At 73.3% G+C, this 52,088-nt stretch carries 56 protein-coding genes; 26 read left to right on the top strand and 30 right to left on the bottom strand.

All coding sequences use genetic code 11. From position 1 onward, the window contains the following. Window positions 1-196 precede the first annotated feature (196 nt). On the top strand, window positions 197-382 hold the full coding sequence (locus tag QUG92_RS16605; RefSeq protein WP_069712730.1) for a hypothetical protein: 186 nt from the start codon (window positions 197-199) through the stop codon (window positions 380-382). Between the two features lie 62 nt (window positions 383-444). Further along, a complete protein-coding gene (locus tag QUG92_RS16600) occupies window positions 445-1,302 on the top strand; it encodes an NAD-dependent epimerase/dehydratase family protein (protein ID WP_289460029.1) in 858 nt (285 codons plus the stop codon). An 83-nt stretch (window positions 1,303-1,385) separates the two neighbouring features. Here the strand turns inward: QUG92_RS16600 and QUG92_RS16595 are convergent, their stop codons facing one another. After that, window positions 1,386-1,580 carry a zinc transporter permease gene (locus QUG92_RS16595; protein WP_069712728.1) on the bottom strand — a complete coding sequence of 65 codons (195 nt, stop codon included), beginning with the start codon at window positions 1,578-1,580 and terminating at the stop codon, window positions 1,386-1,388. Between the two features lie 68 nt (window positions 1,581-1,648). Then, complete coding sequence (locus QUG92_RS16590; protein WP_289460032.1) at window positions 1,649-2,614, bottom strand: DNA-3-methyladenine glycosylase family protein; 966 nt, start codon at window positions 2,612-2,614, stop codon at window positions 1,649-1,651. 77 nt (window positions 2,615-2,691) lie between these two features. On the opposite strand from QUG92_RS16590, the gene QUG92_RS16585 reads away from it, so the two are divergent. The 5 genes from QUG92_RS16585 (at window position 2,692) to QUG92_RS16565 (ending at window position 7,669) form a co-directional block, all read left to right on the top strand. Beyond that, a complete protein-coding gene (locus QUG92_RS16585) occupies window positions 2,692-3,720 on the top strand; it encodes a 6-phosphofructokinase (RefSeq protein WP_182045923.1) in 1,029 nt (342 codons plus the stop codon). 47 nt (window positions 3,721-3,767) lie between these two features. Continuing rightward, a complete protein-coding gene (locus QUG92_RS16580; protein ID WP_289460028.1) occupies window positions 3,768-4,745 on the top strand; it encodes an MDR family oxidoreductase in 978 nt (325 codons plus the stop codon). A 94-nt stretch (window positions 4,746-4,839) separates the two neighbouring features. Further along, complete coding sequence (locus tag QUG92_RS16575; RefSeq protein WP_182045921.1) at window positions 4,840-5,508, top strand: GntR family transcriptional regulator; 669 nt, start codon at window positions 4,840-4,842, stop codon at window positions 5,506-5,508. Window positions 5,509-5,516: 8 nt separating this feature from the next. Then, complete coding sequence (locus QUG92_RS16570; RefSeq protein WP_289460027.1) at window positions 5,517-6,887, top strand: hypothetical protein; 1,371 nt, start codon at window positions 5,517-5,519, stop codon at window positions 6,885-6,887. Next, on the top strand, window positions 6,884-7,669 hold the full coding sequence (locus tag QUG92_RS16565) for an ABC transporter ATP-binding protein (protein ID WP_182045919.1): 786 nt from the start codon (window positions 6,884-6,886) through the stop codon (window positions 7,667-7,669). Before QUG92_RS16570 ends, QUG92_RS16565 begins: the two co-directional genes overlap by 4 nt. A 125-nt stretch (window positions 7,670-7,794) precedes the next feature. Here the strand turns inward: QUG92_RS16565 and hemL are convergent, their stop codons facing one another. The 11 genes from hemL to hemE all read right to left on the bottom strand — a co-directional run bounded on the left by hemL (window position 7,795) and on the right by hemE (window position 17,709). Further along, window positions 7,795-9,144 (bottom strand): glutamate-1-semialdehyde 2,1-aminomutase, encoded by a 1,350-nt coding sequence (hemL, locus tag QUG92_RS16560; RefSeq protein ID WP_069712721.1) that lies wholly within the window; start codon window positions 9,142-9,144, stop codon window positions 7,795-7,797. Continuing rightward, the gene (gene hemB, locus QUG92_RS16555; RefSeq protein WP_289460026.1) at window positions 9,141-10,196 is read right to left on the bottom strand and encodes a porphobilinogen synthase; all 1,056 of its coding nucleotides are present in this window, start codon (window positions 10,194-10,196) and stop codon (window positions 9,141-9,143) included. The genes hemL and hemB overlap by 4 nt, the downstream gene beginning before the upstream one ends. Continuing rightward, on the bottom strand, window positions 10,193-10,942 hold the full coding sequence (locus QUG92_RS16550) for a uroporphyrinogen-III synthase (protein WP_289460025.1): 750 nt from the start codon (window positions 10,940-10,942) through the stop codon (window positions 10,193-10,195). Before QUG92_RS16550 ends, hemB begins: the two co-directional genes overlap by 4 nt. Before the next feature lie 86 nt (window positions 10,943-11,028). Further along, window positions 11,029-12,105, bottom strand: coding sequence for a hydroxymethylbilane synthase (gene hemC, locus QUG92_RS16545; RefSeq protein ID WP_289460024.1), 1,077 nt, complete (start codon window positions 12,103-12,105; stop codon window positions 11,029-11,031). Next, on the bottom strand, window positions 12,102-13,322 hold the full coding sequence (locus tag QUG92_RS16540; protein ID WP_289460031.1) for a ferrochelatase: 1,221 nt from the start codon (window positions 13,320-13,322) through the stop codon (window positions 12,102-12,104). The genes hemC and QUG92_RS16540 overlap by 4 nt, the downstream gene beginning before the upstream one ends. Before the next feature lie 56 nt (window positions 13,323-13,378). Continuing rightward, window positions 13,379-14,131 (bottom strand): hydrogen peroxide-dependent heme synthase, encoded by a 753-nt coding sequence (hemQ, locus tag QUG92_RS16535; protein WP_289460023.1) that lies wholly within the window; start codon window positions 14,129-14,131, stop codon window positions 13,379-13,381. A 70-nt stretch (window positions 14,132-14,201) separates the two neighbouring features. After that, window positions 14,202-14,432 (bottom strand): hypothetical protein, encoded by a 231-nt coding sequence (locus tag QUG92_RS16530; RefSeq protein ID WP_289460022.1) that lies wholly within the window; start codon window positions 14,430-14,432, stop codon window positions 14,202-14,204. 35 nt (window positions 14,433-14,467) lie between these two features. After that, window positions 14,468-14,902: a phage holin family protein gene (locus QUG92_RS16525; RefSeq protein WP_069712719.1), complete on the bottom strand. Its 435-nt coding sequence runs from the start codon at window positions 14,900-14,902 to the stop codon at window positions 14,468-14,470. Then, window positions 14,899-15,153 carry a hypothetical protein gene (locus QUG92_RS16520; RefSeq protein WP_289460021.1) on the bottom strand — a complete coding sequence of 85 codons (255 nt, stop codon included), beginning with the start codon at window positions 15,151-15,153 and terminating at the stop codon, window positions 14,899-14,901. The genes QUG92_RS16525 and QUG92_RS16520 overlap by 4 nt, the downstream gene beginning before the upstream one ends. A 100-nt stretch (window positions 15,154-15,253) precedes the next feature. Then, entirely contained in the window at window positions 15,254-16,582 is a 1,329-nt protein-coding gene (locus QUG92_RS16515; RefSeq protein ID WP_289460020.1) for a protoporphyrinogen/coproporphyrinogen oxidase, read from the bottom strand. After that, a complete protein-coding gene (gene hemE, locus QUG92_RS16510; protein ID WP_289460019.1) occupies window positions 16,579-17,709 on the bottom strand; it encodes a uroporphyrinogen decarboxylase in 1,131 nt (376 codons plus the stop codon). The genes QUG92_RS16515 and hemE overlap by 4 nt, the downstream gene beginning before the upstream one ends. 117 nt (window positions 17,710-17,826) lie before the next feature. Between hemE and QUG92_RS16505 the strand changes: the two genes are divergently transcribed. Beyond that, window positions 17,827-19,149 carry a glutamyl-tRNA reductase gene (locus tag QUG92_RS16505; RefSeq protein WP_182045913.1) on the top strand — a complete coding sequence of 441 codons (1,323 nt, stop codon included), beginning with the start codon at window positions 17,827-17,829 and terminating at the stop codon, window positions 19,147-19,149. Further along, a complete protein-coding gene (locus QUG92_RS16500) occupies window positions 19,146-19,577 on the top strand; it encodes an NUDIX hydrolase (protein WP_289460030.1) in 432 nt (143 codons plus the stop codon). The genes QUG92_RS16505 and QUG92_RS16500 overlap by 4 nt, the downstream gene beginning before the upstream one ends. 52 nt (window positions 19,578-19,629) lie before the next feature. On the opposite strand, the gene QUG92_RS16495 is transcribed toward QUG92_RS16500, so the two are convergent. Then, window positions 19,630-19,908 (bottom strand): hypothetical protein, encoded by a 279-nt coding sequence (locus tag QUG92_RS16495; protein WP_289460018.1) that lies wholly within the window; start codon window positions 19,906-19,908, stop codon window positions 19,630-19,632. Window positions 19,909-20,011: 103 nt separating this feature from the next. On the opposite strand from QUG92_RS16495, the gene QUG92_RS16490 reads away from it, so the two are divergent. Beyond that, window positions 20,012-20,686 (top strand): DUF4232 domain-containing protein, encoded by a 675-nt coding sequence (locus QUG92_RS16490; protein ID WP_289460017.1) that lies wholly within the window; start codon window positions 20,012-20,014, stop codon window positions 20,684-20,686. Between the two features lie 18 nt (window positions 20,687-20,704). Here the strand turns inward: QUG92_RS16490 and QUG92_RS16485 are convergent, their stop codons facing one another. The 3 genes from QUG92_RS16485 to QUG92_RS16475 form a co-directional block, all read right to left on the bottom strand. Beyond that, entirely contained in the window at window positions 20,705-21,262 is a 558-nt protein-coding gene (locus tag QUG92_RS16485) for a hypothetical protein (protein ID WP_289460016.1), read from the bottom strand. Beyond that, window positions 21,259-22,059, bottom strand: coding sequence for a serine hydrolase (locus tag QUG92_RS16480; protein WP_289460015.1), 801 nt, complete (start codon window positions 22,057-22,059; stop codon window positions 21,259-21,261). Before QUG92_RS16480 ends, QUG92_RS16485 begins: the two co-directional genes overlap by 4 nt. A gap of 197 nt (window positions 22,060-22,256) precedes the next feature. Further along, the gene (locus QUG92_RS16475; protein WP_289460014.1) at window positions 22,257-24,221 is read right to left on the bottom strand and encodes a M13 family metallopeptidase; all 1,965 of its coding nucleotides are present in this window, start codon (window positions 24,219-24,221) and stop codon (window positions 22,257-22,259) included. A gap of 153 nt (window positions 24,222-24,374) precedes the next feature. Here QUG92_RS16475 and QUG92_RS16470 point away from each other — a divergent pair, with 153 nt between their 5' ends. The 4 genes from QUG92_RS16470 to QUG92_RS16455 all read left to right on the top strand — a co-directional run bounded on the left by QUG92_RS16470 (window position 24,375) and on the right by QUG92_RS16455 (window position 28,390). After that, the gene (locus QUG92_RS16470) at window positions 24,375-26,015 is read left to right on the top strand and encodes an APC family permease (RefSeq protein ID WP_289460013.1); all 1,641 of its coding nucleotides are present in this window, start codon (window positions 24,375-24,377) and stop codon (window positions 26,013-26,015) included. A 10-nt stretch (window positions 26,016-26,025) separates the two neighbouring features. Then, a complete protein-coding gene (locus QUG92_RS16465) occupies window positions 26,026-26,397 on the top strand; it encodes a tRNA-dihydrouridine synthase (protein WP_223246591.1) in 372 nt (123 codons plus the stop codon). Next, the gene (locus QUG92_RS16460; protein WP_182045907.1) at window positions 26,397-27,704 is read left to right on the top strand and encodes a glutathionylspermidine synthase family protein; all 1,308 of its coding nucleotides are present in this window, start codon (window positions 26,397-26,399) and stop codon (window positions 27,702-27,704) included. Before QUG92_RS16465 ends, QUG92_RS16460 begins: the two co-directional genes overlap by 1 nt. A gap of 242 nt (window positions 27,705-27,946) precedes the next feature. Next, window positions 27,947-28,390, top strand: coding sequence for a DUF3592 domain-containing protein (locus tag QUG92_RS16455; RefSeq protein ID WP_289460012.1), 444 nt, complete (start codon window positions 27,947-27,949; stop codon window positions 28,388-28,390). Between the two features lie 647 nt (window positions 28,391-29,037). Here QUG92_RS16455 and QUG92_RS16450 read toward each other — a convergent pair. Together QUG92_RS16450 and QUG92_RS16445 are read right to left on the bottom strand one after the other, a co-directional pair. Continuing rightward, window positions 29,038-29,424 (bottom strand): hypothetical protein, encoded by a 387-nt coding sequence (locus QUG92_RS16450; protein WP_289460011.1) that lies wholly within the window; start codon window positions 29,422-29,424, stop codon window positions 29,038-29,040. A gap of 62 nt (window positions 29,425-29,486) precedes the next feature. Then, a complete protein-coding gene (locus QUG92_RS16445; RefSeq protein ID WP_182045904.1) occupies window positions 29,487-29,684 on the bottom strand; it encodes an RHS repeat domain-containing protein in 198 nt (65 codons plus the stop codon). Between the two features lie 119 nt (window positions 29,685-29,803). On the opposite strand from QUG92_RS16445, the gene QUG92_RS16440 reads away from it, so the two are divergent. From QUG92_RS16440 to QUG92_RS16430, 3 genes are all read left to right on the top strand, one after another. Continuing rightward, window positions 29,804-31,141 carry a uracil-xanthine permease family protein gene (locus QUG92_RS16440; protein WP_289460010.1) on the top strand — a complete coding sequence of 446 codons (1,338 nt, stop codon included), beginning with the start codon at window positions 29,804-29,806 and terminating at the stop codon, window positions 31,139-31,141. A gap of 126 nt (window positions 31,142-31,267) precedes the next feature. After that, entirely contained in the window at window positions 31,268-32,602 is a 1,335-nt protein-coding gene (locus tag QUG92_RS16435; RefSeq protein ID WP_289460009.1) for an MATE family efflux transporter, read from the top strand. Next, a complete protein-coding gene (locus QUG92_RS16430; protein WP_289460008.1) occupies window positions 32,599-33,801 on the top strand; it encodes a lipopolysaccharide biosynthesis protein in 1,203 nt (400 codons plus the stop codon). The genes QUG92_RS16435 and QUG92_RS16430 overlap by 4 nt, the downstream gene beginning before the upstream one ends. Window positions 33,802-33,848: 47 nt before the next feature. On the opposite strand, the gene QUG92_RS16425 is transcribed toward QUG92_RS16430, so the two are convergent. Together QUG92_RS16425 and QUG92_RS16420 are read right to left on the bottom strand one after the other, a co-directional pair. Continuing rightward, window positions 33,849-34,928: an alpha/beta hydrolase gene (locus QUG92_RS16425; protein ID WP_289460007.1), complete on the bottom strand. Its 1,080-nt coding sequence runs from the start codon at window positions 34,926-34,928 to the stop codon at window positions 33,849-33,851. Window positions 34,929-35,039: 111 nt separating this feature from the next. After that, on the bottom strand, window positions 35,040-36,188 hold the full coding sequence (locus QUG92_RS16420) for a LacI family DNA-binding transcriptional regulator (protein ID WP_289460006.1): 1,149 nt from the start codon (window positions 36,186-36,188) through the stop codon (window positions 35,040-35,042). Between the two features lie 106 nt (window positions 36,189-36,294). On the opposite strand from QUG92_RS16420, the gene QUG92_RS16415 reads away from it, so the two are divergent. The 4 genes from QUG92_RS16415 (at window position 36,295) to QUG92_RS16400 (ending at window position 40,410) form a co-directional block, all read left to right on the top strand. Continuing rightward, the gene (locus QUG92_RS16415; RefSeq protein WP_289460005.1) at window positions 36,295-37,668 is read left to right on the top strand and encodes an MFS transporter; all 1,374 of its coding nucleotides are present in this window, start codon (window positions 36,295-36,297) and stop codon (window positions 37,666-37,668) included. 9 nt (window positions 37,669-37,677) lie between these two features. Continuing rightward, window positions 37,678-38,373 carry an endonuclease NucS gene (gene nucS, locus QUG92_RS16410; protein ID WP_069712700.1) on the top strand — a complete coding sequence of 232 codons (696 nt, stop codon included), beginning with the start codon at window positions 37,678-37,680 and terminating at the stop codon, window positions 38,371-38,373. 106 nt (window positions 38,374-38,479) lie between these two features. Next, window positions 38,480-39,142: an HAD hydrolase-like protein gene (locus QUG92_RS16405; RefSeq protein WP_069712699.1), complete on the top strand. Its 663-nt coding sequence runs from the start codon at window positions 38,480-38,482 to the stop codon at window positions 39,140-39,142. Then, a complete protein-coding gene (locus tag QUG92_RS16400) occupies window positions 39,139-40,410 on the top strand; it encodes an MFS transporter (protein ID WP_182045896.1) in 1,272 nt (423 codons plus the stop codon). The genes QUG92_RS16405 and QUG92_RS16400 overlap by 4 nt, the downstream gene beginning before the upstream one ends. Window positions 40,411-40,918: 508 nt before the next feature. Here QUG92_RS16400 and QUG92_RS16395 read toward each other — a convergent pair. From QUG92_RS16395 to QUG92_RS16385, 3 genes are all read right to left on the bottom strand, one after another. Beyond that, a complete protein-coding gene (locus QUG92_RS16395; protein ID WP_289460004.1) occupies window positions 40,919-41,515 on the bottom strand; it encodes a TetR/AcrR family transcriptional regulator in 597 nt (198 codons plus the stop codon). A 70-nt stretch (window positions 41,516-41,585) separates the two neighbouring features. Continuing rightward, window positions 41,586-41,765, bottom strand: a complete 180-nt coding sequence (locus QUG92_RS16390; RefSeq protein ID WP_069712697.1) for a hypothetical protein — start codon at window positions 41,763-41,765, stop codon at window positions 41,586-41,588. Window positions 41,766-41,843: 78 nt separating this feature from the next. After that, window positions 41,844-42,062, bottom strand: a complete 219-nt coding sequence (locus QUG92_RS16385; RefSeq protein WP_069712696.1) for a hypothetical protein — start codon at window positions 42,060-42,062, stop codon at window positions 41,844-41,846. Between the two features lie 238 nt (window positions 42,063-42,300). Here QUG92_RS16385 and QUG92_RS16380 point away from each other — a divergent pair, with 238 nt between their 5' ends. Together QUG92_RS16380 and QUG92_RS16375 are read left to right on the top strand one after the other, a co-directional pair. Beyond that, window positions 42,301-43,254 (top strand): AraC family transcriptional regulator, encoded by a 954-nt coding sequence (locus QUG92_RS16380; protein ID WP_289460003.1) that lies wholly within the window; start codon window positions 42,301-42,303, stop codon window positions 43,252-43,254. An 11-nt stretch (window positions 43,255-43,265) separates the two neighbouring features. Continuing rightward, a complete protein-coding gene (locus tag QUG92_RS16375; protein WP_289460002.1) occupies window positions 43,266-44,237 on the top strand; it encodes a helix-turn-helix transcriptional regulator in 972 nt (323 codons plus the stop codon). A gap of 422 nt (window positions 44,238-44,659) precedes the next feature. On the opposite strand, the gene QUG92_RS16370 is transcribed toward QUG92_RS16375, so the two are convergent. Together QUG92_RS16370 and QUG92_RS16365 are read right to left on the bottom strand one after the other, a co-directional pair. Then, the gene (locus QUG92_RS16370; RefSeq protein ID WP_289460001.1) at window positions 44,660-45,493 is read right to left on the bottom strand and encodes an NmrA family NAD(P)-binding protein; all 834 of its coding nucleotides are present in this window, start codon (window positions 45,491-45,493) and stop codon (window positions 44,660-44,662) included. Window positions 45,494-45,535: 42 nt separating this feature from the next. Continuing rightward, window positions 45,536-46,177 (bottom strand): nucleoside/nucleotide kinase family protein, encoded by a 642-nt coding sequence (locus QUG92_RS16365; protein WP_289460000.1) that lies wholly within the window; start codon window positions 46,175-46,177, stop codon window positions 45,536-45,538. Window positions 46,178-46,214: 37 nt separating this feature from the next. Between QUG92_RS16365 and QUG92_RS16360 the strand changes: the two genes are divergently transcribed. After that, window positions 46,215-46,583: a VOC family protein gene (locus tag QUG92_RS16360; protein WP_182045890.1), complete on the top strand. Its 369-nt coding sequence runs from the start codon at window positions 46,215-46,217 to the stop codon at window positions 46,581-46,583. Window positions 46,584-46,611: 28 nt separating this feature from the next. Here QUG92_RS16360 and QUG92_RS16355 read toward each other — a convergent pair whose 3' ends face one another. Further along, entirely contained in the window at window positions 46,612-46,962 is a 351-nt protein-coding gene (locus QUG92_RS16355) for a hypothetical protein (RefSeq protein WP_182045889.1), read from the bottom strand. A gap of 99 nt (window positions 46,963-47,061) precedes the next feature. After that, window positions 47,062-47,502, bottom strand: a complete 441-nt coding sequence (locus tag QUG92_RS16350) for an NUDIX hydrolase (RefSeq protein WP_182045888.1) — start codon at window positions 47,500-47,502, stop codon at window positions 47,062-47,064. 295 nt (window positions 47,503-47,797) lie between these two features. Between QUG92_RS16350 and QUG92_RS16345 the strand changes: the two genes are divergently transcribed. Both QUG92_RS16345 and QUG92_RS16340 read left to right on the top strand, forming a co-directional pair. Further along, window positions 47,798-49,081 carry an alpha/beta hydrolase gene (locus QUG92_RS16345; protein ID WP_289459999.1) on the top strand — a complete coding sequence of 428 codons (1,284 nt, stop codon included), beginning with the start codon at window positions 47,798-47,800 and terminating at the stop codon, window positions 49,079-49,081. A gap of 37 nt (window positions 49,082-49,118) precedes the next feature. Beyond that, window positions 49,119-49,886: a DUF4184 family protein gene (locus QUG92_RS16340; RefSeq protein WP_289459998.1), complete on the top strand. Its 768-nt coding sequence runs from the start codon at window positions 49,119-49,121 to the stop codon at window positions 49,884-49,886. 36 nt (window positions 49,887-49,922) lie between these two features. On the opposite strand, the gene QUG92_RS16335 is transcribed toward QUG92_RS16340, so the two are convergent. Both QUG92_RS16335 and QUG92_RS16330 read right to left on the bottom strand, forming a co-directional pair. Further along, window positions 49,923-50,513: a TetR/AcrR family transcriptional regulator gene (locus QUG92_RS16335; protein ID WP_289459997.1), complete on the bottom strand. Its 591-nt coding sequence runs from the start codon at window positions 50,511-50,513 to the stop codon at window positions 49,923-49,925. Between the two features lie 99 nt (window positions 50,514-50,612). Then, a complete protein-coding gene (locus QUG92_RS16330; RefSeq protein WP_289459996.1) occupies window positions 50,613-51,935 on the bottom strand; it encodes a carboxylesterase family protein in 1,323 nt (440 codons plus the stop codon). Between the last annotated feature and the right edge of the window lie 153 nt (window positions 51,936-52,088).

The following is a 52,088-nucleotide window of genomic DNA, read 5'->3' as shown; positions in this document are numbered from 1 at the left end:
GGGGTGGAGAACCAGCTACCTGCGGCTGGTGAGCGCTCCGGGTGTTTCCCGGCTTGTGACAGTGGTTCGGCACCCTCCGCCGGAGGGTTTGGGTCGGTTCGGTCTCGTTACCGTTCTGTTACAGAACCGGGGGACACCCCCTCGTCCGAGGGGCATCCGGACGGCGGTGGAGCCGAGGGCGCGTAGCGTGCGCCGCATGAGCGACCAGCACAGCGACACCAACCCGACCGACGGTTCCACGGACGCCCCCGAGAGCGAGTTCCAGCGCACCGAGGACCTGCCCGACGGCTCGTCCACCGGCAACGCGACCGAGGACCCGCAGCAGGACAGCGACGTCGACTCGGGCGGCGAGCCCGAGTCGCCCGACAACGAGCAGGTCTGATGGCCGTGAGCTCGGGCGCTCGCGCCCGGACCGCTCCGACGTCGACCTGACAAGCTCGGAGCATGCAGCACCACTCCCCCGTCGTCATCGCCGGGTGCGGCGACCTCGGTACCGAGGCCGGCCTGCGCTTCGCCGCGCTCGGACACCCGGTGACCGGCCTCCGCCGCCGTGCCGAGCGCATCCCGGCACCGATCACCGGCCGGAGCGTCGACCTGCGGCACGAGGCCCCGACCATCGACCCGGACACCGGCGTCGTGGTGGTCGCGTTCGCGGCCGGGTCGCGTGACGTCGACGAGTACCGCGCGACCTACGTGGACGGCCTCCGGAACGTCCTCGACGGCATCGACGCGTCGGGGGCGACACCGCGCCTCCTGGTCGTGTCGTCCACGGCCGTGTACGACGTCGACGACGGCAGCGAGGTCACCGAGCAGACGCCGACCCGCGCCGCCACCCCGACGGCGGGCGTGCTGCTCGAGGCCGAGTCGCTGCTGCGCGACCGGGCGCCCGACGCCGTGCTCGTCCGCCTGTCCGGCATCTACGGGCCGGGGCGGGAACGCCTCGTCGAACAGGTGCGCAGCGGGCGGGCGACGCTGTCCACGGGCGACTCCCCGCACACGAACCGCATCCACCGCGACGACGCCGCCCAGGCGCTCGTGCACCTGGCGGGCGTGGACCAGCCCGCGCCGACCTACCTCGGTACCGACGACGAGCCCGTGCGGCTCGACGACGTCCTGACCTTCCTGGCGTCCGAGCTCGGCGCCCCGGAACCCCCGCTTGCGGACCCCGAGGGACGGCAGGCCGGCGGGGACAAGCGCCTGTCGAACGCGCTGCTCCGGTCCACGGGCTGGGAGCCGCGCTACCCGACGTTCCGCGAGGGCTACCGCGCGGTGCTCGCCGGCGAGGGCACGCGGCACCCGTAGTCAGGTGCACGGTCGACGGACGGGAGGGACGCGGCGGGCTCGCCCCGTGCCTCCCGGCCGTCGGGTGGTCGTGTCAGCGACCGTCAGTGCTCGTCGTAGTGGTCCTCGTGACGGGCGTGGCGGTGCCCGTCGTGCACGAAGTCGACGTGGTCGCCGTGCTCGACGGTCTCGTGCTCGCCGCCGTCCTGCTCGTGGTCGTGTCCCGCGACGTCGTGCTCGGCGACGCGGTGCGCCTCGGTCTCGGCCTCGACGGCGGGGGTGGTGTTCGGGTCCGACATGGTTCCTCCTGAGTGAGATCGGTTCTCACCTGGAGCGTACGTCGCGGCCGCCGCCGTGTCCGGGCCGGTCAGTGCCAGCGGTGGTCCTGGATCGTCATCCGCGGACCGAACGCCGGCTTCCGGAAGCCCGAGCCCCCGATCAGCCGCACGACCCGCTCCCGGTGCCCGCGCCAGGGCTCGAGGAGCTCGAGCATCCCGTCGTCGTCGACCGGCCCCCCGGCGAGCGCCCACCCGACGAGCGCCGGGACGTGGAAGTCGCCCACGCTCGGCGAGTCCGGGTCGCCGTGGGACCGCTGCGCCGTCTCGGCAGCCGTCCACGGTCCGATGCCGGGGACCGACCGGAGCCGCTGCGACACGACGGCACCACCGCGGCCGAGGGCGAGCGTCCGCTCCAGTGCCGGCGCGAGCTTCACCGCGCGCATCACCGTGGCGGAGCGTCCGGGCTCGATGCCGGCCCGGTGCCACTCCCAGCTCGGGATCCGCGCCCACTGCTCGGGGGTCGGCGGGACGAACATCTCGACGGGGACCGGTCCCGGTGCCCGTTCGCCGAAGCGGCGGAGCAGGTACCGCCAGGCTCGCCAGGCCTGCCGCGAGGTCACCTTCTGCTCCATCACCGCGGGCACGAGCATCGCGACGACGGTGTTCGTCCGGAGCAGCCGCAGCCCCGGCTGCCGGTGTCGCGCCTCGGCGAGGAAGGCGTGCGCGCTGACGTCGAGGTCGGACCAGTCGTCGCCGCGTCCGAGCAGGTCCGGAGCGTGGGTGACCGCCCACGCGGCCCCGTCGCCCCACGCGGACACCGCGATCGCGTCGTTGCCCGCTCGGCGAACGAGCACCGAGGCCGCTCCGGCCGGTGTGCGCAGGGCGAGCCACGTGTCGGCGCCGACCACCTGGAAGGCGGGGTCGCCGGAGCCACGCTGCAGGGGCCGGAGGGTCGCGCGGACGTCCACCGCGCCTCCCGGCCGGTACACGGTGTCCACCCGACCGGCCGCGCCGGACGCGTCACCGGACGGACCGGAGGCGAGGGCGGCTGGCAGGGACACACGGGGATGGTAATGCCACACCACCGTCAGACATGATGGGAGCGTCCCCTGCACCAGACGACGGAGTTCCCATGCGCATCGGCATCCTCACCTCCGGAGGCGACTGCCCCGGACTCAACGCGGTCATCCGGGCCATCGTGCTCAAGGGCATCGCGATCTACGGGCACGAGTTCGTCGGGTTCCGCGACGGCTGGCGGGGCGTCGTCGACGGGGACATCGTGCCGCTCGGGCGCAAGGACATCCAGGGCATCGCGAAGCAGGGCGGCACCATCCTCGGCACGAGCCGGACGAACCCCTTCGAGGGCCCGAACGGCGGCGTCGAGAACATCACGGCGACCCTCGGCCGGCACGGCATCGACGCGATCGTCGCGATCGGCGGCGAGGGCACGCTGGCGGCCGCGAAGCGCCTGACGGACGCCGGGCTCAAGATCGTCGGCGTCCCGAAGACGGTCGACAACGACCTCGGCGCCACCGACTACACCTTCGGGTTCGACACCGCCGTCGCGATCGCGACCGAGGCGATGGACCGTCTCCGCACCACGGGCGAGTCCCACTCGCGCTGCATGGTCGCCGAGGTCATGGGCCGCCACGTCGGGTGGATCGCGCTGCACTCCGGGATGGCGGCGGGCGCGCACGCGATCCTCATCCCCGAGCAGAAGACGAGCATGGAGCAGATCGCGGCGTGGGTGCGTGCCGCCTACGACCGCGGACGCGCGCCGCTGGTGGTCGTGGCCGAGGGCTTCGTGCCCGACCACGAGGACAACGCCCACACCGAGCGGGGGCTCGACGCGTTCGGTCGGCCGCGGCTCGGCGGGATCGGGGAGCGCCTGGCACCGCTCATCGAGGAGATGACGGGCATCGAGACCCGCGCCACGACCCTCGGGCACATCCAGCGCGGTGGCACGCCGACGGCGTACGACCGGGTGCTCTCGACCCGGCTCGGCCTGGCGGCCATCGACGCGGTGGTCGAGGAGCGGTGGGGCCGGATGGTCGCGCTCCGCGGGACCGACATCGAGCACGTCTCCTTCGAGGAGGCGCTCGGCGAGCTGAAGACCGTGCCGCAGGCGCGGTACGACGAGGCCGCCATCATGTTCGGCTGACGCGGTTCCGCCACGTCGGACGGGAGGCACGGGGTAGCGTCCGGCGCATGACGCGCGCAGTCCTCGTCTCCCGTTCCACCCCGCCGACCGTCACGCAGGTCGACCTACCGGACCCCACCGAGGGCGAGGTCCTCGTCGACGTGACGTGCTCGAGCGTGAACTACAAGGACGGGCTCGCCCTCGCGGGCAACCCCGGTGTCGCCCGCATCGACCCGCTCGTCCCCGGCATCGACGTCGTCGGGACGGTGTCGGCGCTCGGCCCCGGTGTCCACGACGTCGCGATCGGCGACCGGGTGGTCTGCAACGGCGCCGGCCTCGGCGAGACGCGGTACGGCGGCTGGGCGGAGCACGCGGTGGTGCCGAGCGGCGCCCTCGTGGTGCTCCCCGACGCCGTCGAGGACTCCTTCGCCGCCGCGATCGGCACCGCCGGCTTCACGGCGATGCTCTCGGTGCTCGCACTCGAGCGCACGGTGTCGCCGGACGACGGACCGGTCCTCGTGACGGGAGCGTCGGGCGGTGTCGGCACGGTCGCCATCACGCTGCTCGCCGCCCGCGGGTACCGGGTGACCGCGTCGACGGGGCGGACGTCCAACGAGGCCTCGCTCCGCGCGCTCGGCGCCGCCGAGGTCGTCGACCGGGCGACGATCGCCGAGCTCGGCCGGCCGCTGCAGCGGGCGACCTGGGCCGGTGCCGTCGACAGCGTCGGGGGTGCCACGCTCGCCAACGTCCTGGCGTCGACACGGTGGGGCGGCGCCGTCACCGCGTGCGGCCTCGCGCAGGACTCGGCGCTGCCGACGACCGTGATGCCCTTCATCCTGCGTGCGGTGTCGCTGCTCGGCATCAACTCGGTCGAGGCCCCGCTCCCGCTCCGGCAGCGGGCGTGGGACCGGCTCGCGACCGATGTCGACCGCGCCCTGCTCGCCGACGTCACCCGGACGGTCGACCTCGAACGTGCGGTGACCGTGGGCGCGGAGGTCGTCGCCGGCCGCGTGCACGGGCGGACGGTGGTCGACGTCCGGGCGTGACGCCGACGCCCTTGCAGGCGATTTCCCAAGCGCTTGCTCACTGACACGCTAGGTTTGGTACACGGCACACACCGGACCCTGTGAGGAGCAGCGCATGCCCGTCCCCAAGTCGACCGTCGAGAACTCCCCCCGGAAGCTCCTGCGTGACGTCGTCTACGAGAAGATGCTGGCCGCGCTCCGCGACGGGACCCTCGAGCACGGCGAGCGCCTCAACGACGACGAGCTCGTCGCGTGGCTCGGCGTCAGTCGCACGCCCATCCGCGAGGCGATCGCGAAGCTCGTCGACATCGGGCTCGTCGAGATGGAGGCGAACCGGTACACCCGCGTCGCGACCCCGACGCTCGACGACTGGGTGACCGCGAGCCGTGCGATGACCGGGTTCTTCGAGCTCAGCCTGCGCTGGGGCGTCCCGGAGTACTCCGACGCCGAGGTCCGCGACCTGCGGAAGCTCCTGGACCGCGCGGACGACCTGCGGAAGGTCCGCGACAACGGCTTCAGCGGCGCGGTCACGGCCGTCATCGAGTTCGCCGTCGAGCACTCGGGCAACCCGCTCGTCCGGAACGCGGCACAGGGTGCCCTCGAGCGCGTCCGGTTCACGCTGAACCCGACGCCGCCGTTCGAGCAGTGGGACTCCGAGGCGTTCTTCTCGATCCTGCGCGAGTCGCTGGAGGACCGCGACGGCGAGACCGCCGCCGAGGCCGGGCGTGCGCTCACCCGGAACATCGAGCACCACATCGACGCGGTCCGCTCCTCGCGGGGCTGACCGGAGCGGTGCGGGACACGGGGGCCGACCGGGCGGACACCCGGGAGACGCCGTGGGACGACGCGTGGCTGGCGATCCTCCGCGCCGCCCGGTCCGGCGTGCTCGCGGAGGGCAGGCCGTGGTCGGTCGCCGAGCTCGCCGCGCGACTCGGTGCCGCGCCCGGTGCGGTACGCGGGGCGCTCTTCCGGCTCGAGTACCAGGGGTTCGCCCGACGGGTCGACGACGACGTCGTCGTCCTGACGCAGGCCGGACCCGAGCGGTGGGCCGCCGGCACCCGCGCCCTCGTCGGCATGCTCGAGTACGCGGTGCGCAGTGCGGTCCCGGTGCTGACGGCAGACGACGTCGACCGCTACCGCACGCTCGTCGACGAGGCCGACCGAGCCCTGCGCCTCCGGTCGGACGGCGCACGGTCGGCACTGCTCGCGACGCTCGGGTTCTGGGTGGGCGTGTGTCCCGACGTGCTGCTCGCACGCTTCACGCGACGCATGCTCGAGCTCGTCACGTTCGCGCTCGTGCCGGGGACCGCGTGGCGCACCTGGGACGCCGACGCCTGGCTCGCCTCGTCCCTGCTCGCGGCGACGACCGGCGACCGTGACACGGCCCACGACGCCGGCCACGCGCTCGCCCGGTTCCGCGACGTCCGGGTCGCCGACGTCGAGGCGCAGGCCGGGCTGGCGGACGGCACCCTCGTGCGTCCGCCGGACCTGCGTCCGGCCGTCCCGAGCGTCGTGCCGTCGAGCGCCGCCGGCACCGCCTGGGACGCCCTGCTCGGCGCGGTCCGCAGCGGCGCGCTCGAGGCCGGGCAGCGGTACACCGTCGACGACGTCGTGCGGATCACCGGGCAGCGGGACGCCGACGCGGACCTCGCGGTCCGGCAGCTCGAGGTCATGGGGCTCGCCCGGTTCCTCCCGGGCAACCGCACCGACTTCAGCCCCCGCACACCGTCGCTCGACGAGTGGGCGGAGAACGCCGCCGCCGTCGTCGCGTTCGCCGAGCTCGGTCTCCGGATCCTGGTCGGACACGACGACCACACGCAGGTCGCCGAGGCCCGGGCGATCGTCGACCAGGTCCGCCGCCACGCGACCGTCCGCGACCCGCGACTGACGAGTGCACTGGTCGACCTGGCCGGGTGGATCGCCGACCACGTCCCCGACCCGTTCGTGCGCGACGCCCTGCACTACACGCACAGCCGCGCGTTCCTGCTGCTCGACGAACCGCCGCCGTTCCGGCAGTGGGGCGTCACGGACGTCGCGGCGCACCTCGACCGGGCGTTCGACGGGGACGAACGGGCCGCCGCGAACGCCGCGCACGCCCTCGCGCGCCACGTCGACGCGCACGTGGCCGACGTCCGGGACCGGTACGGCACGATGGGGACGTGACCGACCTCCTCGTCTCCGCCACCGGCCTCCGCGTCACCCGCTCCGGTCGCGACCTGCTGCACGACGTCGACCTGACCGTCCGGCGCGGTGAGCACTGGGCGCTGCTCGGACCGAACGGTGCGGGCAAGTCGACGCTGCTCACCGTGCTCGGGGCGGCCGGTCACCCGACGGCGGGGACCGTCGAACTGCTCGGGCGCCGGCTCGGTCGCGTCGACGTCCGGGAGCTCCGCGAGCACATCGGGCACGTCGACCCCCGCCACCGGATGCTGTCGCCGCTGACGGTGCTCGAGACCGTCCTGACCGGGCTGACCGGCACCGCCGACCTCATGCTGCGCTGGGAGCCGACACCCGAGCAGGTCGCCGCGGCACGTCGGCACGTGGCGGACGTCGGCCTGGAGGCACGGGTCGACTCCCGCTGGCCGGTCCTGTCCCAGGGGGAGCGCGGTCGGGCGCTCATCGCCCGGGCGCTCATGAGCGAGCCACGGCTGCTGCTGCTCGACGAACCGGCGACCGGGCTCGACGTCGCCGCGCGCGAGCACCTGCTCGAGACCGTCGACGCCCTGCGGCAGCGACACCCGGACCTCGGCAGCGTCATGGTGACCCACCACCTCGAGGACCTGCCCGCGTCGACCTCGCACGCGATGCTGCTGCGGGACGGCGCCGTGGTGGCGCAGGGTCCCGCCGACGAGGTGATCACGACCGGGGCGGTGTCCGACGCCTTCGCGTTCCCGCTGACCGTCTCGCGTGACGGGGGCCGCTGGCAGGCGCGCCGCGCGCGGTAGCCGTCCCGCGCCTCCCGGCCGTTGTCCCGCTCGTCCCGCTCGCGAAACGCAACGTCGGCGGCTCCGCGCAGCGGGATGTCGCTGCGAGGAACCGCCGACGTTGCGTCTTGCGGAAGTGGCTCGGGCTAGGCCGTCGCGGCGGCCGCCGCCCGCGCGGCAGCCGGCAGCGCGTCGAGCACGCGGCCGACGGCAGCGTCGTCGTGCGCCGCCGTGACGAACCACGCCTCGAACACGCTCGGCGGCAGGGTGACCCCCGAGTCGAGCATGCTGTGGAAGAACGGGGCGTACCGGAAGACGTCCTGCGCGCGGACGTCGTCGTAGTTCCGCGGCGCGGTCTCGGTGAAGGCGAACGAGAACAGGTTCCCCGCGTGCTGCACGGTGTGCGCGACGCCCTCGGCGGACAGCGCGGCGCTGGTCGCGTCGGCGATCGTCGCGGCGGTGCGGTCCAGGTGCGCGTACACGTCGGGCGTCGCGGCCCGGAGCGTGGCGGTGCCGGCGGCCACGGCGAGCGGGTTCCCGGAGAGCGTGCCGGCCTGGTACACGGGGCCGAGCGGTGCGAGGAAGTCCATGACCTCCCGACGGCCGCCCAGCGCGGCGAGGGGCATCCCGCCACCGATGACCTTGCCGAACGTGATGATGTCGGGCTTCCACCCGGTGCCCTCGGGGACGGTGCCGTCGGCCTCCAGGCCCCACCACCCGGCGGGGCCGACGCGGAAGCCGGTCAGGACCTCGTCGACGATGAGCAGCGCACCCTGCGCGTGCGTGATCTCCGCGAGCGCCCGGTTGAAGCCGGGCTCCGGCGCGAGCACGCCCATGTTCGCGGCGGCGGACTCGACGATCACGGCGGCGATGCGCTCGGAGTGCTCGTCGAACGCGGCCCGCACGGCGTCCAGGTCGTTGTACGGCAGCACGAGGGTCTGCGCGGCGGTCTCGGCGGTGATGCCCGCGCTGCCCGGGAGCGCGAGCGTCGCGACGCCCGAGCCGGCCTCGGCCAGCAGCGAGTCCGAGTGACCGTGGTAGTGCCCGGCGAACTTCACGAGCAGGTCACGGCCGGTGTAGCCGCGGGCGAGCCGGATCGCGGTCATCGTCGCCTCGGTGCCGGTCGACACCATCCGGAGCTTCTCGATCGGACCGTCGCCGTCGACCTGCACGCGCTGCTTCACGAGCTCGGCGAGCTCGGTCTCGCCCGGGGTCGACGCCCCGAAGGACAGGCCGCGGGACGCCGCCTGCTGCACGGCCTCGACCGTGCCGGGGTGGGCGTGCCCGAGGATCGCGGGGCCCCACGACGCGACGAGGTCGACGTACTCGCGACCCTCGGCGTCGGTGACGTACGCGCCCTTCGCGGCCGTGAGGAAGCGCGGGGTCCCGCCGACGGAGCCGTAGGCGCGGACCGGCGAGTTCACCCCGCCGGGGATGCTGTCCTTCGCGCGACCGAAGAGCGCGTCGTTGGTCGTGGTCGGTGCGGTGGTGGTCATTCGGGGGCCTTCCCGGTCGAGGCGACGCCGGACACCGCCGCGGTGCTGCCGGACGTGCGCAGGCCGGCCTCCTGGTTGAGCTTCCGCGCGATGTCGACCGCGAAGTACGTCAGGATCGCGTCCGCGCCGGCGCGCTTGATGCCGACGAGTGCCTCCATCGCCGCGGCGTCGCGGTCGATCCACCCGTTCTGGGCGGCCGCCGTGATCATCGCGTACTCGCCGGAGATCTGGTACGCCCACACGGGGACCTCGGAGACGTCGGCGGTCCTGGCGAGGACGTCGAGGTAGCTCATCGCGGGCTTCACCATGACGATGTCGGCGCCCTCCTCGATGTCGAGCAGGACCTCGCGCAGGCCCTGGCGGCCGTCGGCGGCGTCGATCTGGTAGGTCCGGCGGTCCCCGACGAGCGTCGAGGCGACGGCCTCGCGGAAGGGCCCGTAGAACGCCGAGGCGTACTTCGCCGAGTACGCCAGGAGCGCGGTACCGCTGTGGCCGGCGGTGTCGAGGGCGCCGCGGGCGGCGGCGATCTGGCCGTCCATCATGCCGCTCATGCAGACGAGCTCGGCGCCGGCCTCGGCCTGGGCGACCGCCATGTCGCGGTATCGCAGGAGCGTCGCGTCGTTGTCGACCGAGCCGTCGGCGGCGAGCACCCCGCAGTGGCCGTGGTCGGTGAACTCGTCGAGGCACAGGTCGGACTGCACGACGAGCGCGTCCCCGACCTCCTCCTTCGCGATGCGGATCGCGACGTTGAGGATGCCGTCCGGGTCGGTCGCGCCGGACCCCTCGGCGTCCTTCGACGTCGGCACGCCGAACAGGTTCACGCCGCCGACGCCCTGCTCCGCTGCCTCGTTCAGTGCGCGGCGGAACGAGTCGAGCGAGTGCTGCTGCACGCCCGGCATGCTCGAGATGTCCACGGCGTCGGTGGCGCCCTCGCGGATGAACATCGGCAGCACGAGCTCGGCGGGATGGATCCGGGTCTCGGCGACGAGTCGGCGCATGGCGGGGGTCGCACGGAGCCGCCGGGGGCGGACCTGGGGGAAGCGTCCGGTCACGATGACCTTCCTGTTCTGGGGTTCGGGTGGAGGGTCTCGACGACGGCGTCGAGGAGGGCTTCGGCGGACCGCTCGCGGGCGACGACGTGCACGGGGAGCCCGGCTGCACGGGCCGCGTCGGCGGTGGACGGTCCGATGCACGCGACGTGCGTGCGGGGGTCGAGGGGGGTCATCCGGCGGACGACCTGCTGCGCGACGCTGCCGCTCGTCACGAGCACGGCGTCGGGGGGTGGGGTGAGGACGACCGGCTCGTCGCCCGTCCCCACGGTACGGTACGCGACCACCTCCGACACCGGGATGCCGCGGGCCCGCAGCGCGTCCACGAAGGTGGGCGCCGCGATCTCGGAGCGGGGGAAGAGCACGTGCGGCGCGTCGGCCGGCAGCGCGGCCGCGAGCCGGGCCGCCGACTCCTCGTCGGGCACCAGGTCGACGGACCACCCGGCATCACGGGCGGCCCGCGCGGTCGCCCCACCGACGCACGCCACGCGCACACCGGCCGGGAGGCGCGGCATCCGCCCGGCGACCACGCGCACGGCCGTCGCACTGGTCACCGCCAGCCAGGGGGCTCCTGTGCCGGCCCCGTCGGGACGGGTGCGGTCCGCGGGTGGTGCGTCGCGCCTCCCGGCCGGGTCCGTCAGTCGGGCGAGGGCCGCGTCGAGGGCTGCCGGGTCCGCCGGCGGCGCGTCGGTGATGAGCGGGACCACGACGGGCGCGAGCCCGCGTGCGCGTGCCGCCTCGGCGACCACGTCACCCCACGCACCGCCGCGCGGGACGAGGACGACCGGGGGTCGTGCCTCGTCCGCGGCGGGGGTGGTGTCGTCCGTGATGGTGCCTAGTCCGTCGCTGTGGTCGGCGTGGACGCGGTGTTCGTCGAGGCGTCGTCGGCCGGCTGCTCGGCCCCGGGCGTCGCCAGACCGGGTCCGGCGGAGTGGTCGCCCTCGGCGGGCGTGCCGGAGACCGAGGAGGCCAGGTCGGCGAGCTCGGCCGCACCGTTCTCCAGCAGCTCGGCGGCGACCCGACCGGCCACCTCGAGTGCCTCGTCGAGACGGTCCTGCGCGGACCCGTCGAGGTGCGCGGCGTGCGACGCCGTGCGGTACTCCGAGCCATCCGGGCGGTAGACCGTCGCCGACACGAGCAGTAGCTCGGCGTCCACGACCGCCGTGGCGCCGATCGGTGCGGAGCAACCCGCCTCGAGCTTCGCGAGCACCTCGCGCTCGGCCGTCACGGTGAGCCGGGTCGGTGCGTGGTCGAGCTTCCGGAGCGCGGCGAGCAGGCCCTTGTCGGTCTCGTCCGCGCGGATCTCGACCGCGAGCGCACCCTGGCCCGGGGCGCTCGGCCAGAAGCCGAGGTCGAGGAGCTCCGTCGCGGCGTTCAGCCGGTCGATGCGTCCGAGGCCCGCGGCGGCGAGCACGACGGCGTCGAGGTCGTCGTCCACCCGACCGAGCCGGGTGTCGATGTTGCCGCGGATGTCGATCACGTCGAGGTCGGGACGCTTGGCCTTGAGCTGCGCGACGCGGCGGGGTGACCCCGTGCCGACCTTCGCGCCCTCGGGCAGGGTCTCGACCGTCGCGCCGTTCCGCGCGACCAGGACGTCTCGGGCGTCGGCGCGCTTCGGCACCGAGGCGATCGTCAGGCCGTCGTACGGCGCGGTCGGCAGGTCCTTGAGCGAGTGCACGAGGACGTCGACCTCGCCGGCGACCAGGGCCTCGCGCAGGGCGCTGGCGAACACGCCGGTGCCGCCGAGGCTCGCGAGCGAGGCGCGGTTCGTGTCGCCCTCGCTCGTCACGGTGACGAGTTCGACCGGTCGCCCGGCCGCCTTCGCCAGGCGGTCGGCGACGTCCTGCGACTGCGCGACCGCGAGCCGGCTGGCACGGGTACCGAGCCGGATCGCAGCGGGGCCGTCCGTCACGGGGCGACGCCGGCCGCGGCGGGCTTGAACCCGGCACGCACGTTCTCGCAGCAGCCCGGGCGGCACACGTCGTACCAGGGGCCGATGTCCGTCAGGTGCGGGCGCTCCGCGGTCGGCGTGCCGTTGACGCGCTCGAGCACGAGGTCGACCAGGCCGGACACGTACGCCGGGTCCACACCGGGCGTCTGCGTCCGGAGCGACCAGAAGCCGAGCTCGCCCGCGGTCTCGGTCGCCTCTTCGTCGAGGTCCCACATGACCTCCATGTGGTCGCTCACGAAGCCGAGCGGGACGATGAGCACGGCGCGGGTCGGACCGCCCTTGAGCTCCTCGTTCATGTAGTCGTTGATGTCGGGCTCGAGCCACGGCTGCGTCGGGGGGCCGGACCGCGACTGGTAGACGAGCTTCCAGTCGGGCTTCGACGTGCCTCGGAGGTGCGCGTGCTCGGGCTGCTCGAGCAGCTCGTTCCACGCCTGCTCGAGGACGACCTCGCCGACGGCCAGGTGCTGCGCCTCGTACGCGCCGTGCTCGTCGAAGCCGCGGTAGTCGGGGCCGGACTTCGCGGCGTCGGTCGACGGGATGGAGTGCGTCGAGAACAGGATGCGCAGCTCGGTGGCGACGTCGAGCCCCTCGTTCTCGGCGATCGCGCGGGCCATGCCGTCACGCACGCCGTCGACGAACGGGCGGACGAAGCCCGGGTGGTCGAAGAACTGCCGGACCTTGTCGACCTGGATCGTGTCGATCAGGCCGGTCTCGGTGAGCACGCGGGCGTAGTCCTCGCGGTACTGCCGGCAGCTCGAGAAGGACGAGTACGCGCTCGTCGCGATCGCGATGAGCTTCGTGTAACCCTTGTCGGCGGCCTCGGTGAAGGCCTCCTCCAGGTAGGGCTCCCAGTTGCGGTTGCCCCACAGCACCGGCATGTCGATCCCGCGGGACGCGAGCTCCGCCTCGAGCGCGGCCTTCAGCGCGCGGTTCTGCGCGTTGATCGGGCTGACGCCGCCGAAGTGGCGGTAGTGGTGCGCGACCTCCTCGAGCCGCTCGTCCGGGATCCCGCGGCCGCGGGTGACGTTGCGGAGGAAGGGGATGACGTCGTCTTGGCCCTCGGGACCGCCGAAGCCGGCGAGCAGGATCGCGTCGTACGCGGTCGGCACCTCGACGTGCTCGGGGCCGTCGACCGCGGCGGCAGTGGCGGCGAGGACCGCGCCCTGCCCGTTCGTGATGCTCGTCGGCACTGCGCTGGTGTCGGTCACGCATTCGTTGTTGTTGCTGGTGTCGGTCACGACAGCACCTCCGGCAGCTCGGCGGTCGTCACCCGACGACCGGTGAAGAAGGGGACCTCCTCGCGCACGTGCAGGCGCGCTTCGGTGGCGCGCAGGTCGCGCATGAGGTCGACGAGGTCGACGAGCTCCGGGCTCTCGAGCGGCAGGATCCACTCGTAGTCGCTCAGGGCGAACGTCGCGATGGTGTTGGTGAGCACGCGACGGTACTTCGCGCCGGCGATGCCGTGGTCGCGGAGCATCTTCGAGCGCTCTTCCTCGGGCAGGAGGTACCACTCGAAGGACCGGACGAACGGGTACACCGTGATCCAGGCCTCGGGGTCCTTGCCGCGCAGGAAGGCGGGGGTGTGGCGCTTGTTGAACTCGGCCTCGCGGTGCATGGCCATCGCGTGCCAGACGGGCTCGGCGTCGGCGAACAGCCCGGTGCGCCGGATCTCGCGCAGCACGGCCTGGATCGCCTGGGCGTCGTCGCCGTGCAGCCAGATCATGACGTCGGCGTCGGCACGGAAGCCGGAGACGTCGTAGAAGCCGCGGATGGTGACCCCGCGCTCGGCGGCGCGGGCGACAACGGCGTCGAGCTCGGCGACCGCCCGGTCGCCGTCGTGCGAGACGGGGCCGAGCGGCCGCTGGAACACGGCCCACAGCGCGAACGCGGTGAGGAGGTTCGGGTCGATGCCGCTCGCCGGGTCGGTGTCGTGCGCAGGGCTGCTGGTGGCGTTGTCGTGCGGTGCTGCGTGCACGTCGGAGCTCATGGTTCCTCGTCTTGTCGGTTGCCTGGGTCGTGGCTGCGCGCCGCGGCCGGAGGACCACCGATCCGGCGGTCTACCGCCGTCGGAGCACCACCACGACGATACTCCCGACCACCGCCACGCCGGCTGCGAGCCCGGCCAGGTAGGGCACCGGCTTCTCGTCGATCCCCTGCTTGACCTTCGACGCCGCGATGCCGAGCTGCTTCGGCACGTTGAGCTTGTCCTCGATCGCGTCGAGCGTCTCGAACAGCTGCGTCCGCATCGCCGTCACGCGGTTCGCCAGGTCGTCGTGCTGGTCGGTCACAGGGGTCCTCACGTCGGGGGTGTCGGTCGCCCCGCTCAGGAGCGGGGGGTGCGGTCGTGCTGACCGGGCTTGTTGCCCAGGCCCTTCACCGCGTTGATGTCGTCCTTGACGCTGTCGATCGTGCGCTTCGGCGTGAGGGGCAGCCCCTTCTTGAAGCGCTTCCAGCCCACGAACCCGAGGATCCCGGCCACGATGAGCATCAGGACGGCGAGCAGGAGCGCGGCGAGCCACGCCGGCATCACGGTCGCCAGCCCCATCACGGCGGCGGTGAGCAGGACCCCGATGGCGTACAGCACGATGACGAGCGCGCCGACGAGGAGCCCCGCGGCGAGGCCGAAGACCTTCGCCTTGGCGATCATCTCGGCCTTGAGCAGGTCCACCTCGCCCTTGACGAGGTTCTTCACCAGCTTCGGGACGTCCCCGACCAGACCGAACAGCGATCGCGACTTGCGGTCGCGGGTGTCGGTCATGAGGTGGTCGTGTCCTTCTTCTGGCTGACCTTGCGGACGACCTTCTTGGTCTGCTCACTGACGAACTCGGCCACGTCCGGGCCCTTGTCCTGGATGAACTCCTCGGCCTGGTGCACGCCCTTCTGGACGTTCCCGTTGTTCCAGATCTTGCCGCTGACGGTCTTGATCTGCTCGTACCGCGCCCGTCCGGCTCGCGATCCCAGGACGTACCCGAGTGCGGCGCCGGCGACGAACAGGAGCTTGCCTCGCATGTGCGATCCTCCGTTGTTGAGGGGTGTGCGGTGGTCATGCGCCGAGCGGTATACGTCCGGCGTTCCACTCACAGTAGCCCTCGGGGCCTCGTCGGTCCGCTCAGGAATCCAGGATGCGTCCGGCAGCAGCGCGCGCGGCGGCGACGATGCCCGCGAGACCGCGTCCGGACGAGGTCTCACCGATGCCGACGACGCCCTCGGTCAGGCCGGCCGCCGCCAGGTCGGGTCCGTACCACCGGACACGGGCCGCGCCGAGCACCCGGTCCGCCGTGACCGGCACCCCGAGCAGGGCGGTCGCGTCGCGGGTGGCGCGGGTGCCGACGGTGTCGTCCGGCGCGACCGGGAGGCTCGTGGCCGCGCCTGACGGGTCCGTCACGTCGTCGTGCGGCGGGGTCGCGTAGCTGAGCCGCAGCACGTGCCGTCCACCGGCTGCCTCGGCGAGCCACGGCCACTTCGCGGTCGCGTGGGTGAGCGCCTTCGCTCCGACCCCCGCCGCCTCGGGGTGCACGAGCATCCCGGTGCCGCGCGGCGCCGCGTCGAGCTCTGGCTGGTCGACGACGAGCGTCACGAGCTCGATGCCGGTGCGGTCCGGCGCCGTGGTCCGCGCCGGGTCGGCCGTCGAGGCGAGCACGTGCTGCGCGGGCAGGCGCTCCCGGGTGCCGTCCGCGGCCAGGGTCTCCACGGCGTACCGCTCGACGGCCGTGGCGCGGGTGCCGAGCCGGACGTCCACGCCGTACGTCACCGTGTCGGCCACGAGCTCGTCGACGAGGCGGACGATGCCGCCGCGGATGCCCTGCACCGCGGAACCCGCCGCCGCACGGGAGCGGAGGGCGAGCACGGCTCGGGCGAGGGAGCCCTCCCGCTGCAGGGCCGCACGGAGCCCGGGTGCGACGCGGTCGGGGTCGAGCTGGTCGGGGTGCGTGGAGTAGACACCGCCGGCGACGGGGACGACGAGGTCGTCGAGGACCCGCTCGCCCATCCGCTTCCGGACGAGCGCGCCGAGCGACTCCGCCCGGGCGCCCACCGGCGAGGGCAGCAGCGAGTCCATCTGTGCGCGGAACGCGGCCCCCTGACCGATCACGGCGAGGACGTCGGCGGCCATCGGGCTGCCGGGGATGCCGAGGAACCCGGTCTGCGGGATCGGGGCCGTCCGACCGTCGCGGGTCATCAGCCACGCACCCCGCGGGTCGGGCGACACGATGTCGTTGCCGAGACCGAGCTCGATCGCGAGCCGCTCGACGGCGTCGGTCCGGGTCGCGAAGGACTCCGCCCCCATGTCGAGGTCGAGCCCGGCGACGGTGTGCCGGCGGAGCATCCCGCCCAGGCGGTCCCCCGCCTCGACGAGGACGACGTGGGCCCCCGCCTTCGCCAGGTCGCGGGCGGCGACCAGTCCGGCGACCCCGCCGCCGACCACGACGACGTCGGTCACGCGGCGGACTCCTCGCCCACGCCCGTGCCGTCGCCCAGCGAGTGGACCAGCTCGACGACACGGGTCAGCACGGCCGGGTCGGTCTCCGGCGGGACACCGTGGCCGAGGTTCACGACGTGCGCCCGGGCCGTGCCGCCGCGGCGGACGACGTCGCGCACGTGGGACTCGAGCACCGACCACGGGGCGGCGAGCATCGCGGGGTCGATGTTCCCCTGCACGGTCACACCGGTGCCGACGCGGCGCACGGCCTCGTCGAGCGGGAGCCGCCAGTCGACACCGACCGCGTCCACCGCGACCGTGTCCGCCGGGTCGCCCAGCGTCGTCATCTCGTGCAGGACCTCGCCGCTGCCGACGCCGAAGTGGATGCGCGGGACGCCGAGGTCCGCCACGTGCCCGAGCGCCGTCGCCGAGTGCGGGGACACCGAGGCCACGTAGTCCGCGCGGGACAGCGAGCCGACCCACGAGTCGAAGAGCTGCGCGGCCGACGCGCCCGCGGTGACCTGCGCACGGAGGAACGCACCCGACACCCCGGCCGCCCAGTCGAGCAGGCGCGCCCAGGTCTCCGGGTCGCTGTGCATCATCGTGCGGGCGCGGATGTGGTCCTTCGACGGCCCGCCCTCGACCAGGTAGGCGGCGAGGGTGAAGGGCGCGCCCGCGAACCCGATGAGCGGGGTGTCCCCGAGCTCGGCGACGGTGCGCTGCACGGCCTCGGTGATCGGCGCGAGGGCGTCCGGGTCGAGCGGGGCGAGGGCGTCCACGTCGGCCGCCGTGCGGATCGGCGCACCGAGCACGGGCCCGCGTCCGGGGACGATCTCGACGTCGACGCCCGCGAGCTTGATCGGCACGACGATGTCGCTGAAGAAGATGCCGGCGTCGACCCCGTGCCGGCGGACCGGCTGCAGGGTGATCTCGGACGCCATCGCCGGGTCGAGGCACGCGTCGAGCATGGCCGTGCCGACCCGCAGCTCGCGGTACTCCGGCAGCGAGCGGCCCGCCTGGCGCATGAACCAGACCGGCAGCGTCTCCGGGCGGTCGCCGCGGAGCGCCCGGACGAGCGGCGACCCCGAGGTCCGTCCGGTCACGAGCGGGTGGCTGTCGGGCAGGGCGGCGGGTGCGGCGGTGGTCACGCTCCGATCATCCCATCCGCGACCGGACGGGACACCGAGCGCATTCCCGGCTGCCGGTCCGCTGTGCACGCGGAGGGCGAACAGCCGGTGAACCGATGGCGAGTTACCATGGAACACGTGCTCATCTGTCTCACGGCGTCGCACCGCAACGCCAGCTTCGACCTCCTGGAGCGACTGAGCATCGGCGCACCGACCGCGGCGAGCCGTCTGGTGACGGACTCGGGCGTGCTCGACGGAGCCGTCGTCCTCGCCACCTGCAACCGCTTCGAGGCCTACCTCGACATCGCGGGCGACGACCGCGACTCCGCCGTCTCGGCCACCGTCGACGCCGTCGCCACCGCCAGTGACCTCGTGCCCGCCGAGGTGCTCGAGTCCGTCAACGTGCTCGGCGGCGGGGACGTCGTGCAGCACCTGTTCGCCGTGTCGAGCGGCCTCGAGTCCGTCGTCGTCGGCGAGACCGAGATCTCCGGCCAGGTCCGCCGCGCCCTCGAGGACGCCCGCGCCAACGGCACCACGACCTCCGACCTCGAGCGCCTGTTCCAGGAGGCAGCGCACACCTCGCGCGGCGTGAAGACCCGCACGCGCATCGGTGCCGCCGGTCGCTCGCTCGTGCGTCTCGGCCTCGAGCTCGCCTCGTCGCGCATCACCGACTGGGCCCGGACCCGGGTGCTGCTCGTCGGCACCGGCAGCTACGCGGCCACGACCATCGCCGCGCTGCGTGACCGCGGTGCCGCCGACATCCAGGTGTTCTCGCCGTCCGGCCGGGCACCGTGGTTCGCCGCGAAGCACGACCTCGTGGCCGCCACCGACCTGCGCGAGGCGATCCGCGCGTCCGACGTCCTCATCACCTGCACCTCGACCGAGGTCCCGGTCGTCGAACCGGCGGACCTCGACGACGGGCGGCGCCGCATCGTCATCGACCTCGGGCTCCCCCGCAACGTCGATCCCGACGTGGCCCACGTCGACGGCGTCGAGCTGCTCGACCTCGAGACGATCAGCATCCACGCCCCGATCGCCGAGCTGAACGCCGAGTCCGAGGCGCGCCAGATGGTGGACGACGCCGTGTCCCGGTTCCGGGCGCAGGCGCTCGAGCAGTCGACCACCCCGGCACTCGTGGCCTTCCGCAAGCACGTGTTCGACATCCTCGACGACGAGATCGACCGCGCGAAGCGCCGCGAGGGCGACACCGAGGCCGCCGAGCAGACCGAGCGTGCGCTCCGGCACCTGGTCGGCGTCCTGCTGCACCGGCCGTCGGTCCGCGCGCGGGAGCTCGGTCGGGCCGGTCGCGGCGAGGAGTTCGTCGGGGCGCTCGACGCCCTGTTCGGCGTCCGTCCCGAGCCCGAGGCGGAGCTGCCGGCGCCCGTGGTGCCGCTCGCGGAGCGCACCGCGCCCGAGTGCCCCGTGTCGACGGACCGCACCGGCGAGGCGGACGCGAGCTGAGCCTCCCGGCCCAACCACGAACGCTCCGTGTCAGCGCGCTGCTGCTGGTGCGCGACCGGCGCGTGCTCATGGTGCGTGCCCGCGGCCGCGACGTGCTCTACCTGCCCGGCGGCAAGGCGGAGCCCCACGAGACCGACGTGCAGGCAGCGCTGCGCGAGGCGCGCGAGGAGACCGGCCTGCACCTCACCGAGGCGGACGTCGAGCCCTTCGGCACCGTCACCGAGGCCGCGCACGGCCAGGGCGAGGGGACGATGGTCGCGATGGCGCTGTTCACGGTCCGGCCGGGAGGCGCGACCGACTCCGCCACGCCCGTCGCCTCCGCAGAGGTCGACGAGGTGGAGTGGGTCACCTCCGCGGACGCCGACCGGTGTCCGCCGGCGGGCGTCGAGACGCTCCTCCGGCTGGTCGACGCCGGCCTGGTCGACTGAAGATCCGACCAGCCTGGGCCGGGGTCACTCGGTGTCGCTCACTCGGTCTCGCTCACTCGTCCCTGTCGACGTAGTGCCCGGTCTCGCCGTCCTGGGTCGGCTCGGCCTCGCCCGGGATGTCCGACTCGACGTACTCGCCCGTGTCGGCCGCCGGTGCGTCGTCCGGGCGCGTCTCGCCGGGGATGTCGCTGGAGACGAACTCCCCCGCGGGCTCGTGCGACTCGACGTGCTGCTCGCCCGGGATCTCGCTGTCGGTGAAGGCTCCGGCGTGCGGCTCGACGCCGTCCGCCCGGCCCTCGTCGCCGCGTGCCTGCTCGTGCTTGCCTGCCATGTTCCGACCTCCGTCGCTCGTGTGCCTGGCTGTGTCGCGAGTGTGGACGCGACGTCTGGACGCTACCCGAACGCGCCGGGACGGGCCGGAGTTGCGTCGAGGCATGCACCGCAGCACCGCCGCTCCCGTCCTCCTCGCCACCACCGGGATCGTCCTGGCCCTCGCGCTCTCCGGCTGTTCCTCCGGTGGTCCGGACACTGCGCCCACCGCGACCCGGACGGTGACCGCCGTGCCGACGACCGGGTCCTCGGCGGCACCGTCGGTGGGGTCGTCCGCGCCGTCGACCGCCTCGACCCCTACGGCGGCACCGAGCTCGACCGGTGGGACCGCGGCCGGCGGCCGCTGTGACACCGGCTCGCTCGCCGGGAGCATCGAGTCGGGCAGCGGCGGTGCCGCGGGCAGCACCTCCGTGCACCTGGCCCTGCGGAACACCGGGTCGAGCACCTGCACGCTGCAGGGCTGGCCCGGGGTGTCCTTCGTCGGGAGAGGCGACGGGAGCCAGATCGGCGCTGCCGCGAGCCGCGCCACGAGCTCGCCGCACCCGACCGTGACGCTCGCCCCCGGGGCCGTCGCCGTGGCCCCGCTCCAGGTCGCCACCGCCGCGGACTACCCCACCGACAAGTGCCAGCCGGTCGCGGCGGACGGCTTCCGCGTCTACCCGCCGGGGTCGAAGCAGTCGCTGTTCGTGCGGGACACGGACTTCACCGCGTGCCGGTCCGAAGACGCCGGGCTCCTCAACGTGTCCGGACTGGTGCCGGAGGGCCAGGCGGCAGAGTGACGTGCGTGGTCCGGCCGGCTACCCGCCGGGGGTCGCTCGTGGGTCCGGCCCTGGTGGTGCGGGCAGGTCGAGCACGAGGGTCCGCTCCGTATCCGAGCCGGACGTCCCGAAGTCCGGGCACGGGACAGCACGCGACGACACCGCGGAGCTCCCTGCGGTGAGCTGTGCGCGGAAGCACCCGTAGACGGTCGCACTGCTCGAGAGACCGCCGCCCTGCGCGGTGCCCGACGCGTAGGCGGACACCTCGACCCCCGTGGACGACCGCGCCGTCCCGTACACGGCTGCTCGCAGGTTGCCGCGCTGGCGAGCCAGCTCCGCAGGGGTGAGCGATTCGACGTCCCCGTACCCACCGAAGCGCTGCTCGCGGACAGCGGCCTGGAGCTCGGGACCATCAGGGGCCCCCAGCGCCGTGCTGCTCAGGGCCCGCAGCAGGCGGGACCCGTTCGCCTCGGCGATCTCGGTCGCGTCCGACGTCGGAGTGTGCACCTCGACGGAGCAGCCCGTCAGGGCGACCGCGATCACCGCGACGACCGCACCCACGCCCGCCCGGGCCGGCCTGCTCAACGAGGGGCTCACCGGTACGAGGGGGTGTGCACGACCTCGAGCACCTCGGTGCCGACGGTGCGCAGGGCCTCGATGACCGCCAGGCGCTGCTGCAGGGTCGCGTCGTCGAAGGTCACGGTGACGGCGTAGCTCACGGACGAGCCCGGCCCGCGGAGGATCCCGGCCTCGGCGCGGACCCCCGTCGACGAGCCCGTCACGACGACCGCCTGCAGCCCGTGGTCGAGCGCCCGGTGCGCCAGCGGGTCGACGCCGAACGCGCCCGCGACGAGTGACGTGTCACTCGCCAGGGACAACCACCCGAGCACTCGGTTCGACACCGGCTCGTCGACGACCTCGCCGAGCGCCAGGCCGCGCATCAGCCAGGCGAGCTCCCCCGACGGCGCCACGGAGGCGTCCGGGGCGTCGTCCGGGCCGCGGCGGTCGCGGACCCGGTCGATGAGCGCCGTCCGGTCGATGCCGAGCGCCTCCGCCCGGCGCCGGACCGCGTCGATGCCGACCGTCGAGAGCAGGGCGTTCATCGCCCACGCGTCCGCCGTCGCGCCGACGAGGGTCGCCAGGTCCGGCACCTGCATGGTCGGTTCCTGCAGGAACTGCCACAGGCCCGCACCGGTCGCCGTGTCGCGGGCCATCCGCTGGAGCCGGTCGCCGTGCAGGCGTCCGTCCTCGAGCTGGGCGGCGACCTCGATGAGCAGGAGGATCCGACCGAGGCTCGCGACGGGCTGGACGAGGGTGTCGTCGACGGCGAGCAGGGCCCTGCCGGTCGAGGTGTCGATGACGGAGGCACTGACGGACGCGCCGTCCCGTGCCAACGCGCCCAGTGCCTCCAGGCCGGCGCCGAAGCGTTCGTCCGCCCCGCCGCGGTGCCGTCCGCGCGCACGGGCGCCGTCCCCGCCACCGACCTGTGGTCGGCGACGGGGACGGCGAGGTGCGTCTGCGTCGGCTCCGGGCTGCGCACCCGGCTCGGGGGCACCCGGATCGGACGACGGAGCCGCGTCCGGCTCGGTCATCACCAGATCGCGACGCGCTCGGCCGGGTCGAGGTACATCGCGTCCGACTCGGTCACGCCGAAGGTGTCGTAGTAGACGTCGATGTTGCGCACGATCTGGTTGCAGCGGAACTCGTTCGGCGAGTGCGGGTCGATGCTGAGCAGGCGCGCGGCCTCCTCCGGGCGGATCGCCATGCGCCAGGCCTGCGCCCAGCTCAGGAAGAAGCGCTCGGCACCGGTCAGGCCGTCCACCACCGGGGGCTCCTGGCCGTCGAGCGACAGCAGGTAGGCCTTCCACGCGATGGACAGGCCGCCGAGGTCGCCGATGTTCTCGCCGATCGTCAGCGCGCCGTTGACGTGCGCGTCCGGCACCTCGGTCGGCACCAGGGCGTCGTACTGGGCAATGAGGGCCTTCGTGCGCTCCTCGAAGGCGGTGCGGTCGGCCTCGGTCCACCAGTTCTGGAGCCGGCCGTCGCCGTCGTACTGCGAGCCCTGGTCGTCGAAGCCGTGCCCGATCTCGTGCCCGATGACGGCGCCGATCGCACCGTAGTTCGCGGCGGCGTCACGCGCGGCGTCGAAGAACGGGAACTGCAGGATCGCCGCGGGGAACACGATCTCGTTGAAGCCCGGGTTGTAGTACGCGTTGATGGTCTGCGGGGTCATGAACCACTCGTCGCGGTCGATCGGCTTGCCGATCTTGCCGAGCTCGCGGTCCACCTGGAAGCTCGCGACCGCGCGGACGTTGCCGATCAGGTCGTCGGGGCTGACGGGCAGCGCCGAGTAGTCGCGCCACTTCACCGGGTAGCCGATCTTCGGCGTGAACTTGTCGAGCTTGTCGAGTGCCCGGGCCCGGGTCTCCTCGGTCATCCAGTCGAGCGCCGTGATGCTCTGCCGGTACGCCTCGACCAGGTTTGCGACGAGCTCGTCCATCTCGGCCTTGGACGTCTCGTCGAAGTGCTCCTGCACGTAGATGCGGCCGACGGCCTCGCCCATCGCGCCCTCGACCAGCGAGACGCCGCGCTTCCAGCGCTCGCGCTGCTTCGGTGCGCCCGTCAGGGCGGTGCCGTAGAAGGAGAAGTTCGTGGCGGACATCGCGCTCGTCAGGTAGGCGGCCGAACCACGGATGACCTGCCAGCGCAGCCAGTCCTTCCACGCCTCGAGCGGCTGCGAGCGGAGCAGCTCGGCCAGGCCCGTGACGAACGAGGGCTCGCGGACCACGACGGTTCCGAACGCGCCCTCCGGGGCCCCGATGGCCTGCCACCAGAGGTGCAGGTCCGCGCCGTTGGCGAGCACCGTGACCTCGTCCCAGGTCATCTTGTTGTAGGTCTTCTGGCTGTCGCGGGTCGTGACGTTGTCCCAGTGCACCGCGGCGAGCGCCGTCTCGAGTGCGATGACGGCCTCGGTGCGCTGGCCGCCGTCGGCGAAGCCGGCGAGCGGGAACATCGACGCGACGAACTCGCGGTACTTCGAGCGGATGTCGGCGAACCGCTCCTCGCGGTAGTACGACTCGTCGGGGAGCCCGAGGCCGGACTGCTCGAGGAACACGATGTACGACTCCGGGTCGCCCGGGTCGTTGTCGACGAAGAGCTGCACGAAGCCGGGCAGGCCGAGCCGCTCGAACCGGCCTACCATCGCGATGACGTCGTCGACGGTCTCGACCGCGTCGACCTCGCGGAGCAGCGGGTCGATCGGACCGGTGCCGAGCTCCTCGAGGTGGTGCTCGTCGGTGAAGGACGTGTAGAGGTCGCCGACCTTGCGCTCCTCGGTGCCGGGTGCGGCCTGCTGCGAGCGCTCGACGATGTCGCGGACGGCGACCTCGGCCTCCTCGGCGAGGACCGTGAAGGAGCCGTACCGGGCCTTGTCGTCGGGGATCGGTGTCTGCGCGACCCAGGTCCCGTTCACGTGCCGGTAGAGGTCGTCCTGGGGGCGGACGTCCGGGTCGAGCTCGTCGGTGTGGATCCCTGCGGTGCGTGCGACGTCGGTCATGCGGTCCACGATAGCCACCGGGGCCGCGGCCGCTCGGAGTCGGGGGCGCAGCGGCGCCGGCCGGGTGCCCGCCGATCCGAGGTCAGCGCTCACGGCGGACGATCCTGGTCACGCCGCGCCCCGGCCGGTGCTCGGATCGTGTTGAGTGCAGGGATGCTTCCCACCACCGGACCGACCCCGAACCCCGGAGCGGCCCCAGCCGTCGCGACGACCGGTCCGAGCACCACGGCGAAGGGCCTGAAGCCCGGGTCGATCGGGCTCTTGGGGAGCATCGTCGTCAGCCTGTCGTCGACGGCCCCCGCCTACAGCCTGGCCGCGAGCCTCGGCCTGGTCGTGGCGAGCGGCGGGGTGCTGCTCGCCGGCGTCAAGGCGCCGAGCATCCTGCTGCTGGCGTTCGTCCCCATGTGGATGATCGCGGTGGCCTTCCAGGAGCTGAACCGTCTCGACCCGGACTGCGGCACGACGTTCACGTGGGTGACCCGTGCGTTCGGGCCGACGACCGGGTGGCTCGGCGGCTGGGGGATCATCGCCGCGGACGTCATCGTCATGGCCAACCTGGCCCAGATCGCCGGGTCGTACGGATTCCGCTTCGTCGGTGCGGTCACGGACGTCGACGCGATCACCGCACTCGGCGGCGACACCCTGTGGTCGACGGTCGCCGGTGTCGCCTGGATCGCGGTCATGACGGTGGTCTGCCACCTCGGTGTCGAGGTGTCCACCCGCCTGCAGTACGCGCTCCTCGGCATCGAGGTGCTGGCGCTGGCGGTGTTCGCGGGGGTCGCGGCGTTCCGCGTCCTCGACGGCACGGCCGGCGTGACGTCGATCACCCCCTCGCTCGACTGGCTCTGGCCGAGCGGTCTCGACCCGGCGACCGTGATCGCGCCCGCGATGCTGACCGCGCTCTTCATCTACTGGGGGTGGGACACGGCCCTCTCGCTCAACGAGGAGACGACCGACCCGCGACGCACACCGGGCCGGTCGGCCGTCATCAGCACCGTCCTGCTGCTCGGCATCTACGTCCTCCTGGCGACGGCGACGATCGCCTTCGCCGGCGTCGGGACGGACGGCATCGGTCTGGGGTCACCGGGCAACGCCGACGACGTCTTCGCCGCGATCGCGCCCGCATTGTTCGGTTCGTCCGTCCTCGGGCACGCGGCCACGGCGCTGCTCGCGTTCGCGATCCTGACCTCGGCGTCGGCGTCCACGCAGACGACGATCCTGCCGACCGCCCGGACGGCGCTCTCGATGGCGGCCCACGGTGCCCTGCCGTCGCGCTTCGCCCGGGTGCACGAGCGCTTCCGCACCCCGACGTGGTCGACCTTCGGGATGGGGATCGCCTCGGCCGGGTGCTACGTGCTCCTCACGCTGCTGTCCGGCACCCTGCTCACCGCCCTCATCGGGTCCGTCGGGCTGATGATCGCCTTCTACTACGCCCTCACCGGGTTCGCGTGCGTCTGGGTGTTCCGACGGACCCTGCTCGACAGCGCGCGCCACTTCGTGGTGCGCGGCGTCGTCCCGCTCCTCGGCGGCGCGACGCTGACGGTCGCGTTCGGCTACGGGCTCGCGCAGTTCGCGCGGCCCGACTGGCTGCAGGACGCGGACGGGAGGAACGTGACGGTCCTCGGGATCGGTGCGGTCGCCGTCGTGGGCGTCGCCGCCATCGCGGTCGGCGTCGTCCTCATGGTCGTGTGGCGCCTCCGGTCGCCGGCGTTCTTCGTCGGACGCACCGGCGCGGCGGGCAAGGACCCGGACCCGGTCGAGCGACGACAGCCCCGGCCCACCGTGGATCGCTAGGGTCGTGATCGTGAGTGTTCGTCGTCGCGCATCGCGCGCTGTCTCCATCGGCGTGGTCGCCGCGCTGGCCGCTTCCCTGACGGGCTGCGGCCAGGGAGCCGGTGTCAACGCCGACTACGCGAAGATCTGCCGCGACAACTCGACGCAGAAGCGCCTCCCGGACGACGACTGCAACAACCACGGCGGCCACGCGGGCTGGTACTACCTGCCGGTGAGCAGCAGCCGCAGCACCCGGGTCCCCGCGGTCGGCGAGCGCGCCTCCGGCGGGACGACGTCGCTGCCCTCGGGGAAGACGGCGAAGTCCGGCCTCTCGTCGCGCGGTAGCTCCGTCTCGAAGGGCGGCTTCGGCGGATCCGGCGAGCACGGCGGGTTCGGCGGCTGATGGAGCGCGTGGAGTACACGCCACGACCGGACTGGCAGCGGAAGATCCAGCAGACCGGGCTCGTCTACTCGCGGTCGCACCGCGAGGACGGCACCGAGGTCGAGTACTGGAACGACGGCGCCGCCTACGTCTTCACCCTCCCCGAGGTCGAGGCGCTCGAGCAGCAGACCGAGGAGCTGCACCGGATGTGCCTCGAGGCCGCCCGGTACATGGCCTCGGGCGAACTCGGCACCCTCGGCCTGACGCGGGACGGCTTCGAGCTCGCAGCGTGGTCCCTCGAGCAGGGCGAACCGGACGTCTACGCACGCTTCGACCTCGCGTACGCCGGCGACGGCTCCCCCGCGAAGCTCCTCGAGTACAACGGCGACACCCCCACCGGGCTCATCGAGGCGTCCGTCACGCAGTGGCACTGGATGCGCGAGCGCGTCGAGTCCGGTGAGCTGCCGGCCGACACCGACCAGTGGAACGGCATCCACGAGGCGCTCGTCGCACGGTGGCGGACGCTCCTGCACGACTCGCTCCGCGCCGAGGACGGCGGACGGCTGTTCGTCGCGCACTCGGACCTCGACACCGCGGGCGAGGACTGGGACACCGTCGCGTACATGCGCGACCTCGCCGGCGAGGCCGGCTGGGAGCACACCGGCATCGAGATGAAGGACATCGGCTGGCACGGTGTCGCCCGGCAGTTCGTCGGCAACCAGGAGCCCGCGGGGTCCGCGCGGAGCGTCTTCACCCTGCCCGGCGACGAGCCCGGCACACAGTGGCCGGTCATCCGGAACCTGTTCAAGCTCTACCCGTGGGAGGACCTGGTCTCCGGGGAGGACCGCGCCACGGGCGACCAGGAGTTCGGGGCCTTCCTCGTGCGGGACCGCGGTCGGCTCGGGCGCTGGTACGAGCCCGCCTGGAAGATGTTCCTGTCGAACAAGCTCCTGCTCGTGGCGCTCTGGCGGCTGTTCCCCGGGCACCAGAACCTGCTGCCGTCGTACGCCGACGGGCCGAACGGCATGACGGACTTCGTCGTGAAGCCGGTCTTCGGCCGCGAGGGCGATGGCGTCGCCGTCCACCGCGCCGATGGGTCGGTGACGTCGAACGGCTCGGAGTACCGACGCGCAGGGACGGCCGGCGAGCGGGTGTGGCAGCAGTACCACGAGCTGCCGGACTTCCCCGGGTCGAACGGGCACAACCATCCGGTCCTCGGGTCCTGGGTGGTGGACGGCGAGTCGTTCGGCGTCGGCATCCGCGAGTCCGACGGCCCGATCACCGACTACTGGTGCCGGTTCGCGCCGAACATCATCGCGCCGGGCTGATCAGGGCCGGCTTTTACGCCGCAGTTCAGCCGTGTCGACGCCCGCGTCTGCATCACCGCTCCAGCTGAAGCGCTCCGCCTATCGGTCGGCACCGGCTCCGCTCTTGCTGCTGACGACCCGAAATAGTGCGGATCACCTATTTGGCGGCGGTGCGAATGTCGTCCGGAGCTGATGGCCGCGGTCTCCAGTGAAACTACGTCCCGATGCTGAGCTCTGACGGCTCATTGACCTACGATCTGTCCATGGGCATTGAACCGCTACGCGCGCCGAGGTTCCCGGCACGGACCAAGGCCGCCCTGTTCGTTCTTACGGCGGTCGTCATAGCAGTAATCGTCGGGGCGAGCAATGGGATGTGGCTGACCAGGACGAGCGCTGAACGTCTCGCCGATGACGGCGTGAACACCACCGGCACACCTACCGGCGAGATCTGTTCCTTTGAAGTGCGGAAGTACAGGGGTTCGTATACGCAGTATGCGGCGATCTACGCATACACCGTCAACGGACGCCGCTATGAGGTCAAAGGCGCAGCCCGCTTCGGAGAAGTTGCCGACGTTACCACTGATGCGACTGGTGTCGAGGTCAGGTACTTGCCGGAGAAGCCGACCGAAGCCATCGCTCACGACGAACGTATTCAGCGCACTCCGAACGAATCCCAGACCACACCGAAGGTCACAACAGACTGCTAGGTAGCGGCATCTCGCCTGTCGGGCACTGGCGTCTGCAAGCCACAACCGGAAGGTGCCAGCGACAGATGGTAGCCGTTACTTCAGGTGACCCGCTGGCTCCTCGCCCCCTTCTAGTGAATTGACGACACAGAGGAACACGGCTCGCCTTTATCGCATTTGCGCCGCACCCCCCGGGAGGATGTCGTGCGGCAACGCTGTTGACTCGAGAAGATTCGCCGTCACAAGCACTCGCGCCCAGCTGCCGGGTTGAGCTTTCTAGCAATCTGAATGTTTGGGAGTCAAGGCACGTCGAATATTGATCGACCGCGTGAGGGCTCGACTTTTGCGTTTGCACACATTGAAGATAAGTTCGCCTGCATTCAACAGGGTACTAGTGCGGCTGGCGGGTGGGGCGGATAGCTCCTGAGTCATTTTCTCTTCCTATTCACTAGGAAAACAATCGTAAGACTGATGGCGAGAATCGCCAGTGCAATCCAACCGAGCCCTGAGGCACCTGCTGCAAACATACGACCACTCTAGTCACTGAAATTCTGTGTACGCCGATCCGGCCGCAATCTCGAGTCCAGAGAAGGCTCCGCTAGCTACACCAGCAGCGTTCCCAGCCTTCAGACCGGCACCCAAACTTCCAATTCCAAGGGTCGCTACACCTAGAATGGCGGCGCTGCCAATTGCTGCGAGGAATTTTGGTTCCCGTAGTCGTCGTACTCCATGCTCGTGCTGCTGCCAGAACTGCTCGTGATCTTCGACGGCAGGTACGTCGCCGCCGCCGCGGACGAGGATCCGTACTCAGCGGAGGACGAGGAACCCGAGCCGGACTGCAACGAGGTCAGCGACTGGTTGTTGTTCTTGTCGTAGGCGTTGGTGGTCTCACCGGTGCTGTCCATCCCTGAAGCACCGACCTGTGACGTGGCGACACCGTTGTTGGCCGAGCTGTAGGTCTTGGACCGCTCACGGCCTTCCGGGTCGACCGTCTTCGTGACGATGTCGTTCTTGTCGAGCGTGTAAGTGGTGTGCTTCGCATTCGCGACCGTCAAGTTCTGGTCCGACCGCGGGTCCGCGACCGCCGTCGACGTGTCGCTGACATACGACAAACGAGTCACCCCGGTACTGGGTGAACTGCCGTCGCGTTCGACTGGGACACCTGCGTGACGCGGTCGGAGCTGTCGTAGGTGAACAAGGTGACGCCGCCGTTCGGCGCGGTGATCGAGGTCAGATCACCGTTGGTGTACCCGGACGTGGTCTTCGTGCCAGTCGCGTCCGTGTAGGTCGTGACACTCAGGACGCCACGGAGCATGCCTCACCTGCGCACCCCACAAGAAGGGACGATCCGGAACAGCGCGGACTGGTAGAGCGCGCGCCCGCGCCGACACACTCCACCCGCGAAGGACCCACCCCACCCGGTACCGTCATCCCATGGCACTCGGCTGGAAGCTGCACGGTGACGGCGCGACCGTCTCCTCCTCGACCATCGTGGCGCCGGACGAGCGCCTCTCCTGGGGCCGCACGATCGGGCTCGGCGTCCAGCACGTCGTCGCGATGTTCGGCGCGACCTTCCTCGTCCCGCTCATCACGGGCTTCCCCCCGTCGACGACCCTGTTGTTCAGCGGCATCGGGACGATCCTGTTCCTGCTCATCACCGGCAACCGGCTGCCGAGCTACCTCGGGTCGTCGTTCGCCTTCCTCGCGCCGATCGGTGCCGCGACGAAGATCGGCGGCATCCCGCTCGCCCTGTCCGGCATCATCGTGGTCGGTGTCCTGCTGGCGATCGTCGGTGCGATCGTGCACCTGGCGGGCGCCGGGTGGATCGACCGTCTGATGCCGCCGGTGGTCTCGGGGGCGATCGTCGCGCTGATCGGCTTCAACCTCGCGCCGGCTGCCCGCGACAACTTCACGAAGGCCCCGGTCGTCGCGCTCATCACCCTCGCGGCGATCATCCTCGTCACGGTGCTCTTCAAGGGGCTGATCGGCCGGCTGTCGATCGTGATCGGCGTCGCGGTCGGCTACGTCGCGGCGCTCGTCGGCGGGCAGGTCGACCTGTCGAAGGTCGGCGAGGCGGCCTGGATCGGCCTGCCGACCTTCACTGCCCCCGCGTTCGACGCCGGGCAGCTCGCGGTCTACCTCGGCTTCGTGCCGGTCGTGCTCGCCCTCGTGGCCGAGAACGTCGGCCACGTGAAGGGCGTCGGCCAGCTGACCGGCCGCGACCTCACGCCGCTGACCGGTCGCGCGCTCTTCGCCGACGGCGTCTCGACGGTGCTCGCCGGTGCGGGCGGCGGGTCGGCGACGACGACGTACGGCGAGAACATCGGCGTCATGGCCGCCACCCGCGTCTTCTCGACGGCCGCCTACTGGGTCGCCGCGATCGTCGCGATCCTGCTCGGGCTGTCGCCCAAGGTCGGCATGATCATCTCGTCCGTGCCCGCCGGGGTGCTCGGCGGTGCCACGACCGCGCTCTACGGCCTGATCGGCGTGATCGGCATCCGGATCTGGGTCGAGAACCGCGTCGACTTCGCCAAGCCCAAGAACCAGCTCACCGCCGGCATCGCGCTCATCATGGGCATCGCCGACTTCACGTTCTCGTTCGGCGGTGCGACGTTCGGCGGCATCATCGTGGGCACGATCGCCGCGATCGTCGTCTACCACCTGATGGACCTGGTCGGCCGGGCCCGCGGCACGGACCCGGCGACGCCGGAGGCGTCGGACCAGGCGCACGCCGCGACCGGTGCGGTCCCGGCAGAGCCGCGCGCGGACTGAGTCGGACCACCTGACGGACGGGAGGCCCGTGGCGACGCCGCCACGGGCCTCCCGTCCGTCCACCGGTCACGCCGCAGGGCGCGCCGCCGGTCACCGGACCGGCCGCGGGACGGCCAGAATGGGCCGGTGCCCCGACCCACGACCACCGCCGAGCGCGCCGAGCGCCGGTCGGTCGACCGGGACGTCGTCCGCCTCGCCGTCCCCGCACTCGGGGCCCTCGTCGTCGAGCCGCTCTTCCTGCTCACCGACACCGCACTGGTCGGCCACCTCGGGGCGACCGCCCTGGCGGCCGTGGGGCTGGCGAGCGTCGTCCTGCAGACGGTCACCGGGCTGCTCGTCTTCCTGGCGTACGCCACGACGCCCGCGGTCGCACGCGCGCTCGGCGGCGGCGACCGTCGCGGAGCGGTGCACGCGGGCATCGACGGCATGTGGCTCGCGCTGGCGCTCGGCGTCGTGCTCGCGCTCGTCGGGTGGCCGCTCGCCGGACCGCTCGTCGACCTGTTCGGGGCGTCGCCCGAGGTGTCGGCCGCAGCGACCGCGTACCTGACCCTCTCGCTGGTCGGCCTGCCCGGGATCCTCGTCGTCACGGCCTCGACCGGACTGCTGCGCGGGCTGCAGGACACCCGGACGCCGCTCGTCGTGGCGACCGTCGGCTTCGTGGCGAACGGGTTGCTCAACGCCGTGCTCATCTACGGCGTCGGGTGGGGCGTCGAGGGGTCCGCCGCCGGCACCGTCGTGGTCCAGTGGGCGATGGCCGCGGTGTACGTCGTCATCGCCGTGCGCGCCGCCCGGGCCTCGGGTGCGCCGCTGCGCCCGGGGGCCTCCGGCGTCGTGCGTGCCCTGTGCTCCGGTGCCTGGCTGTTCCTCCGGACCGTGTCCCTGCGGGTGGCGATGCTCGCGACCGTGGCGACCGCGAGCGGGCTCGGGACGACCGGCCTGGCGACGACACAGGTCGGGCTGACCGTGTTCTCGACGCTGGCCTTCGCGCTGGACGCCCTCGCCATCGCCGGGCAGGCGCTCGTCGGGCACGGCCTCGGCGCGCGCGACCCCGCACGGGTACGACTGGTCACGCGGCGGCTCGTGGTGCTCGGGATCCTCGGCGGCGTGCTGCTCGGCGTGGTCGTCGTCGCCGTCAGCGGGGTGCTCGGCCCGGTGTTCTCGGACTCCGCCGCGGTCCGGTCGGCGCTGCCGGTCGTGCTCGTGCTCATCGCCGTGGGGATGCCCGTCGCCGGCTACGTGTTCGTGCTCGACGGCGTGCTCATCGGCGCCGGGGACGCGCGGTACCTCGCGCTGGCCGGCGTCGTGAACCTCGTCGTGTACCTGCCGCTGCTCTGGTGGCTCGGCGGGAGCCTCGCCGGGCTCTGGGCCGCCTTCGCGCTCGGCTACATCGGCGTCCGTGCGGTCACCCTCGGGGTGCGCGCGCACCGGCCCGGCTGGGTCGGACAGGCGTTGGCCCGGTGAGCGGGCGGTCGCGCGTCGCGTCGTCGGCGCTCCTCGCCACGGTCGGCATCGGCGTGCAGGGACTCGCGAAGCTGCTCGTCACGGTGGTCGTCGGGCGGGTGTTCGGCACCGAGACCCTCGGGCAGACCACCGCGCTCCTGTCGCTCTCGGTGTTCACCGCCCTGCTGTGGCCGAACGCGGCGGGCAACACCGCCTCGCGGGTGCTGGCGATCACGCTGCGCGGGCGCCGGTCCGACACGGCGGTGAACAGGCTGCTCGGGGCCTCGATGGCGGTGTCGAGCGTCGTGCTCGCCGCGGTGACCGTACCGGTCGCGATCGCCTGGGGTGCGAGCCCCGGCATGGTGGTCGGCGGGGTCGGGGTCGTCGTCGGGTACGGCCTGTACTGCTACGCCCGCGGGGCCCAGCTCGGGTACGACCGCGCACCACGCGTCGCACTGTGGGACACGGTCACGAGCCTGCTCGCGCTCGGACTGCTCGTCGCGGCCTGCGTCGCCCGCCTCGAGCCGCTCGTCCTGCTCCCCCTCGCCGTCGGGTACACCGTCTTCGCGATCGCCTGCTGGCCGCGGGGCAACCGGGCCGCCGGCGCGCCGGAGCCGACCGCGGGGGTGCTCGGCTTCGCCGCGTGGAACGTGCTCGCGGTCGTGACCTCGAACGGGCTGCTGCAGCTGACGATGATCTCGGCGCAGGTGTCCTCCTCGGCGCTCGAGGCCGGGGTCTACGCCGCGGCCTTCACGCTCGCGACACCCGCGTCGATGGTCGGCCAGGCCCTGGGGCAGGTGCTCGTGCCGGCGTTCGCGCACCGGTCGGACGGCGGGTCGCTGCGCTCGCGCGGGGTGCTGCTGCTCGTGGGCGGCTTCGCCGCGGGCACCGCCGTGGTCTTCGGCCTCGTCGCCTGGCTCGCCGGGTGGTTCCTGCCGCTGGTCTACCCGGCCGAGGGAGCCGCCGCGGTCGCGGACCTGCGGTACCTGATGGTCGGCGTGTGGGTGTTCACCGTCGGACTCGTGCCGGCGGCGCTCCTGCTGGCGTCCGGTCGGTCACGGCAGGTGGCGCTGGCGTCGGTGGCGGGGTTCGTCGTGGGCGTGGTGCTCATGGCGGTGCTCGCGCCGTCGACGGGGGTGGCCGGGGGGACCACGGGGTTCCTCGTGGGGAGCGCGGTGAACCTGGTGGCGGTGGTGGTGCTGGGCCTGCGGCGGCGCTGACCTGTCGACGGTCCGTCGTGCTCGGGCAAGCGACGAGAGCGGATGCGTCAGTCGGCGGGCGCCAGCCCCACGTGCGGCTCCAGCCACGCCATCCCCGCGGCGATCGCCGCCCGCGCCATCGTCCAGTTGTGCCGAGCACCGGGCAGGACCCACCGCGTCACGTGCATCCCGACCGCCGCCGCACGGTCCGCGACGACGGGCATCGCCGGGCCGTAGTGGGTGTCGAGCTGCGCCGCGGTGAAGAACGCCCACGTCGACGCGTAGTGGCCGTGCCGGGCCATGACCGCCAGGGGCTGGGCCGCCCGGTACGCCGCCGCGTTCCCCGAGAACCCGCGGGCGATCGTCCGCGCCGGGTCCCCGAGGGAGGGGCCGAGCTCGCCGGAGACGTCGATGATGTTCCCGAAGCGGTCGGGGTCCCCGGCGCCGAGCTGGATCGCGCACGTGCCGCCCTGCGAGAACCCGCCGATCGTCCACGCCGCGGCACCGGTCTGCACCCGCAGGTGTCCGGTGATCCACGCGGGGACGTCGTGCTCCAGGTAGCTCCGGCTGTTGCCGAGCGGGCCGTCGATGCACATCGGGTTGCCCGACCGCGGTCCGAGCTGGTCGGGGACGACGACGATCGGTGCGAGCCCCCGGTGCAGGGCGGCGATCGCGTCCATGCTGCGGGCGATCTGCCCGCCCGACTCCATGTCGTCGGGGCCGGAGCCCTTCGACTGTCCGGGCATGAGGACCGCGACCGGCAGCGGCGGCGGGTCGGCGACGAGCGCCGCCGGCGGCAGCCAGAGGAGGGCGTCGCGGGCGACGAAGTGCGACGTCGTGCCCGGGACGGACACGTGGAGCAGTCGGCCGTCCGGGGGCAGGTCGGCGGGCGCACGCCACGTCCTGGCGAGGTCGACCGTGGCCGGCTCGTGCGGCGCGGGCCGCTCCGACAGGGGGATGCCGTCCGCATCGACGGGCAGCGGGGTCTCCGCCGGTGTCGGGGCGGCGGTCGGTGTCGACGCCGCTGCGGGTGCCGGCGCAGCCGGCGAACGGGTCCACACCACGGCGGCGACGACGACCGCGACCACCAGGACCGCGATGGTCAGGAGGACTCCCGGGAGCGAGGAGGGACGACGCGCGTGCTGCACGGTCCAGAGCGTAGGGACCGCGCCCCGGAACGGGCACCGACCGGCGCGCGCAGTGCTGAGGAAGCGCCCAGCACACGTCCCGCGACCGTCGAGGTACCGGCGACCGGAGGATCAGGTCCCGGTCCGCACCGGCCCCGTCGTGTCCCCGATCCGCAGCTCCGACCGGAACGCGGCCGGCTCCGGCTGGGCCCCCTCGAGCATCGCCAGCGCCGCACGTGCCGCGGCCCGGCCCTTCTGCTCGAACGGCTGCTCGAGCGTCGTGAGCCGCTGGATCGGCGAGCGGTGCAGCAGGCTGTCGTCGACCGTGATGCCGTCGAACCCGATCACGCTGACGTCCTCCGGCACGCGGAGCCCGGCGTCGAGCGCGGCCGAGATCACCCCGACGGCGAGCAGGTCGCTCTGCGCCACGACGGCGGTGGGCGCGGGCGCGCCGTCGGTGAACAGGGTCCGTGCGGCGGCGCGGCCGTCCTCCACCGAACTCCCGGCGGCCTCGACCGCGGCCGCGTCCGGGTAGACCTCGCGGACGCCCCGCAACCGCTCGAGCGTCGTGTGCGCGACGCCGGCGGCCTCGCGGACAGCGTCGACCGGTCCGCAGCGGCGCTCGGCGTCGAGCGGCAGGGTCACGATCGTCACGGCGGTGTGGCCGAGCTCGGCGAGGTAGGAGGCCGCCCGCCGCGAGGCGTCGCGGTTGTCGAGGTGGATCGGCACCGCGCCCTCGATGTCGTCCGCCTCGATCGCGACGACGGGGATCTGCCGACGACGGAGGACGGCGACCGCGGGGTCGATGCGCACGTTGCACCCGACCAGGACGACGGCGTCCATCGGGGCGTCGACGATGGGCCCGGTGCCGCGCTCGTCGTCGAGGGGGCTGCGGACGAGCAGCAGCGACGCGCCGGCCTCGCCCGCGACCTCGGCGATCCCGTCGAGCGTCAGGACGTTCACCGGGTCGCGGAACGCATCGCTCAGGCGTTCGTCCATGACGACACCGATCACCCCCGAGCGCCCACGGCGGAGCGATCGTGCGCGGGGGTCGGGGCCGCCGTACCCGAGCTCCGCGGCGGCGGCGAGCACGCGGGCCTTCGCGTCCTCGGAGACAGGGCCGGCACCGCTGAACGCGAGCGAGGCGGTGGACGGGGCGACGCCCGCCGCCCGGGCCACGGCGGCCAGCGTGGGGCGGGGCCCACGGCGCGGCGCGACGGCGGCGCGGTCGCGGGAGCCGTCGGTCCCGGACGCGCCGCGTGCTGTTGCCGGTTGGTCCATCGCCCGTTAGCGTAGTCACACCGAGCGGTCGAATCGATTCGACAGCCGCCGGGACGCACCGCGACCGCACGGCAGCAGCCACCATCAGCACGAGACCGGAACCGACATGACGACGACGTCCACCCGCACCGCCCCGACGACCCGGGTGTGGATCACCGCGGTCTTCGTGGCCTTCACGCTCTCCGGGCTCGCCATCGCGACCTGGCTCGGCCGGATCCCGAGCGTCCGTGACTCGCTCGGCGCGACGACGTTCGAGATGGGTCTGCTCGTCCTCGGCATGGCCGTCGGCTCCATCGGTGGCCTGACGTTCGCCGGGCACATCGTGTCGAAGGTCGGCGCCCGTCGGGGCGTGCAGGTCGCGTCCGTGTGCCTGGCCGTCGGTCTGGTCTTCGCCGGCTTCGCCGTCACGTACGGCTGGGGCTTCGCGGCCATCTGGGTCGGCCTGATCGCCTTCGGCTTCGGCAACGGCCTGGTCGACGTCTCGATGAACGTCTCCGGCGCCGCCGCCGAGAAGGCCGGCGGCCGCACGATCATGCCGCTGTTCCACGCGGCCTTCAGCGTCGGGACGCTCGCGGGTGCCGGTCTCGGCGCACTGACCGAAGCCCTCGAGGTGCCCGTCGTGCTGCACTTCGCGGTCCTCGGGGTCGTGGTCTGCCTGGTCATGCTCGCGGCCGCGTCGCGCTTCGGCGACGAGCACCGGTACGAGGAGCACGAGTCCACCGCCACGAGCCCGACGCCCGTGCAGCTCACGCGCTGGCAGGTCTGGGCGCAGCCGTCGACGATCCTCATCGGCGTGATCGTGCTCGGCATGGCGCTGGCCGAGGGCTCCGCCAACGACTGGCTGCCCCTCGCGATGATCGACGGGCACGGGCTCGACAACGCGGCCGGTTCCGCGGTGCTCACGGTCTTCCTCGCGGCGATGACCGCGGGACGCATCGCCGGCAGCCCGCTCATCGACCGGTTCGGCCGGGTGCCGGTGCTCCGGGCGAGCGCGATCGTCGCCGTCGTGGGCCTCGGCATGCTCATCTTCGTGGACGTCGTCCCGATCGCGATCGTCGGCGTGGTGCTCTGGGGCCTCGGTGCCAGCCTCGGCTTCCCGATGGGCATGTCCGCCGCGGCCGACGACCCCCGCTCGGCGGCGCTCAAGGTCAGCGCGGTGGCGACGATCGGCTACGTGGCGTTCCTGGCCGGCCCCCCGCTCATCGGCTTCCTCGGCGAGCACATCGGCCTGCTCGGCGCACTGCTCGTGGTGTTCGTGTTCATCATCGCGGCCGGCCTGGCGTCGGGCGCAGCCCGCGAGACGGGCGCGGCGGCCGAGACCCTGCGGCGTCGACGCGCGCGGCGGGACGGGGGCGACCACGGGTCGGACGGTGACCACGGGACGGACGGTGACCACGGGACGGACGGGACGACCGTCGACGGGCGTGCCCCGCGCCTCCAGGCCGAGCCGACGGACGCCGGAGCGCACACCGACCGTTAGGATCGCCGGGTGCGTCTCGTCATCGCCCGCTGCTCCGTCGACTACGCCGGACGCCTGTCGGCCCACCTGCCGCTCGCGACCCGCCTGCTCATGCTCAAGGCGGACGGCTCGCTGCTCGTCCACTCCGACGGTGGCAGCTACAAGCCGCTGAACTGGATGAGCCCGCCGTGCTCCGTCGAGATCGGCGAGCCCGACGAGGAGCAGGCAAGTGCCGGCATCACGCAGGTGTGGACGGTCACGCAGAAGAAGACGCAGGACAAGCTCATCGTGAGCCTGTACGAGGTCCTCGCCGACGAGAGCCACGACCTCGGCACCGACCCCGGCCTGGTCAAGGACGGCGTCGAGGCGCACCTGCAGCAGCTCCTCGCGGAGCAGATCGAGCTCCTCGGTGACGGGCACACGCTCGTCCGCCGCGAGTACATGACGGCCATCGGACCGGTCGACATCCTGGCGCGCGACGACGCGGGGGCGAGCGTCGCGGTCGAGATGAAGCGCAACGCGAACATCGACGCCGTCGAGCAGCTCACCCGGTACCTCGAGCTCATGAACCGCGACCCGCACCTCCGTCCGGTGCAGGGCGTGCTCGCCGCGCAGACGGTGGCACCGCAGGCGCGCACCCTCGCCGAGGACCGCGGCATCCGCGTCCTGGTGCTCGACTACGACGCGATGCGCGGCATCGAGGGCGGGCACACCCGCCTCTTCTGACGTCCGGCCGGTTCTGACGTCCGGCCGGGAGGCGCGGCTGCGGTCCGCCACCCCGCTGCGGCCGTCCCGTGGTCGCCGCCACCGCCCCGACTAGGCTGAGCAGGACATGACGCGCCCGTACACCGCCATCCTGTTCGACCTCGACGGCACCATCAGTGACTCCGCTCCGGGGATCCTCGAGAGCATGACGCACACCTTCCGGACGGTCGGCGTGCCCGTGCCCGACCACGCGACGCTGATGTCGTTCGTCGGCCCGCCGATCATGGACACCTTCCGGACCGCGATGGGCATGGACGACGCGCAGGCGGAGCACACGCTCGCCGTCTACCGCGAGCACTACCTGTCCCGCGGCGCGCTCGACTCGGCGATGTTCCCCGGGATCGACGTGGTCCTCCGCACCCTGCACGAGGCCGGGCTGCCGATCTCGACCGCGACGAGCAAGCCCGAGACCCCGGCGACCGTCATCCTCGACCACTACGGCCTGACGCGGTACATCGACTTCGTCACCGGCGCCAGCGACGACGAGGTCCGCAGCGCCAAGGCCGACGTCGTCGCCGAGGCCCTGCGCCGCCTGGAGGCTGCTGGCCACGACGTCAGCCGCCCGGTGCTGGTCGGCGACCGGTTGCACGACGTCGAGGGCGCCCGCGTGCACGGCGTCCCGGTGGTCTTCGCCGAGTGGGGCTACGGTGCCCCGTCCGAGGCCGAGGGGACCGTGGCGCAGGCCGCGACCCCGCTCGACCTGCTGCCGATCCTGCTGCCCGCCTCGTGACGGACGGCACCGCGGTCCGCCGCGGACTCCGCGGGGCCGCCTGGCTGCTGCCCGCCGCGATCGTCCTCATCGCCCTGAACTTCCGCGGCCCGATCGTCGCGCCGGCGCCGGTGATCGGCGAAATCCGGGTCGACCTCGGGCTCACCGCGACGATCGCCGGGCTCCTCACGACGATCCCGGTGCTGTGCTTCTCGCTCGCGACGCCGTTCGCGAGCTGGGTCATCGCGAAGGCCGACCCCGAGCGGGCGGTCTCGCTCTCGCTCCTCATCGTGCTCGTGGGCACGGTCGTGCGGTCGCTGCCGTCGTCGGCCGCGCTGCTCGTCGGCACCGCGGTGATCGGCATCGGCATCACGATCGGCAACGTGGTCGTCCCGGTGGTCATCCGGCGGGACACCTCCCCCGAGCGCGTCGGCATCGTCACGGGCGTGTACACGTCGGCGCTCAACGTCGGTTCGATGATCACCTCGCTCGGCACCGCGCCGATCGCCGCCGCGTGGGGCTGGCCCGTCGCGATCGCCGTGTGGGCGGTCTTCGCCGTCGTCGCCGGACTCGCGTGGACGTACACCGTCGGCGCCCGGGCCGCGTGGCTCCGGCCGCTGCACCACGAGCCCGTCGCGGCCACGGGGCCCGTCGAGCTGCTGACCGAGACCGGGTCGATCCGTACCGTCGCGTCCGCCCCGCGGGCCGGTGCCGCGGCCGAGCCGGTACGACCGGCCCGACGGCTCATCACCTGGGGGCTGACGCTGGCCTTCGGCGGGCAGGCGTTCTCGTACTACGCGCTCACGGCGTGGATCCCGACGCTGCTGCACGACGAGATCGGCTTCTCGGCCGAGTCGTCCGGCGCGAGCTCGTCGGTGTTCCAGATCATGGCGGTCGTCGGCGCACTCGGGGTCCCGGTGCTCGCGACCCGGTTCCGGCCGCGCGGGATCATCGCCCTGGTGGGCTTCCTGTGGCTCGCGATGCCGCTCGGGCTGCTGTTCGCACCGCAGCTCTGGCTGCTCTGGTCGATCCTCGGCGGGGCCGCGCAGGGCGGGGGCATCACGGTCATCTTCATCGTGATCGTCCGGATCGTGACGAGCGACGACGACGCCCGGCGGATGTCCGCGTTCGTGCAGGGCGGCGGGTACCTCATCGGCTCGGCGGGGCCGCTCGTCGCCGGGTCCCTGCACGGTGCGACCGGGAACTGGACAGCACCCCTGCTCGTCGTGCTCGTCGCCGTGCTGACGCTCGGCGTCGCGGGGACGATCGCGGCGCGTCGCGTCGACTGACGCGGGCGCTGCGGTTGCGGCGCGGGGCGCTGTCGCGGGGCGCGGCGCACGCGGGCGCGTGTTCGGTTCGCGCGTGCACAACCGGGAGCACCTCGCGCCACGAGATCACGCGGCGCGACGTGCCTGCAGTGGTGCGGGAGCGCGCCGCACCACGGGATCACCGCGCGCCGCCGTGACGGACGCGCACCGAGCCTCCCGGCCGGAACGACCGCAGCCGGCGGGCGCGTGCACAACCGGGAGCACCTCGCGCCACGAGATCACGCGGCGCGACGTGCCTGCAGTGGTGCGGAAGCGCGCCGCACCACGGGGTCACCGCGCGCCGCCGAGGCGGACGTGCGCCGAGCCTCCCGGCCGGAGCCCCACAGCCGCGCAGCCCGCAGCCCGCGCAGCCGGCAGCAGCACGTGCACGACGAGGAGCGCGTCGCGCCACGAGATCACGCGGCGCGACGGGCCTTCCGTGGTGCGGGAGCGCGCCGCGCCACGAGCCAACGACCGCGCGCCCGCGGCCTCAGAAGGTCGGACGCGACTCGTAGACCGACATGAGCACGGCGGCGGCCAGCCGAGCGGAGCGCGCCGGCTGCGCGGACCGCTGGACGGCGGACTCGACGCGCGCGCCCTCGATCAGGAGCGACAGGCCCTGCGCGATGTGCGCCGGCATCGCGCCCCGCTCGCAGACGAGCGTGAGGTGCCGCTGGACGTCGAGGAAGTGCTCACGCGCGAGCTCGGCGACGCCCGGATCCTGCCGACCGAGCTCCGCGTGGCCGTTGATGAAGGCGCAGCCGCGCCACCCCTCGTCCTCGAAGCACTCCTCGAGGTACCCGAAGATCGCGAGGACCTCGTCACGCGGGTCGCTCTCGGCCGACGCGATCCGGTCCAGCGCCCGGCGCCAGGCCCCGTGCCACCGCTGGAGCACGGCGACGACCAGCTCGCGCTTGGTCGGGTAGGCGGCGGTGAGCTCGGCGAGGGTCAGCCCCGCGCGGTCCGCGACCTCCTCGAGGGTGACCGGGATGACACCGCGCTCGGTGAAGAGGGCGTCGGCGGCACCGGAGGCGGCGCGCTGCACGTCGGTCTCGCGGTGGGAGGGCGTGAGGGTGAGGAGGGTCATGGTGTGACGTGTCCGTTGTGCGGGGTCCGATCGGGGTGCTGACCGGCACCCGGGTCGGGCGCGGCCGGGATCAGGCCGCGGTGAAGAAGTCCGCGTAGGACGGTTCGAAGGCGGAGCGGGCGGTGCTGGAGAACTGCGCCCCGAGGCGCTCGGAGATCATCCGGTCGAGCTCCGCCGGGGCGGTCATGCCGCGGCGGTGCCACTCGGTGGGGTCCTGGCGGAGGGCGGCGAGGTCGTGGCGGTCACGCATCGGTTCGGTCCTGTTCTGCGAGGAGGGCGGTCATGTCGATGGCCTGGGTGGCCAGGTCGTCGTGCGCGAGCAGGGCGCTCATGCGGAGAGGGTGAGGATGATCGCCGCGGAGGCCGCGACGGTGACGGACAGGATGCCGGAACTCACGGCTGCCACCTGCAGGGTGTGCTGCCGACGCGCCTCGAGGACCTCGGTGAAGGGGCTGCGCTGTGCCGGACGGCGACGGCGACGGAGCGACACGGCGTCGTGCGCGGTCGTCGGCGCGACCTGGAGGTCGGTGGCGGTGATGGTGGTCATGGGGGTGTCCCTCGTTCTGCTCGGCGCCGGATCGGGAGTGGCGTCGGGCGGTGGTCCGACCGTACGGCGCGGGTGGCGACGCCCGCGACCCTCGGCGACGAGCTCGTCGGATAGCGGATGCGGCGCCGTCGGATAGCGGATGTGGCTGGATCGGTCGGCGCTGGATGGGTCAGATCCTGACGGGTTCCGGATACTGGTCGGCCGCTGCCCGGTTCCTCCGGCACACTGCTGCCACCCCATGGATGACCCGAACCCGACCCGTGTCCAGGAAGCGACGCAGAGCACCGACCTCGATGTCGCTCGCGACTTCCTCGCCGAGGCGTACGCGGGCCAGCAGTGGAGTGCCGACCAGACCCGGCAGCCGTTCTCGTTCCGGTACACCGCGGTCGGCGACCGTTCCATGACGCTCCGGACGATCCGGTTCGACGGACACCTCGACGGCGTGATGACCCCGTCCGAGGACTTCGTCGTGCAGTGGACGACGAAGGGCACCGCGACGATCGGCACCGGTGACGACCAGGTCCGGATGGAGCCCGGTCGGCCGCAGCTCTGGCCGCAGCAGGGTGCGGTGTTCTCGTACGACGACTACGACCAGCGCATCGTCCAGGTGAACCGTGCGGCGCTCGAGACCGTGGCGGGCGAGCGCGGCACGGCACCAGGTGCCCTGCGACTCGACCACACGGTCCGACCGGACGACCGGGCCCTGCAGGTGTGGCGCAGCAGCGTGCAGCTCATCTCCCACACGGTGATGGACCGTCAGGCGTCACCGCTCCTGCAGGCCGAGATGGGCCGACTGGGGGCGCTCGCCCTGCTCGAGCTGTACCCGGTGGTCTCCGCGTCGCTGCCGGCCGACCTGCTGCTGCCGAAGAACAGCCACGTCCGCACCGCCGTGGAGTACGTGCACGAGCACGCCCACCTGCCGATCACCACGGCCGACGTGGCCTCGGTCGCGAACCTCAGCCTCCGTGCCCTGCAGCACGCCTTCCAGCGCACCGTCGCGATGAGCCCGAACGGGTACATCCGGCACGTCCGGCTCGACCGGGTGCGGGACGCGCTGCTCGCCGGCGACCCGGCGACGACGAACATCGCCGTCGTCGCGCGGCACTGGGGCTTCGCGCACGCCGGTCGGTTCTCCGCCTCCTACGCCGAACAGCACGGGGAGTACCCCCGCGACACCCTCCGCCGCAGCTGAGGAACGGACGCATGCACGACCACGACGACGACCCGGTCGCCGCCACCATCGCGCGGACGCGCCTCGTGACGCGGACCCGCGACGCCGCGACCGCCCGGAACGCGATCCTGCACACCTTCCTGGTGCGCGGCCTCGAGGTGACCGGCAGCAGCGACTTCACGTTCGAGGAGACCCTGACCGGCACGCCGCTGCTGACCCTCGAGTCGACCAGCTGCACCGGCACGGTGCGCGGCGAGGTCGACGCGACCGCTGCGATCGTCCTGGTCTGGTTGAAGGCCGGCCACGCCGTGGTGGGTGGCCAGCAGCTGCCGATCGGTCGTCCGGTCCTGTACTCGCCCGGTCGCCAGCAGGTGCAGTGGGACCGGTTCCAGAAGGACGTCCTGCGCATCGACCGTGAGGTCGTCGAGCGCGTCGCCGCCGAGCGCGGCGGGTGGGAGCCGGGGCCGCTCGAGTTCGAGCCGAACCACATCCCGGACGGGGCACCGCTCGCCGCGTGGTGGCTGATGGTCCGCACCGTCGCCGCGGAGATCCTCGGCACCACGGGCGAGGTCTCCCTGGCACGCGAGCACGAGCTCGCCGCGATGGCCGCTGCGGGCCTGCTCACCGCGATCCCGCACTGGCCAGCGCGGGTCGACGCACCGCGGACCGCCCACGCCGGGCTCGCCGACGCCGAGACGTTCCTCCTCGACCACGTCGCCGAGCGCATCTCCGTCGACGACGTCGCCGCGGCCGCGGGCATGAGCGTCCGCGGACTGCAGAGCGCGTTCCAGCGCATCCACGGCACCACCCCCATGGCCTACCTGCGGAGCGTCCGGCTCCTGATGGCCCGGCAGCAGCTCGAGACCGGACAGCACGCCGCGGTCGCGGACGTCGCGCGGTCCGTCGGGATCACGCACCTCGGCCGGTTCTCGGGTGCGTACCGCGAGGAGTTCGGCGAGCTCCCGGGCGAGACGCTCCGAGCCGCCCGGGAGCGGCACGCCTGACCAGGACCGACCACCGGTCGGGGGTTGCGAGGGTGCCCGTAGGTGTTCGGGTCACGGGCGGGCACCCTCGCGCTACGGCGCCGTCGGGTCCGACGCTGGGTGAGACGAGACCAGCCCGGGAACAGGGATCCGGGCTTCCGCGCAGGGTACGGCGCGGAGTAGCGCCGACGACACTACGAGGCGCGGTCGGGGGCGCTCCCAGGTGCGTGCGTCATCCGGACAGGCGTCTGGCCGGCCGCTGGGTGCGGTGCCTGGGTGCGGTGCCTGGCTGTGACCCGAACACAGCCAGACACGTCGACCGCCGCCCCGGAGGGCTGCAGCGATCCCGGCGCGAGCGCCGGACACCCGCACAGTCGACCACCTCGTCGGCGGGTACCACGAGACCCACAACGCGGGAAGAACGATCGTTCTCCCTCGCCTGGTCAGCCGGCCTGCAGGACCTCGCGCAGGGACAGCGGACGTCGACGGGTCACGCGCTCGACGTCCGTCGACACGTGCGCGAGCGCACCCTCGGCGATCGCGGTGTACGTGCTCACCCAGGCGTCCGCCTGCCAGGGCTCCGGGTTCCACCGCGCCCGCGACGCGTACGCCTCCTCCACCGACTCCGGGTGGTACGTGACCGCACGGCCGCGGACCTCGGACACGGTGGCGGCGGCCTGCGCGAGGGTGATCGCCTCGGGTCCGGTCAGCTCGTAGGTGCGGTCACGGTGCTCCTCCGGGTGGAGCAGCACCTCGGTGGCGACCCGTGCGACGTCCGCCCGGGCGACCGCGGCCATCGCACCGACCCCCGCCGGCCCGCGGATCACACCGTCCTCGCCGACCAGGTCCTCGACGAAGTCCAGGTAGAACGAGTCCCGCAGGAAGGTGTGCGCCGCGCCCGACTCCTCGATCGCCCGCTCGGTCGCCCAGTGGTCCCGACCCAGCGTGAACGTCGCGTCCGGCGCCGCGCCGACGAAGGACGTGTAGACGACGTGCCCGACGCCGGCGTCGGCGGCCGCCGCCACGAAGGTGCGGTGCTGGTCGAGACGGTCCCGCGCCTCGGCGCCGGAGACCATGAGGAGCAGGTCCACGCCCTCGAGCGCGGCACGGCTGGCGCCCGCGTCGGCGAAGGACGCCACCGCGACCTCCGCGCCGGGGAGGTCCGGTGCCCGGGACGCGTCGCGGACGAGCAGGCGGACGGGTGTGCTCGCCGCGGCGAGCGCGCGGGCGACGGCGCCGCCGATGTTGCCGGTGGCCCCGGTGATGGCGATGGTCATGGTCGCTCCTGTCGTGTCGGCGGGCTGGTGGGTCGGGTCAGGTCAGGTCCGGACCGTCCGGGAGGCACGGGTCACCGTGGTCGCGACCCTCGCCGCGTTCACGCCGTCGACCTCGAGCGCCCAGCTGCGGGCCGCCTCGTGGTCGCGTCCGTGGCGCATGTGCCGCCCGACCAGGCGGTCGACGCGGACCCGGTCGTCGACGACGCACGCCCAGGTCTCGGCGAACAGGCTCGGCAGCGCCGACCAGGGCTCGTCGGCGTCGAGCAGGTAGTTGCCCTCGGTGACCACGAGCCGGGTCGAACGGGGCACGGGGATGCTCCCGGCCACGGGTTCGTCGACGCGACGGTCGAAGTCCGGGGCCCAGACGACGTCCTCGTCCGCGGCCACCAGGCGACGCACGAGCGCGACGTACCCGCCGGCGTCGAACGTGTCGACCGCGCCCTTCCGACCACGACGACCGAGGGCGTCGAGTGCCGCGTTCGCCAGGTGGAAGCCGTCCATCGGCACCTGCACGGCCGTCCCGGTGCCGTGGGCGGCGTCGACGGCGGCGACGATCCGCCGGGCGAGGGTCGACTTGCCCGCGCCGGGCGCACCGGTGATGCCGAGGACCGTCCGCCCCGGTGCTGCGGCGAGCGCGACGGCCCGGTCGACGGCGTCGTCGACGGACAGCTCGGTACCGGTCACGCGTCCATCCTCGCAGGCCGGGTGGTTCACTGGCCGCATGGTCGACGCGACGACGGCGTTCAGCGGGTTCTCGGTCCGTGACGTGCCCGAGGCCCGGGCCTTCTACGAGGGCGTGCTCGGGCTCCCCGTCCGCGAGGACCACGGCATGCTCGTGCTCGAGGTCGGCGACGGTCCCGGGGTGCTGGTGTACCCGAAGGGTCCGGCGCACGAACCGGCGTCCTTCACGGTGCTGAACTTCCCCGTGCCGGACGTCGACGCCGCGGTCGACGAGCTCACGGCGAAGGGGGTCGCGTTCCTCCGGTACGAGGGCGTCACCGACGAGCGGGGCGTGAACCGACGGGGCGGCCCGCTCATCGCCTGGTTCACGGACCCGTCGGGCAACGTGCTCAGCGTGCTCGAGTCCTGAAGCGGCCGGGACCGGCGCCCGATCCGGTTCAGCGCGGGGCGGACCGCAGGCGGTCCCACCGGTCCCCGACCGGACCGACGGGCACGATGCCGTCGAGCTCGGCCGTCAGCGTCGTCAGCGCCGCCAGGTGGTCCGGCAGGAGCAGGTCCCACGGCGGTGGCGCGACGCGTTCCAGGGTCCGGAGCGTGGCGGTGTCCGGGGCGGCCCCCCACTGCTCGGCGAGGGCGTGCACGAGGACATCCTGCTCGAGGCGCAGCGTCTGCAACCGGTCGAGCAGGGGGTCGGCGCGGGCCGCGTCGTCGACCGCGAGGACCAGACGCCCGAGCACGTCGCGTTCGTCCCAGAGGCGCGCGGACAGGTCGGTGGCAGCACCGCTCACGTCCGTCCTCCTCGGTTCGTCACGCCGCCGAGGGTACCCGGGGGCCCTCAGCGGTCAGTGGTCCGGGCGATCGGCAGCGGGACGGGCGGGGGACCGCGCTCAGGCGCGCAGGGCCCCCGCCCAGCCGAGGGCGATCGGGACGAGCAGCCCGTGCCGACGACGGGGCAGCTCCGCGACCGGCACCCACGCGGCCTCGTCCGTCGAGCCGTCGGTCTCGTTGCGCAGGGTGCCGCCGGTGACGGTCGCCCGGAAGACCACCTGCACCGCCTTCATCGGCCGACCGTTGTCGTGCATCCGGCGCTCCTTCGGCACGATGTGGTGCCGCACGCCGAGCAGGGGGCCGCAGGTGGCCTCGTACCCGGTCTCCTCGAGGACCTCGCGCACGACGGCCTGCTCGACGGTCTCGTCGAACTCGACCCCGCCGCCGGGGAGCGTCCACGTCCCGGCCTCGGGGACGCGCAGGCGGGCGAGGAGCACGCGGTCGCCCTCGGTGACCACCGCGTAGGCGGCGAGCCGGGTGTCGTAGTCCGTGTACTCCATCCGCCGACCCTGCCAGCACGGACCGTCGGCGGCTCCCAGACGCGCCGCTGACGCCGGGCAGGAGCCCCCGGTCCCGTCCACCGTCGGCCGCCGATCGGTGGCCGACCGGACACGGCGGTCCCGTCACCCGGCCACGTTCGGTGCGGGCCTGCTCAGGGTCAGCCGGGAAGGCGCCGAGGAAGCTCGATCCCGGGGCCGTGGGGACACCTCCGCTCGCTACGGTCGCGGGACGACGCCGCTCCCGCCCGTCCCCCGCCGCCGGCACCCGGGAGGGCCCCGACCGCCGGAACCACCCGTGACGACCCTGCCGCTCCTCTCCGCCCACGTGCTCCTGCCGCTGTACGCGGTGACCCTGCTGGCCGCGGTGGTCGTCGCCGCCGCGGTGCGCCGGTCGTGGCGGTGGATCGCGGTGGCGGTCGTCGCGGGCGCGCTGCTCGGGACGCTGCTGTCGTGGTTCCTCGGCGACGTGCTGGACGTGCTCGGCATCCCGCCCACCTGGGTCGACCGGGTGTGGACCGGGGTCGTGTGCGCCCTGCTCGCCGTCGCGGTGGTCGGGCTCGTGCGCGGACGCCTGCTCGCCCGGACGGTGGCGGTCCTGCTGGTGCCGCTCGCGCTCGTCTCGGGCGGACTCGCGGTGAACCGCGACGCGGGACTCTTCCCGACGATCGCGGACGCGCTGGGCGAGTCCCACGTGCCGGCACTCCGGCTGCCCATGGACCCGCACCCCGGGCCTCGGCTCGCCGACGCCTCGGACTGGCGGCCGCCGCACGACCTGCCCGCACACGGTCGGTACGGTTCGGTGCGGATCCCCGGGACGGTGTCGCACTTCCGCGCGCGTCCGGCGCTCATGTGGTTGCCGCCGGCCGCACTGGTCGACCACGCCCCGGAACTCCCCGTCGTCGTGATGCTGTCCGGGCAGGGCCCGGGAGCGGCCCCGGCGAACATCCTCGAGGCCGGACGCATGGCGGACCGGCTCGACGAGGTCGCACGGCGGCACCACGGGCTCGCCCCGATCGTGGTGATGCCGGACCAGCTCGCCGAGGCGACGAACAACCCGATGTGCGTCGACGGTCCGCTCGGCAACAGCGCGACCTACCTGACTCGGGACGTCCCGGCGTGGGTGCAGGCGCACCTGCACGCGGCGACCGACGGCGCCGACTGGGCGGTCTCGGGGTTCTCGCAGGGCGGCACCTGCGCCCTGCAGCTCGGGGCCGGACGGCCGGACCGCTTCGGCTCGTGGATCGACGTCTCCGGGCAGCTCGGACCGGTGCTGCGCGATCGTGACGACACCATCACGAGGGGTTTCCGCGGCGACAGTGCAGCCTTCCGGGCGGCACAACCCCTCCGGGTGCTCGCCGAGCACGCGCCCTACCCCGACTCCGCGGCGTTCATCGCAGCGGGTGCCGACGACACCCGCTACGGGCCGGTCGTGCCCCGGGTCGCGGCCGCCGCCCGTGCCGCCGGGGTCACCGTGACCGAACGGGTGGTCGAGGATGGTGGACACGACTGGCACACCGCCGGTGTCGCCCTGGCCGAGGGCGTCGTGTGGTTCATGCACCGGACGCACCTGGCCCGATGACCAGGACGATGACGAGGACGAGGACGAGGACCCGACCGTGCCCTTCACCGTGAGCCACGCGGTCGTCGCCCTGGGCGTGCGTCGGCTGCCCCTGCCGGTCGCCGCCGTCGCGGTCGGGTCGATGGCGCCCGACGCCGTGCTCTTCGCGCCGTTCCTGCCGCCGTACGACGCGGCACACTCCTGGTGGGGCGTCGTGACGATCGACCTCGCCGTCTCCCTCGTGGTGCTCGCGGCGTGGTGGTTCCTCGTCCGCCCGGCCTGGACGCCGGTCGTGCCGGCCGCACGGCGACGGCTGCCCGCGGCGTGGCACCGGCGTCCGACCCTCACCTTCCGCGACGTCGTCCCCGTGCTCGTCGGCTGCGTGCTCGGGAGCGTGACGCACGTCCTGTGGGACGGCTTCACGCACGAGTCGGGGTTCGTGGTGCGCGCCTGGCCGGCGCTCCGGGACGCGACCGTCGGCACGTACCCGCTGCCGTTCCTCCTGCAGGACGCGTCGAGCGTGCTCGGGCTGCTCGCGTTGCTCGTCGCCGCGGTGGTGTGGTGGCGTCGGGCCGAGGCCCGTGCGGTCCGTCCACTCGGCAGGGTCGAGGTCGCGGTGCCGGTGGTCGCCCTCGTCGGGGTCGTCGGCGCCGCCCTCGTCGTCGGGGTCCGGGTCGTGCTGGCCGGCGGCGGTGCGACGGACGTCGTCACGGCGCTGGCCTTCCGCGTGCCGACCCTCGTCGCGGTCGCGCTCGTCGCGGGGGCGGTGGTCCTCCTCACGAACCACCGGTGGACCGGTCGCGGGACGGAGCGGGAGGCCCGCTAGCAGGACGCGACGAGGCGGACGCCCACCGGAATGTGCTCAGGCCGTGACGGCCGCGCCGGCCCAACCCGCCCGCATGCGCGCGACGGCCCGGTCCCAGCCGGCGAGCAGGTCCGTCCCGTCGAGGAGCATCGCCTGCAGCTGCAGCCCCTCGAAGAGCGCGACGAGCTGCTCGGCGGCGTGCCGCGGCGAGGTGCCCCGCGTCTCCCGTCCGGCGACGACGTCGCGCACGAGGGCGAGGGCGACGTCCTCGAACGATTTCGTGTACTGGTGTCGGAACCACCCGGACGCCGGGTGCCCCGGTGCGGAGGCGGCGCTCAGCAGGGCGATCCGGAGCCGCACGAGCCCGGGCTCGCGCTGCCCGTCCTCCAGGCGTGCGCGCAGGTACGCGACCGCACCGTGCCGCTCCGCCACGCTCCAGGTGGCCCGTCGCCCGCCGTTGCTCCAGCGGTCGACCACCGCGACGACGAGCAGGTCCCACGACGGGAAGGCCCGCCGGACCTCGTCGACGGTGACCCCGGCGTGCGCCGCGACCTCGGCTGGCCCGACCTGGTGGAAGTCCGTCGCCCGGTACGCGTCGGCGGCACCGCGGACGATGCGGGCGCGGAGGTCGACGTCGCTCTCGGGCATGCGTCGATCCTGCACGGGCGCGCGGACCACCGCGACCGCCCGTTCGGGGGCGTCACCGACCCGCGTCCGAGGCGACGCGGGCGCTCCCGCCGTACCCGGTCAGCCCCGGTCGAACACGAGCGTCTCGTCGTCCGGCGCCGTCACGGTGCCCGTCCGGGCGAACTCCGCCCACACCGCGCGGAAGGCTCGCCCGCGCCGCTCGACCTCGGGCAGGTCGCGCTCGGGGACGAAGCGGCTGCCGCCCCACACCTCCCGACCGCCGAGCAGCAGCGGCAGGTCGCTCATGTGGACGGCGCCCACCGGCACCACCGACGGGTGCCGCAGCAGCCGGTAGACGGTCGCCCGTCCGCCGGCCGCCCGGTGCCGTCGGGCGAACCGGCGGGCGTCGCGCCCGTAGATCACCTCGGTCAGCGGTCGGACGAGCAGCCAGCGCAGCAGGGGTCGCACGAGTCGCGACCGTGCCGCCCTCCCGAGGCCGGGCACGAGCGGCACGTACGTGCCCGCCTCGTCGGACCCCGAGCCGATGAGCACGTCGACGTCGGGGGCGACCGCACGCCAGGCCCGGTCCGTGTCCCGCTCGGCGGGCAGGGGCGGGAAGCCGTACTGCGTCCCGAACGGCATGCCCCCGGCGAGCCCGTACCGCGCACCGGCCTTCGCCGCCAGCTCCTGGCGCTCGAGGACCGTGTCGAGCGGGGCGTCCTCCGCCACCGTCCCCACGGCCCGCACCATCGCCCGGTTCATGCGCGCCCGCCCGCGGGACAGGCCGAGCGGCGCGCTCTGCACGATCGCGCGACGGAAGAGTCCCCGTGCCCCGTCGCTGATCATCAGGTGCGCGGCAGCGTCGCCCCCGGCGGACTGCCCGAACACGGTGACCGTCCCGGGGTCCCCGCCGAACGCGGCGATGTTCCGCTGCACCCAGCGCAGCGCCTCGACCAGGTCGAGCAGCCCGAGGTTGCCCGGCACCGACCCACCGTCACCGAGGAACCCGAGCACGCCGAGTCGGTAGGTCACCGTCACCACGACGACCCGCTGCTCGGTGACGAGGTCGTGCGCGTCGTGGATCGGCAGGTCACCGCCGCCCAGGACGTACGACCCGCCGTGGATCCAGACCATCACGGGCAGCCGGTCGTCCGGACCCACGTCGGAGGGCACCGTGACGGTGAGGCGCTGGCAGTGCTCGTCGACCCGCAGGTGGTCCATCCGCGGCAGCAGCTGGTCGACGAGGACCGCGGTCGGCTGCGGCGGGACGGGCGCCGGCGTGTCCGCGCGGAACGGTCCGGCGAACGCCGGCTCCGGCTCCGGGGGCGCGAAGCGCGCCGCCCGTGCGTAGGGGATCCCCATCGCACGGGTCACGTCGCCGTCGACCACCGCCTCGATCGTGCCGGCAGGGGTGTCGAAGGGACGGGTGACGGGCTGGAGCATCCGTTCACGGTACCCAGGAACCAGTGGACGGACGGGAGGCGCGGGGGCCGCCGGCCCCCCCCCCCCCCCCCCCCCCGGGGGGGGGGGGGGGGGCGCGCGCCGCCGGCGGCCGGCGCGCGGGGCGCCGCGGGGGGGGGCGCGAGCGCCAGCCGC

Source organism: Curtobacterium citri, from assembly GCF_030362955.1.
GTDB lineage: Bacteria > Actinomycetota > Actinomycetes > Actinomycetales > Microbacteriaceae > Curtobacterium > Curtobacterium citri.
Note: the sequence above shows the minus strand (reverse complement) of the source record. Positions and strands in the feature narration are given on the sequence as shown.

Bases quoted from the DNA above. Each gene is read 5' to 3' on its own strand.
- QUG92_RS16475 (WP_289460014.1), bottom strand. From the start codon at position 24,221: ATGACCGACGTCGCACGCACCGCAGGGATCCACACCGACGAGCTCGAC.
- QUG92_RS16495 (WP_289460018.1), bottom strand. From the start codon at position 19,908: ATGGCAGGCAAGCACGAGCAGGCACGCGGCGACGAGGGCCGGGCGGAC.
- QUG92_RS16445 (WP_182045904.1), bottom strand. From the start codon at position 29,684: ATGCTCCGTGGCGTCCTGAGTGTCACGACCTACACGGACGCGACTGGC.
- QUG92_RS16370 (WP_289460001.1), bottom strand. From the start codon at position 45,493: ATGACCATCGCCATCACCGGGGCCACCGGCAACATCGGCGGCGCCGTC.
- hemL (WP_069712721.1), bottom strand. From the start codon at position 9,144: ATGACCACCACCGCACCGACCACGACCAACGACGCGCTCTTCGGTCGC.
- QUG92_RS16415 (WP_289460005.1), top strand. From the start codon at position 36,295: ATGACGACGACGTCCACCCGCACCGCCCCGACGACCCGGGTGTGGATC.
- QUG92_RS16350 (WP_182045888.1), bottom strand. From the start codon at position 47,502: ATGGAGTACACGGACTACGACACCCGGCTCGCCGCCTACGCGGTGGTC.
- QUG92_RS16470 (WP_289460013.1), top strand. From the start codon at position 24,375: ATGCTTCCCACCACCGGACCGACCCCGAACCCCGGAGCGGCCCCAGCC.
- QUG92_RS16525 (WP_069712719.1), bottom strand. From the start codon at position 14,902: ATGACCGACACCCGCGACCGCAAGTCGCGATCGCTGTTCGGTCTGGTC.
- QUG92_RS16395 (WP_289460004.1), bottom strand. From the start codon at position 41,515: ATGACCCTCCTCACCCTCACGCCCTCCCACCGCGAGACCGACGTGCAG.
- QUG92_RS16335 (WP_289459997.1), bottom strand. From the start codon at position 50,513: ATGCCCGAGAGCGACGTCGACCTCCGCGCCCGCATCGTCCGCGGTGCC.
- QUG92_RS16375 (WP_289460002.1), top strand. From the start codon at position 43,266: ATGCACGACCACGACGACGACCCGGTCGCCGCCACCATCGCGCGGACG.
- QUG92_RS16460 (WP_182045907.1), top strand. From the start codon at position 26,397: ATGGAGCGCGTGGAGTACACGCCACGACCGGACTGGCAGCGGAAGATC.
- QUG92_RS16380 (WP_289460003.1), top strand. From the start codon at position 42,301: ATGGATGACCCGAACCCGACCCGTGTCCAGGAAGCGACGCAGAGCACC.
- QUG92_RS16595 (WP_069712728.1), bottom strand. From the start codon at position 1,580: ATGTCGGACCCGAACACCACCCCCGCCGTCGAGGCCGAGACCGAGGCG.
- QUG92_RS16455 (WP_289460012.1), top strand. From the start codon at position 27,947: ATGGGCATTGAACCGCTACGCGCGCCGAGGTTCCCGGCACGGACCAAG.
- QUG92_RS16385 (WP_069712696.1), bottom strand. From the start codon at position 42,062: ATGACCACCATCACCGCCACCGACCTCCAGGTCGCGCCGACGACCGCG.
- QUG92_RS16390 (WP_069712697.1), bottom strand. From the start codon at position 41,765: ATGCGTGACCGCCACGACCTCGCCGCCCTCCGCCAGGACCCCACCGAG.
- QUG92_RS16420 (WP_289460006.1), bottom strand. From the start codon at position 36,188: ATGGACCAACCGGCAACAGCACGCGGCGCGTCCGGGACCGACGGCTCC.
- hemQ (WP_289460023.1), bottom strand. From the start codon at position 14,131: ATGAGCTCCGACGTGCACGCAGCACCGCACGACAACGCCACCAGCAGC.
- QUG92_RS16585 (WP_182045923.1), top strand. From the start codon at position 2,692: ATGCGCATCGGCATCCTCACCTCCGGAGGCGACTGCCCCGGACTCAAC.
- QUG92_RS16405 (WP_069712699.1), top strand. From the start codon at position 38,480: ATGACGCGCCCGTACACCGCCATCCTGTTCGACCTCGACGGCACCATC.
- QUG92_RS16330 (WP_289459996.1), bottom strand. From the start codon at position 51,935: ATGCTCCAGCCCGTCACCCGTCCCTTCGACACCCCTGCCGGCACGATC.
- QUG92_RS16575 (WP_182045921.1), top strand. From the start codon at position 4,840: ATGCCCGTCCCCAAGTCGACCGTCGAGAACTCCCCCCGGAAGCTCCTG.
- QUG92_RS16440 (WP_289460010.1), top strand. From the start codon at position 29,804: ATGGCACTCGGCTGGAAGCTGCACGGTGACGGCGCGACCGTCTCCTCC.
- QUG92_RS16600 (WP_289460029.1), top strand. From the start codon at position 445: ATGCAGCACCACTCCCCCGTCGTCATCGCCGGGTGCGGCGACCTCGGT.
- QUG92_RS16490 (WP_289460017.1), top strand. From the start codon at position 20,012: ATGCACCGCAGCACCGCCGCTCCCGTCCTCCTCGCCACCACCGGGATC.
- QUG92_RS16520 (WP_289460021.1), bottom strand. From the start codon at position 15,153: ATGCGAGGCAAGCTCCTGTTCGTCGCCGGCGCCGCACTCGGGTACGTC.
- QUG92_RS16580 (WP_289460028.1), top strand. From the start codon at position 3,768: ATGACGCGCGCAGTCCTCGTCTCCCGTTCCACCCCGCCGACCGTCACG.
- QUG92_RS16360 (WP_182045890.1), top strand. From the start codon at position 46,215: ATGGTCGACGCGACGACGGCGTTCAGCGGGTTCTCGGTCCGTGACGTG.
- QUG92_RS16605 (WP_069712730.1), top strand. From the start codon at position 197: ATGAGCGACCAGCACAGCGACACCAACCCGACCGACGGTTCCACGGAC.